Source organism: Ruegeria sp. AB8 (assembly GCF_056542605.1).
The window spans coordinates 170937-221576 of record NZ_JBQGAB010000005.1 but is presented as its reverse complement, the minus strand read 5'-3'; the positions used below and the strand labels follow the sequence as shown (position 1 = coordinate 221576).

The window sequence follows — 50640 nt, the reverse complement described above, 5'->3', positions numbered from 1 at the left end:
ATGCCGTTCGGTTCGGGGACGAACTGCCCGCAGATGTGCCTACCTCAACACAGGAGCGCGCTTACACTTCGCCAATCTGGTATACTCCAGAGGGCTGAGATGTCCGGCAGCCGAGTTTGACTGTGACCGAAGCCCCCTAGCTCCTAAGGCAGCGTCACAAAGCGAAATCCGTCCTTTCAGGCGGTTACTTGGGGCTCGAAGTTGATTGTGGATTGAGCTGCTTTCGGCCAAGACGGTCAGACACAAAGACCGGAGGTGCGAGAAAGGCTCAATCAGCCTCTCTCGGTGGATTGTATCGCTTGTAGGAATAAGTCCAATGCCACCAACCTCGAACTTCGTCAGGTTTCGTATTTAGAGCGTTGCGGAGGCCAGCGAATGGGTATTCGCGGACGGTTTTTCGAAAGTCAGCCGTATTCGTCGAAAGCGCCCTTTCGAATGGTCGAACTTCTTTCAACCAGGTCTGCCTCTAACCTTTCAGGCTCAGGTCTCTCTTGAGTGGAAATCCAACGCGCCAATGCGATCGCTGCCCTTTCACCCATTGTTGAAACTGGAAGATGAACTGTTGTGATGGAAGGTACAGCCACGGCAGAGCTCGGCAGGTCATCCAGGCCCATTAGAGACACCTCGTCCGGGACACTGATGCCGTTGGATTGAAGACCAAACAAAACCCCTAGTGCCACAACGTCCGACAGACACAGGATCGCATCTGGTTTGACCGACATGTTGACGATGCGTGCAGTAGCCTCGGCGCCGCCCCGGAGGCTTATTTCGGTTTCGGCTGTCGTTATCTCGCCATCCCAATTCAGCTCGTGCAGCCCGGAAAGTCGGGCCTGTGTTCGGTCATTGTTGTGAACAGGGCCGTGAACAACTGCAATCCGCCGGTGTCCAAGCTTAATCAGATGCCGTAGGGCCAATTGTGCCGCGGCCTTGTTATCGTACCCAATCGTTGGAAAAGGGTTGGAGACGTCAAAGTATGATGTGATGATCGTGGGGATTCTTGTGCGCTCGATCAGGTCGTGAAATTCAGCGGCGTGTGTTGCGCCAGTAATGATCAGCCCTTCAGCCCCGATATCAACCAGCCCCTTCGCCTTTTCGGCTTCAACCTCCAGGTCTGACTCAGTTGTGGCTACGATCAGTGAAAGCCCATCTTGGGACAGTCTGCGTTCGAGCGCGGCAAGAAACCGAGCGAAAATGGCATTGTCCAACGTTGGTACCAGCGCACCCACGAAACGGGTCCGACCAGAGTTGATTGCTCTGGCGGCCGCGCTGGGGACGAATCGAAGATCCGCAATTGCTTTCTGAACTTTCTCCAGAGTTTCCTTTTTCACAACACCCGGTTCGTTCAGCACCCGGGATACGGTTGCGACCGATACGCCCGCTGCTTTCGCAACATCTCTGAGATTTGCGCGTTTTTTCAACGTCGGGTCTTTTTGTGTCACGTGGTATCGCGCCTATTTTTTCTACCTTCAACGAAAGTATTGACATATGAAACTAGTTTCATCAACTTCTGTAACTAGTTTCATAAATGAGAATCCTACGGCAACATGCATGGTTCAGCTGTCCTACACGAGTTCACGAATGCCGGGTTTGTTGGCCCGGGACGCAGATTCCCGGGCTTTCCGAAGGCCTCGGGTGTCCGAGAATATGTGCTGGCACCACGCGACGCGCACCGTGTTGAAGCCGCCGAGGGCGACCTGCTGTCATTTGAGGCGACATCGCAGGGTTATCCGCTGGACATTGTTGCGTTTGCCGATGGGAGGCCTGCGCTTGCTCGACTGAAACTGCAAGCGAACGGAACGGTTGATCAAGGTGCATTCAACAGCGACCCTTTTACAGGTTGGATTGGTGCAAATGGCGGAGATCCAAGGCAGGAAGTCGCGTGTTTCAGGCTAATGGCCTCATCAGAACCGCTGGTGTTGCGTGTCGAAAAACGCGTGACATTTTGGTTGATCAGGCCAACGCTCATTTCTGGCTTGGTTGAGGGAACCGATACCGGATGCGTTACGGTCTCCCATCAATGTGCAGTCTCGGACCAGCCTCAGCTGCCGCCACTTCTGGGAGATGTCCGGGACGAGTTTACTGTACCGCGAGGAACGGCGCTGGCTTACGAATTGAAAGCGGGCGAATTCGTTCAGATCATCGACGTGGAAGGGCAGCAGTGCTCGGACTTCATGGTGCTTCGTTCCGATGAGCTGAAACATGGAGTCGAATGGATGATCGACTCGACGGCGACGCGATCAATGGTGCGACGCGCCTATCCTGGCCCGGGGTTGCTGGACAAGTTCTACGATCGTGAGATGCGACCACTTCTCAATGTGGTGCAGGACACCTGTGGGCGCCACGACACTTTCGGTCTGGCTTGCACCGCCCGAGGTTATGAAGAGCGCGGCTTTCCCGGCCACGTGAACTGTTCCGATAACATGTCCAATGCGCTGGCGCCTTACGGTGTCGCGCGTCGTTCGGCCTGGCCCGCGATCAATTTTTTCTGGAACACATGGGTTGATCCGGCGACGCATCACATTCTGACCGAGGAGTCCTATTCCCGCCCCGGTGACTATGTCGCCATGCGCGCTATGGAGGACCTGGTGTGCGTTTCGACCGCTTGCCCGGACGATATTGACCCGATCAATGGCTGGAACCCGACGGATGTTCACGTCCGCATCTACCGCCCAGAAACGCCGATCCGCCGTGCGGTTGCCTATCGTGAAAAGGAAGATGCCCCGATGTCGATCAGTCAGGAATCCGCATTTCATGATCGGCTGGCCCCGTTGACCCAACAATTCGCGCCTGCACGTGATCTATGGGCACCAGTCAGCTTTCCGGCGCACGGCACCTTGGGTGAATACTGGGCCTGTCGTGAGGCCGTGACAGTTCAGGACATGAGCGGGTTGCGCAAATTCGATATTGTTGGCCCGGACGCCGAGAAACTGCTGCAGCAGGCAACAACTCGCAACGTGGCGAAGCTGCCGGTCTGGCGTGGGTCCTACACGTTGATGTGTGACGAAAGCGGCTCGGTTATCGATGACGGCACGCTTTTCCGTCTTGCGCCCGAAATCTTCCGTTGGTGCTGCGGATCCGAGGAAAGTGGTCGTTCGCTGCAGGCATTGGCGATGGATATGGGCCTGCAGGTTCGGGTGCACGCGATGCGGAACGCGATGCCAAACCTTGCCATTCAGGGGCCAAAATCCCGCGACTTGCTGCGCAAGATTGCCTTCACTCAGCCACATGTGCCTTCGCTGGATCACCTGAAGTGGTTCGGGGTCACAATTGCCCGGCTCAATGATCGCGATGGTGCGCCATTCATGCTCTCACGCTCGGGTTATACCGGGGAACTGGGTTACGAAGTCTTCTGTTCCAAGACCGACGCGCTAGCGATCTGGGATGCGGTGATGGAGGCGGGTGAAGAGTTTGGGATCACACCCATGGGCTCGGCTGCGCTGGACATCATCCGGATCGAAGCCGGATTGGCCGCGGCAAATGCCGAGTTTGCGCCGGGCGTCGACGCGTTCGAGGCCGGTTTGGACTTCGCGGTCGATCTGAACAAGGCGAGCTTTACGGGCAAATCTGCGCTTGAGCGAAACGCGCGAGAGCCGCGCCGCGTGCTCAAGGGATTGTTGATCGGGTGCGATGATGTGCCTGCTCATGGCGCTTCGGTCTTTGCTGGCGAACGGCAGGTGGGCGTGGTCACTTCGGCCATCCGATCACCGATGCTTGAACACGCGATCGCCATGGCGCGGCTGTCGGTCGAGCATGCCGAGAACGGCACGCAACTTGAAATTGGGCAACTCGACGGGCGGATGAAACGCCTGGGGGCAACGGTATCGGACATTCCATTCATAGACCCGCAACGCAAGCGGGCGCGCGTCTGATGCGCATCCAACACAACGCAACGGGAGAATTTGATATGAAGAAACTGACAACACTTACGGCAACACTGGCTTTCGCCTTGGGTGCTACTTCAGCGTTGGCGCAAGACAAGGTCATGGTGGGCGAACCCAGCTGGCCCGGCGCCAAAATCATGAGCCGCGTCATCGGGCAGGTTATCGAAACGCGTTTGGGCGGAGAGGTGGGCTATGCGCCGGGCGCCAACGCCGTGATTTTTGCCGCAATGGATGGCGGGCGAGGGGACATTGATGTGCACCCCGATGTCTGGTTGCCGAACCAGTCTTCCTTCACCGATGAATACGTCGACCAGAAAGGCACCGTCGCGCTGTCTTCAAGCAGCTACGAGGGCCGGGCCGGGATTTGCGTTCCCAACTACATGGTCGATGATCACAGCATCAAGTCGATCTATGATCTGGCCACGCCTATGGCCCAGGAATTGTTCGACTCTGACGGCGATGGCATGGGCGAAGTTTGGGTCGGCGCGTCGGGCTGGGCCTCAACCAACACCTTTAAGGTGCGTGTGCGCGACTATGGTATCGAAACGTTCCTGACTCCGACAACCGAAGATGAGACGGTGTTCTATTCCCGTCTCAAAGATCAAATCGACCAGAAAAAAGGCGCCGCTTTCTACTGCTACGCGCCGCATTATGTGCACGCGCTGTATGATGTGACAATCCTTGAAGAACCCGCACACGACGCGGCCACATACAAGATGGTTCAGCCGGATCAGGACGCGGATTGGTACAACAAATCGCATGTCAGCACAGGCGAGCCTGTGAAAACCGTGACGGTTGCCCACTCCAAATCTTTGGAGCAGCGCAATCCGGCCGCAGCTTCTTTCCTGAGCAACATCAACATGAATGCTGATCAACTCAGCGGCCTAACCTACGAAGTTGTCGTTAAAGGGCGCGAAACGGATGAAGTTGTGGCCGAATGGATCGCCGCGAACGGCGATACCGTCGACGGCTGGCTGGGCCTGAAAACCAACTGATACCCAGTGCCCCCGGCCAGGTTGTCGGGGGCACATTCTGAAAGCTAGACCAAGGTGGGGCCAGTATGACAGCGGATATCGCAATCGATGCACGCGGCGTGTGGAAAGTGTTCGGAGCACGCGCGCGGGACGCACTGAAAGCCATTCACAGTGAAGGGTTGAGCAAGGCCGAGGTGCTGGAGCAGTTCAACTGTGTTGTCGGCGTCGCTGATGCCAGCTTTGAGATCGAGCGCGGCGAGCTGTTTTGCGTCATGGGCCTTTCCGGGTCGGGTAAATCGACCCTAGTGCGCCACGTGAATCGCCTGCTGGAACCCACCGATGGCCACATCTACCTGGACGGCGATGACGTGATGGGTCTGAACGATGACGGGCTTCGCGATTTGCGGAACCGCCGCGTCGCCATGGTGTTCCAGAACTTCGGCCTGATGCCCCACCGCACTGTCCGCGACAACGTGGCCATGCCTCTGGAAATTCGCGGCACCGGCAAGGCGCGTCGCTGGGAAGAGGCAGATCGCGTTCTCGAACTGGTAGAGCTCAATGGCTGGGAAGACAAATACGCACATGAGTTGTCCGGCGGCATGCAGCAGCGTGTCGGCCTTGCCCGGGCGATCGCTGCAGACCCTGAAATCCTGCTGATGGACGAACCATTCTCGGCCCTCGATCCGCTGATCAGGAAGCAATTGCAAGACCAGTTCATGGAACTCAGCCACAAGCTCAACAAGACCACGATGTTTATCACCCATGACCTTGATGAGGCGATCCGTATCGGCCACCGCATCGCGATCATGAAGGATGGGCGCATCGTTCAGATCGGCACGCCGGAAGAAATCATCCTCAATCCCGCCGACGATTATGTCGCCGATTTCGTCGCCGGGATTTCCAAGCTCAACATGATCTTTGCGCACTCGGTGATGAAACCGGTCGACGAATTCGAGGCCCATCACGGCGAAGTTCCCAATGACGCCAAAGAGGCCCATCCCGACATGGATCTGTCCGACCTGATGAACCTTTGTGTCGAAGGGCACGGAGTGGTCGCAGTCACCCAAGACGGCAAGACCGTGGGCGTGATCAACCGCGCAGGGCTTATCCGCGCCATTCAGAACAGTCAGGCCTAAGGGGACAACGATGAAACACGTTGATGCGCAGCAGGTCAAACCCGAAACTGCCGACCGTCTGGAAGGTTTGATCGCTGATTTTGTCGGGCAAAGCCAAGCATATTATCAAAAGACCTTTGCCTATATGATGCAGGCGCCGGGTTATCGGTTCACCCTGAACAAGGCTGCCGCCGTTCTCGGCCCGATCTGGTTCGGCGCGCGAGGTCTCTGGTCCTGGTTCCTGGGCTTTCTGGTGCTTGAAACACTCGCTTACATTCAGATCGGCTTGGGTCTTTTCGGTGATCTGGGTCGGGAGTTTCGCGAACGGGCCGATCAGATCGAACAAACTCTGGCGCTGCGTCGACAGCAGATCGAGGCGGCGGAACAATCCGGCGCTGCGTCGCTGGAGTCCCTAAAACGCGCGGCAGAGTCGCTGGAAGGCGCCCTGGCCGGAGCGCAGGAAGCCGCACAGAGCGCAGACTCTACCGGTATCACCTATCTGGCGGTCGGGCTTTTCCTGCTGCTAGCCGTCAAACTCCTCGCGGCGTCGTTGGCCAACTGGACGCTGGAAGGTCAGTTCGCGCGCTGGCGATCGGATTCCAGCGTGGCTAATGGATGGTCCGTGACCCGGATGGTCGTTGCGTCCCTGCTGACCGTAGTTGTTGTTGTTCTTTCTGCCATCAAGTTTGCGCAACCTGATGCACTGTCTGTTCTAAAGACCTTTCCGACAAACCGGGATTGGCGGCTCAACGTGGGTGACGGCGTACAGGCCGTATTCGAGTGGACCAAAACAGCCGGACGCGGTTTCTTCGATGGGTTGACCTACGGAATGCGCACCCTTCTGGACTGGATCGAAGTGGTTCTGGTCGACACCCCGTGGCCGGTCGTGGGGCTGGTCATAATCATGCTGGCTTATCTTTCCGCTGGCCCGCGCGTGGCAATTTTCACCGGCGCGGCATTGGCTTATCTCGGCCTGCTGGATTTCTGGGAGAAGGCGATGACAACTATTGCCCTGCTGGGGGCCGCTGCGCTGATCTCGATCACGCTGGGTATTCCGCTTGGCATTTACTGTGCACGCCGCCCCCGAGCGTTTGCCATCGTGCGGCCAATCCTGGACTTCATGCAATCGATGCCGTCCTTCGTGTATCTAATCCCAGTTGTCGCCTTCATCGGGTCCGGCAAACCTGCCGGAGTCGTCGCGACAATGATCTTTGGAAGCCCACCGGTGATCCGCTTTACCGTCCTGGGTCTGCAGCAAGTGCCGGAAACCGTGCGCGAGGCTGCCCTCGCATTTGGCGCAACGCCGCGCTATCTGTTGTGGAAAGTAGATCTGCCGCTGGCGCACAAGACCATCATGGCTGGCGTCAACCAGACCATACTTATGTCACTTGCCATGGTCGTTGTTGCATCACTGATTGGTGCGAAAGGTCTGGGCGAAGATGTGCTGGAGGCTCTGCAATATGCTGCCGCTGGGCAAGGCATACTGGCGGGTCTGGCAATCCTCTTCTGTGCTCTCATTCTGGACCGCATTGTGGCAGGCAAGAAATGACCACGGCTTTCCGGTAGCACCGGTTTGGCTGCTTCCAGTTTTCGGATCTGGTGGTTCGGCATGTAGGAACAGTGATCGGTTCAGGCATTTACGGCAAGATGCTTGGTCATGTGAAAACGGACCGGTCACCGATGAGCGGCAAAATATTGGTTTGTCGTTGATATTTTCTGTTCTTCGTCAAAACCAGAAGCCGTGAAATCCTTCTAAGTACCGCGTGCGCCAGCTTGACGTCGCGGGGCAGGCCAGGGTGTGATAGAGTATACTCAGGTTAAAAAATCTGCTGCTACTTATGCTTAGATGCCAAACTCATCAATTCCGTCGCGGCTTGCGGATGGGTCTTTGCTTTTTCTGGGGCCTGGCACTTTGCCTGAGTATTGCGACATCAGCCGAGGCAAAGCGTGTGGCGCTTGTAATCGGCAACGCACAGTATGACCACGTTTCGGACATTCCCAACTCGGCCAACGACGCCAGGGACGTAGCCGCCGCGCTTGGGCGGATCGGGTTTGTTGTCACCGAAAAATACAACCTCGATTACCGAGACATGCGGCTTACCCTTCGGGATTTTTCCGAGGAAACAGACGACGCAGATATGGTGCTGGTCTACTTTGCGGGCCACGGAATCGAAATCGACAATACAAACTATCTGATACCCACAAACGCGGAACTCAGAAGTGACAAGGATGTAGAGTTCGAGGCCATCCGGTTGGAGACAATGCTGAATTCAGTTTCAACGGCCAAGGGCCTGAAACTGGTTCTTGTGGACGCCTGCCGGAACAATCCGTTCGTGTCGCAAATGGTCCGAACCACGGCGACCCGGTCGATTGGCCGGGGATTGGGACGTATCGACCCGGGCGGCGTACTTGTCGGGTATTCCGCGCGCAGTGGGACGCTGGCATTGGATGGCGTGGGCCGCAACAGCCCTTACGCGCAGGCTTTGCTGGAGCATATCGAAGTGCCCGGTCTGGAATTGGGAAAGCTTTTCCGCAAAGTGCGGGACACAGTTTTTGACCTGACTGAGGGCTATCAGGAGCCGTTCACCTATGGCTCACTGCCCGGGCGCGACATCTTCCTTGTTCCTGCAGCAATCAAGGCTCCTTCAACCGAATTAGACCAAAACTCTGCAACCGCAGAACCCCTCCCTGCTGACGAACGCGAAGACGCGGCTCAACGCGTCCTGCGCGAAGCACTGAAGCTGGAAGATGACAGTGTGAAGAAGGGCGCATTGGAAATGATCGCGCAACTCTATCCGAACACAAGGGCCGGACAGTACGCTGGCGAGGTCGCTGGCGCGATTGGCAATCAGGCTCAGCCAAAAACGAAGGCCTCGGATGACCAAAGGAATGCAGGCGACCTGTCCTTGATTTCGAAGAATACAGCCGACCAGGGGGGTCGGGAGAATGCGCAACAAGACATGGCGCTGGAAACCGAAACTGCGTTGAACTTAAGCCGAAGCGACTATCGAAGTATTCAGCGCGGTCTGAATGCTCTGGGCTATTCCGCCGGGCCAGTTGACGGGATATTCGGTGCGCGGTCTCGCGCGGCCTTGCGTCGATTTCAGGGGCAAAGCGGTTCAGAGGGAACCGGATACCTGACCGAGAAAAGCTATGCTGTTCTGAAAAACATCGCGAAACCCGAACCGCCACTTGATAGCAATGTGCAGCCTGACAGCCGCGTTTCAGTGGCGTTGCCAAATCCCCGTGCCGATGCGTCCAGCCCGCTATATGGGGATTATGTCATCGATATCAGCCGACGGGCGAACCCCAATGGCAAAGACGCGGGTTCAGGCACAAAGCTGGTCTTGCGATTACACTACCGCAAGTCCGCCAACGGGTTTCAGTTGATCAGTGCTCAGGAATTCGCCAAGGGCGGAGCGTCGCGGCCCAAGAGCTATAGCGCATCGCTTTCTGATAGCGGTCAATTGCGCGTGTCCGGCCGCACGAATTACTTGTTCAAGAGTTCGATTGTTGTCGGATTCTCGATAAGTCAGAACCTGCCACCTGATTTTTCGGCGGGAAGGTCGCTGACCAGCACGCAGGGCAGATTTGACAAAAACTGGTTTGTGGACGTCAGGATTACGAAAAGATAACGCTCATCATGGCTGGTCGACTTTATTTTCAGGCCTCACGGCCTGCACTGTCGGAAGACGTATGCAACCGCAGTTGATACGCGGACGGGAAGGCTTTGGTGCCCCGCTATGACCAGGTTTGTTAATCCCAACGGTAATTGAAGCTGACGCTGATCCGTTCGTCCTCGGCCATGTTCATCGGAACCTCATGGCGCAGCCAGCTTTCCCACAGCAACACGTCCCCCACCTTCGGCTTTACATAGATGAACGGCTGCAAGTTACGCCGACCACCCTTGAGGCGCGTGGGCGCGGCCATCATGCGGCCGGACCGAGGGTCTTCCAGTTTCAGCGCGCTGGCGCCTTCTGGCATCGCGACGTAAGTTGTGCCTGAGATCACGCTGTGAGGGTGCAGGTGGCTGGAATGCATCCCGCCTTCGGGCAGGATGTTGATCCACAGATCCTCAAGCTTCAGTTCTCCTTCGCCCAGGTCAAACTCAAGATCCGTGGCAAACGCGGCCACGTGCTGATCCAGAACCTTGACCAGATCGGCAAATATTGGGAACCGCCACGGCAGATCGGTCAGAGAGGCGTAGCTGGTATAACCGGGATAACCGTTTTCCTCACACCAGTCCTGTCCGGCCTCATCATCCTCGGCGATGACGATGCATGAATTTTCCAGCTCTTCCGGGTCGATCTTCGGATCGAATTCAGAAAGGGCAGCGCGGTAGAGGCGGGTGACGAAGAGTGAATCAATCTGTGGCATGGGCCGGGCATAACCCAGCCCTTGCACCAAGGCCAGTTAATGTTTCCAGGGTTAGGTCTTAAGGGGTCCTTTGCCACAGCGCGGGATAGGGCGGCCACCATCCGCATAGGCAAGGCACAATACAATCTCGTCCGGTTTCGGCGCATCGGGTACATTCAGTGTCATAGTGTCGAAATGATCGAAGGACCACGGGTTGTCCTTGTGTCCCAGCGGCAGATCGATTGTGCAACCCGGCGCACCCAGTTTTGCATTTGATGGGATCACAGCCTCACCCCCGCCGGCCGCCGCGCGCATCGGGGCACCAAGCTTGGGATGGATCACAGCCCCGCCTTGTTCAAGATCTCCGTTTATACCGACGATGGCCGCCTTGCCGTATGAAACCGGATCTCCGTCCAGCTGCTCAATTGCCTCGTCAGCCAGATCGGCACCAAGCGCTCCGCCGATCTCGAACAAGTCCGATAAGTCTTCTGTAAACTTGCCTGCCAGTGGGTTTTGAAAGACGGCCATAGCTGCCACGCGAACGATGGGTGGGCATGGCTGGCCCAGTTGATCAGTGGTGATCACTTCTTTGATAAGCACTTTCTTGCGCAACTGAACCATGGGAACCTCCGGCTAACTGACTGACAGCCTAGGGCTGCCTTCGTATTTCGTCGAATCCAATCACGCGACCGCGAATGCAGCGCATCGTTGAAACAGAAAACCCCCGCCGGTGTCCCGGCGGGGGTCTTTTCAGTCACGAACGGGGTTGCCCCCTATCGCTTACCAGTCTTCGCGAACCACGACGCGGGTCTTGATTGGCAGCTTCATCGCGGCCAGGCGCAGGGCCTCGCGGGCGATGTCGTCATTGACGCCGTCGATCTCGAACATCACGCGACCGGGCTTGACCTTGCAAACCCAACGGTCAACGGAACCTTTACCTTTACCCATACGAACTTCGATCGGCTTTGCAGTGACCGGAGTGTCGGGGAAGATGCGGATCCAGACACGACCCTGACGCTTCATGTGGCGGGTCATGGCACGACGCGCAGCTTCGATCTGACGTGCAGTCACACGCTCAGGCTCGATGGCTTTCAGGCCGTAGGTGCCAAAGTTCAGATCAGAGCCGCCCTTGGCTTCGCCCTTGATCCGGCCTTTGTGCATCTTGCGGAATTTTGTACGCTTTGGTTGAAGCATATCTTTCCCTCCTTAGCGACGACCGCCACCAGCACCACGAGGTGCAGGGCCGTCCTGGAGTTCCTGTGCTTTACGGTCACGTGCCTGCGGATCGTGCTCCATGATCTCACCTTTGAAGATCCAGACCTTGATCCCGATGATCCCGTAGGGGGTCATCGCTTCGGCATGTGCGTAATCGATGTCGGCACGCAGGGTGTGCAGAGGCACGCGGCCTTCGCGGTACCACTCGGTCCGTGCGATTTCGGCGCCGCCCAGACGACCAGCGACGTTCACCCGGATACCCAGGGCGCCCATGCGCATGGCGTTCTGAACCGACCGCTTCATCGCGCGACGGAACGAGACGCGGCGCTCCAGCTGCTGAGCGATGGACTCGGCAACCAACTGCGCGTCAAGCTCGGGCTTGCGCACTTCGACGATGTTCAGGTGCAGTTCGCTGTCGGTCATGCGAGCAAGCTTTTTGCGCAGAACTTCGATGTCTGCACCTTTCTTGCCGATGATGACACCGGGGCGTGCAGTGTGGATCGTGACGCGGCACTTCTTGTGCGGACGTTCGATGATCACACGGGCAACACCGGCCTGCTTGCACTCTTTGTTGATGAACTCACGGATTTTGAGGTCTTCCAGCAGAAGATCACCGTAGTCCTTGGTGTCGGCGTACCAGCGGCTATCCCAGGTGCGGTTGACCTGCAGGCGCATGCCGATCGGATTTACTTTATGACCCATTAGGCTTGCTCCTCAACTTGACGCACCTTGATGGTGATCTCCGAGAACGGCTTCATGATCTTGCCGAAACGGCCACGGGCACGCGGACGACCGCGCTTCATGACCAGGTTCTTGCCAACCCATGCTTCGGCGACGATCAGTTCGTCAACGTCCAGGTTGTGGTTGTTTTCGGCATTCGCGATTGCGGACTGCAGGCACTTCTTGACATCCTGCGCGACGCGCTTGTTCGAGAAAGTCAGGTCGGTCAGAGCCTTCTCAACTTTCTTGCCGCGGATCATTTGCGCAACCAGGTTCAGTTTCTGCGGGCTGGTGCGAAGCATGCGCGTTTTCGCCATTGCTTCGTTTTCAGCCACGCGGCGGGGGTTCTTTTCCTTGCCCATGACTTACTTCCGCTTCGCTTTTTTGTCTGCGGCGTGGCCATAATAGGTACGGGTCGGCGAGTATTCACCGAACTTCTGACCGATCATGTCTTCCGAGACGTTTACCGGGATATGCTTCTGGCCGTTGTACACACCAAAGGTCAGACCCACGAACTGGGGCAGAATGGTGGAACGACGCGACCAGATTTTGATGACTTCGTTGCGGCCCGACTCGCGCGCTGCTTCGGCTTTTTTCAGCACGTAAGCATCGACGAAAGGACCCTTCCAAACAGAGCGAGACATGGATTAACGTCCCTTCTTCTTGGCGTGCCGCGAGCGGATGATCAGCTTCTGGGACGCTTTGTTCTTGTTGCGGGTACGCTTACCCTTGGTGTCCTTACCCCACGGAGTAACCGGCGTACGGCCACCCGAGGTACGACCTTCACCACCACCATGCGGGTGATCGATCGGGTTCATTGCAACACCACGAACCGAGGGACGAACGCCCTTGTGGCGCATACGACCGGCTTTACCGAGGTTCTGGTTGCTGTTGTCGGGGTTGGACACGGCACCAACGGTGGCCATGCATTCCTGACGGACCATGCGCAGCTCGCCCGAGCTCAGACGGATCTGAGCGTAGCCGCCATCGCGACCAACGAACTGAGCGTAAGTACCAGCCGCACGTGCGATCTGACCGCCTTTGCCAGGCTTCATCTCGATGTTGTGGACGATGGTACCAATGGGCATGCCCGAGAACGGCATTGCGTTGCCCGGCTTGATGTCAGCCTTGGCGGATGCCACGACTTTGTCACCAACAGCCAGACGCTGCGGAGCCAGGATATATGCCTGCTCGCCGTCTTCGTATTTTACCAGTGCGATGAATGCGGTCCGGTTCGGGTCATATTCGATCCGCTCGACGGTTGCCGCGACATCAAATTTGTTCCGTTTGAAGTCAACGATCCGGTAGAGACGCTTTGCGCCACCGCCGCGGCGGCGTGAAGTGATCCGTCCGGTGTTGTTCCGGCCGCCCGATTTGGTCAAACCCTCAGTGAGAGACTTGACCGGACGTCCTTTCCAAAGCTCCGAACGGTCGATCAGCACCAGCCCGCGCTGGCCCGGCGTCGTCGGCTTGTACGACTTAAGTGCCATGCTTTCTGTCTTCCGTTTAGCAAGTGCAGGGGATTTCCCTGCTATGTGATAGGCCCCCGTAGGTGCCAAGGGTATAGGGCCCCGAAGGTCCCCGGTTACAAATATCAGAGGCCCCGGAACGAATCCGAGGCCGTAAGATTGGGTGCATGTAGCAGTGTTGGGGGTAGGTGTCTATAGGGCCCTGCTGATTTTCTGGCACTCAAATTCGGAACCAACTCAGCAGTCAGGGGGCACAGTAAAAACGACGCCGTTGTTTCGCGAGACCAACAATCTCTCATTATGGATGAATGTCGCGTGCCGTACAACTTGAAGCCAGGACAACCGCGATCCAATTGACGTCCAGCGAAAGGTCGCGCTCGGCCAGCCAGGCCTGCTGCAAACCATAGGCGACCTGTTCCTTGGCGGCCTCACAGTAATAATGCTTACCCTCCTGACGATGATGAATAAGTTCGTGCAGCAGGACAGAAATGTCCTGCGGGTCTTCTGCGCTCCAAGGAAGGACCAGCGTTATCCTCTTCGTTTCAGGATCATAGATCCCGCGGGGCGTGCCGCCAATCATCGAAGCCATCTCACTCGGTTCAGCCAAATCCTTGGTATCAGCAAAAAAGATGCTTGCTGGTGAAGGCGCCCTTGGGAGGTCCGTGGCAGTATCTATCCAGCGGTGAAGCTCTTCCGTCAAATCGTCTGGAACCGTCGGGGTCTCTGCCGCGACCGCGAAGGAAAAGGCAAAAAGAAACTGTGCGGCCACGGCGAGCGTGACACGTCTGAGGAACAGCATTGTTCCCTCCTTCCGAAAGATGAGGAATTGCCCCGAGCCTAGCCGACAGGTATTATTGACCGCAAAAGATCGTTTTTCATTGCTTGATGAGGGAAATTCACGCGTGAAGAAACGGCAATTACCCCCGTTCTCGGCCGTGAAAGCATTTGAGGCCGCAGCCCGGCATCTGAGCTTCAAAGATGCTGCGGACGAACTTTGCTTAAGCCCTTCAGCAATTTCGCACCAAATCCGCGCATTGGAGGATTATCTCGCAACCGCTCTTTTTCGCCGGGAAGGTAACAGGATCAGTTTGACCGGCACCGGTCGAGACTACGCAGGCCGACTGACGCAACTGCTGGACAACCTCGAAGACGGCACCAGCGCGGCGAAGGCTGACGCACATGGTCAAACATTGCGGGTATTGTCCACTCCGGGATTTGCCGCCCGATGGCTTGTGCCAAGGATGGGGCGATTTGAGCACGCGAAAGCGATCAGGCTGCGCATTGCCGAGGGCGCGCCCTCAACAGATTTTGCAACCAACGATGCCGATGTTGTAATCAAGTGGCGCGATGACCCCGAGGTAGGGGTCGATGTCGTGCCATTCCTGAACTCGGCGCGTTATCCGGTCGCTTCACCATCGCTGTTGGAACGCGAAAACATCTCTCATCCAAGGGACCTGTTGCGCTTGACGCTGTTTCGTGACGAAGTTGACGATCAATGGGCTGAATGGTTCCGTGCCGCAGGCGTTGTTGCCGAGCTTCCGTGTGGTGACCCGATTTATCCAAACTGCGAATATGCTTCCACTGCGGCAGAGGCTGGTCTTGGGGTATCGCTTGCCTATGAAGCCGTCATAGGCAGTTCGGTCAACGATGGTCGCCTCGTACGATTGTTCGGGGCCACAACGATTCCATTCACCATCTATGCTATTGCAACGCAAAAAGAAAAACGCGACGACCCACTCGTCAACAGTTTCCGCGAATGGCTGCTCTCTGAGGCCAGGGAAAACGTCGCAAGATCACAACCGATCGAAGCTGCTGAGTAAGAATCCGAGCTCAAGACTTTTTCATTTATTCAGCGTTTTGCCCCATTGTGCAAATTCACAAAGATGACTGCAGCTCTGCAAACTTCCCGTAAACCAGAAAACAATACCTCCGCTTTGGCGGGGGCTTTCACCTCTCTCCAAAAACCGGTTCGATCAGAGACCGGAGGGCACGACGATGGTGTTACCTATTACCAGGGTCACACAGGCTATCTTAAGTCTTTCCGCTTGCCCAACTGTCCGCGGTAACTACCCGCTCACCCATACAGCGCCCGCGCCTCGGCAAAGGACAACAGGCGACGGCTTTGCTCGTCCCACAAATGCAAGCGCGCGTTGGCGAGGCTCTCACGGATGGTCATCCGGTTGCTATTTGCCAGTTCATCATGGTCGCGCAGCACTTCGGTCAGGCGGTAGAACGGGATGCGGCTGTACAGGTGGTGGACGTGGTGGATGCCAATATTGGCCGTGAACCACTGCAATATGGATGGCAGGATGTAATGCGAACTGCCGTGCAGGGCGGCCTCGTGCAATTGCCAGTCCTTGTCGGGATCCCATTGCGTCTCTTCAAACTGGTGCTGAACGTAAAATAGCCAAACGCCAGCCGCAGCGGCAACCAGCGTTGACGGCAGAAAGATCAGCACCATCGGCATCAGGCCACCAAAATAGTAGATCGCCCCCAGCACGGTCAGAATGGCAAGGTTTGTCACCATCGCGCTGACCCAGAATTTCGGAATTCCTGTCAGGCCTAGCGGCAGGCGGTTCTGCAACAGGAACAAATAGCCAGGACCAAAGCCAAACAGGGTGATCGGATGACGATACACGCGGTACCAAAACTGGCTCATCGGCTTCAGTGCGCGGTATTCGTCCACCGTCAGCGTATGGACGTCGCCCATCCCGCGCTTGTCCAGATTACCGGAAGAGTTGTGATGCGTGGAATGCGTACGACGCCAGACGTCATAGGGTGTCAGGGTCAGCACGCCGATCCCCCGCCCGACCCAGTCACTGACCGTCCGGTTCGTGAAAAACGCCCCGTGCCCGCAATCATGCTGTATGGCAAACAGGCGTAGCAGGAACGCCGCATTTATAACCGAGATTGCAAAAGCCAGCCAATAGCTGACCGACAAAGACGCCCACGCCAACGCCCAAAGCGCGATGAAAGGGATTATGGTGGCTCCAAGCTCGAACCAACTGCGCGGCTGGCTCGGCTCCCGATATTTTGCCAGCGTCGACACCCAATCCCGCGCAACGGTCATATCCGGGTTGGCCCGGGTCGAGAAAGAGGATTGGGTCATGCGCCTGCCATATCTTTTGTTTGTTGCATCCCAGATAGACGACCCTACCGGCATAGCAATCCATTTCTTGTCGAGGCGCTGGGTATGGCGCTCAATTTTTGGTGTCGCCACCTAAAGAAAAACCCCCGCTTTCGCGGGGGTCTTATTGGTTTGTCCAAAGACAGTTCCGATCAGAGACCGGTAGAGATGTCGATGGTGTTGCCCTCTTCCAGGGTCACGTATGCTTTCTTGACGTCTTTCCGACGGCCCAACTGGCCGCGGAACCGCTTGACCTTGCCTTTGGTCACGGTGGTGTTCACCGCCTTGACCTTCACACCAAACAGCGCCTCGACGGCCTCTTTGATCTGCGGCTTGTTGCTGTCGATCGCCACTTCAAAGACAACCGCGCCGTTTTCGGACGCCATGGTCGACTTTTCGGTGATGATCGGCTTGCGGATCACGTCGTAGTGTTCTGCCTTCGCGCTCATTTCAGACGAGCCTCCAGTGCTTCGACAGCCGCTTTGGTGAGCACCAGGGTGTCACGCTTGAGGATGTCATAAACGTTTGCACCCATCGACGGCAGAATATCCAGACCTTCGATGTTGCGCGACGCCTTCAGGAACCCTTCGTTCACGGTCGCGCCGTCGATGACCAGAGCGCGTTTCCAGCCCAGGTTTGCAACCTGTTTGGCCAGAGCGGCGGTCTTGCCTTCGGCTTCGGCGTTCTCGATCACAACCAGTTCACCTGCCTTGGCTTTTGCCGACAAAGCGTGGCGCAGGCCAAGCTTGCGGAACTTCTTCGGCAGGTCGTGGCCGTGCGAACGAGGGGTCGGGCCCTTGTAGATACCACCCTTGCGGAAGATCGGCGCGTTACGGTCACCATGGCGTGCGCCACCGGTGCCCTTCTGGCGATAGATCTTCTTGGTCGAGTAGCTGGTTTCCGAGCGGGTCTTCACCTTGTGGGTGCCGGCCTGCGCGTTGTTGCGCTGCCAACGGACCACACGGTGCAGGATGTCCGCACGTGGCTCGAGACCGAACAGATCGGCGTTCAGCTCGATGTCGCCGGCTTTGCCGCCGTCCAGTTTGATTACATCAAGTTTCATGCTTCACCACCTTCCGCGGGAGCTTCTTCCGCGGGTGCTTCGGTTGCAGCCGATTTCACAGCAGCCGGGAAAGGCAGGCCTTCCGGAGCTTTCTTCTTCACGGCGTCCTTGACGGTGACCCAGCCCGATTTCGGTCCGGGAACGGCGCCTTTGATGAAGACCAGACCACGGTCGGCGTCAGTTTTGACGACTTCCAGGTTCTGGGTGGTAACACGAGCAGCACCCATGTGACCGGCCATCTTCTTGCCTTTGAAAACCTTGCCCGGGTCCTGACACTGACCGGTCGAGCCGTGCGAACGGTGGCTGATCGAAACACCGTGCGAGGCGCGAAGACCACCGAAGTTGTGGCGCTTCATTGCACCGGCAAAGCCTTTACCGATCGAGGTACCCGAAACGTCAACTTTCTGACCTTCCAGGAAGTGTTCTGCCGAAATCTCGGCGCCCACTTCGATCAGGCCATCTTCGGAGACGCGGAACTCGGCCAGCTTACGCTTGGGCTCAACCTTTGCAGCGGCATAGTGACCGCGCATGGCCTTCGAGGTTCGTTTTGCCTTGGCAGCACCTGCGCCCAGCTGAACGGCGGTGTAGCCGTCTTTGTCAGCGGTACGCTGTGCAACGACTTGCAGGTTGTCCAGGTGAAGAACGGTCACAGGGATCTGCTTGCCGTCTTCCATGAACAGGCGGGTCATGCCAACTTTTTTTGCGATAATACCAGAGCGCATTCTCATACCCTCCGATTACGACTGCAGCTTGATCTCGACGTCCACACCAGCAGCGAGGTCGAGCTTCATCAGCGCGTCCACGGTCTGGGGGGTCGGATCAACGATGTCCAAGAGACGCTTGTGCGTGCGGATCTCGAACTGGTCGCGGGATTTCTTGTCAACGTGAGGGCCACGGAGAACCGTGAACTTCTCAATCTTGTTCGGCAGCGGGATCGGGCCGCGCACGTTCGCGCCGGTCCGCTTGGCAGTGTTGACGATCTCTTGCGTGCTGGCATCCAGAACGCGATAGTCAAATGCCTTCAGCCGAATACGGATGTTTTGGCTTTGCATATTAACAGCCTTTTATCAGGCGTTGAGGTTGAGAGGAGGACAGACGCGCATCGCCAACCCTCATCGAACCCAAAAGGCGGGAATCACCCCGCCTTGATGTTCTTGTCGAGAACTCGCGCGATCTACAGGGGTGTGAGGAGTTTGGCAAGGGTGAATTGATATCGGCTTGGATTTGGCCTTGCCTACTTCGTCGCACGACTAGCAATCAGCCGTAAAGGTCGTTTTTTGGGATTGGTACACTATGATCATATTCGAATTATTCGTTTGGAGAGGTTGCAATGACTAAACTACTTGTTTCGGCTATCGCCATTTTTGCCAGTACATCCCCCGCATTCGCGCAGTCCAATCGAAGTAACCCAACTGCTGATTACGCTCTGATCAACGGAGAGATCCATACGATGGACGCAGGCAGAAGCGTTGCAACCGCCGTGGGAATAGAAGGCGATGAAATCGTCTATGTGGGCGATGCGGCCGGTTTGAAGGACGTCATCGGCATCGGTACCGAAGTCATCGACCTCAAAGGTAGAATGGCCCTTCCGGGTTTTGTTGATGGGCATATACATGCGGCCGCAGGCGGGTTGATCATGCTTGGCGTGGATCTGCAGACAGATGACAAGGACGAGCTGTTTTCCCGTATCCGCCAGGAAGCCGAAACCAACGACAATGACATAATTCTGGGCTACGGGGTCCGTTTCAACCCATGGACGGACGGAAATCCGACGGCCGCCATGCTCGATGAAATTGAACCTGACCGACCTGTGTTTTTGTGGGCAATCGACGGCCACGCGGCTTGGGTGAATTCCAAGGCGTTGGAAATGGCCGGTGTCGACAAGGACACGCCTGACACAGCGCCGGGTTTTTCCTTTTTTGAACGTGACACCGACGGCAACCCGACCGGGTGGGTCGTCGAGGTGCCAGCCCAGATGCAGGTTCTGACTTCGCTGATAGACATCAACCCCGAGTTCTTGGCGGATGGTGTTTCGAACTGGCTACAGCGTTTCGCTGCTGCCGGGATCACCGCAGTTCATGACCACGGCATTCAGGGGATGAGCCAGGAAGAAGGCTTTCAGATGATGGCCGATTTCGAGAAAAACGGAGATCTGCCAATACGCTTCATCGGCTCATTCTACTGGAACGACGGGGCGATTGACCCCCTTCCCGGCACTCAGGAGCTCAGCGACAAGTTCGACTCTGAATTAGTCAAGGCTCGCTATCTGAAGATCAATATTGATGGTGGGGACGACAAATGGAATGCGCTCTACGTGGATCCATATGCCGACAAACCCGAACTTGAGGTCGACCCGATTATTCCGATCAGATTGGTCAAAGACGCGGTGATCCGCGCCGATGCCGCAGGCTTCAACGTCACGTGTCACTGCTTCGGGGATCTGGCGGTAAGAACTCTTCTGGACGCCATTGAGGCCGCAATCGAAGTGAACCCTGACCGCAAACGTGCGCACAAGATAACGCATGGCACCCTGGTTCATCCCGACGATTACGCCCGGTTCGGAGAGCTGGGCGTCATATATGACACAACCGGCGCGTGGATGACCTTTGACCCGCTCATGCAGTCCATTTCAACGTCCAGACTGGGTGAAGAGCGCGTGCAGGCGATGTTTCCGGTGAACAGGGTCGCGGACGAGGGTGGTATATTCTCATTCGGTTCGGACTGGCCTGTGTCCGGGTACGTATCCGAGTATCGTCCGCTTGCAGCCATTGAGGCAGGGGTAACACGCCAGTTGCGCGGTCGCGCGGATGTTCCGCCGCTGGGTGGAGAAGAGGCCAAAATACCGCTGCAAATGGCATTGGAAGCACATACGATCAACGCCGCTAAAGGTATGGCAATGGACGGCGAGATCGGGAGCATCGAAGTCGGAAAGAAGGCCGATATTGTAGTGCTTGGGGAAAACCTGTTCGAAGTCGAACCATCAGCCATCTCGGATGTCGAAGTTGTCTACACGATCATGGGTGGCGCACTGACGCACCAGAAATCGGATTGAACCGGAGACTTCCTGAACTGCCCGAATTTCGGCGACACGTAGCGGGCCGCCCCATTTGGGGCGGATGCTTCAGCTTGACGATGTGCCGAGTTCAAGCCCGGACTGTCTTTGGTCTTCGGAGAAATTCTGCCAAACGCGGGTGCCGACAGCGTGACCCTCATCGCGCTTGGCGACGCACGAAAACTATCCTCAAACTTCAAGCCGGCGCACGTTCGAACCCGACCGTGGCCTCGCCTCCGGTTTCGGGCTGCAAGGTCTCGCAACTCGCCTTGCCGTTTTCCGCCAGGGCGCAACTGATCTGGCGCTGATGGATGTAGCCGTTGTCCTGGCAGGCAAGATTTCCAGGCTCGATCAGGTTCAGCTGACCTTGCGCGAATTGCGCCTGAACCCTGCCTTCGCATGTGATCCCATCGTTCGACCGCATGACCTGCTTGCCGTTGCCATTGGTGTCGAAACACATCTGCCAGTCCCGATAGGTGCGGATTTCACCGGAATCGACGTCACGGGTGCGATAGGTGGTGTCCAGCGACCAGCAGCCGTAAAGCATTTCCAGATCCGCCTCGTTCCACCCCTCATCGTGCAGCGGTCCGGTGGCATCGGGTGGGGCCTTGACGCATTGCAGCGCGGCCAGTTCTCTCTCCAACTGAAAGATACGGCGTTCCAGCTCCAGACCGGCTGCTTTCGACACACTCAGTTGCTCCTGCGCGACCAGTTGCGTTTGCGGCTTACAGCCTGTCAGGTCCCGCAGTATCGGGATCTGCAACGCACATGCCTGCAGGATCAGTGCCGCAGAAACACCGGCGAGGCCGACGATGCCGACACTGGCAATCATGACTGGCAGGGTTGATCTGACCGGCATATTCCTTAGCGATACCTAATAATTATCTCAAAAACTTCTCTGGCAGAGTTGCGGATATTAGGCCGTTGGTCAATCCGCCCCTTGCCCGAGCAGAATGACAGTTTTCGTTATTTTGCGGGGCGGGGAAGTCGGATAAACTGAAACCTGTATTGGTGGAGTTGGGTCGTGACTGTTTTGAGCCGTCTATTTCGAATTTGGTTTGTCTTGTATCTTTTTGCCGGCACACTGGCCCACGCCCAGCATCAGGGGCACAACACAACCCGCAGCGTATTGTGGTTCAACGCGATGCCCGATTACAGCCCCGAGGTTGTATCGCGGCACCGTCAGCAAATGGCCCAGTTCCTCGATCAGTATCGCGAAGGCAAGGATTTCAATGTCACATACGAACGGAACCTGCAGGGTGGTGGCCTGGCGGCGGCTTTGCGGGGCGGGCAATACGATATTCTGATTCTGGACACAGCTAATCAACGCAAACGGATGAATGCTGAAGACGTGCAGGCCCTGCAGCAGTTTTACGGGGCAGGGCGCCGAACGCTGATGCTGGACGGTTCTTTCGCGATCCGGAACATCAATCATAACCCGACCACGAAGTTTCCGGGCCGGAACGGATCAAGCGGGGCCATTCTGGTCAATCAGCTGTCGGCGCTGGCCGAGCGAGGCGGCGGCGTTCTGATCGGGACGGACCATAATATCTGGCAGGTCAACGCCAACGCGGCGCTGGGCGCACTGGTGCCAGGCGCGCGCTTCAAGGGGACCACCAACCCGTCAACGGACGGCGACTTCATCGGCACAACGCTGATCGGTGGGCGCGAGTCCGTGAAGGCACTGGATTTGCTGCGGCATTGGGAATCCGTGCCCAATCAGGGTGAGGCCCCGGTCGGCACGTTTCAGGATTTCAGTGGGCAGCAGATCGTGTTGTATTCGCTTGTCGAAACAGCTGACAAACCCGGTGGCGGGCGCAAGCGGCCTTATATCTCGGCCAGCTATTACCCCGGCGACAACCGTATCCCGATCGACAGCGACGAAGAGATTTTCGACAATCTGCCTACACACAAAAGCGGCAGTTGATCAGGTCGCCCCTTCGCGCAGCACTTCAGCGGGGTCCACACGCGCAGCACTGCGAGCCGCAAAAAAGGCGGCGGCCATCACAAACACCAGTGTCAGAACGATGATGACCAGGCTTTGAAGCAACCCCAGAACGACAAGACCGTTTTCTTCGGTCAGGCCGCTGTCAAACAAGCGCTCGGCCAGATTGCCGGCGATCCAGAACAGTACGAAACTGACCAGCAAGCCGATCAATCCGCTGACAAATGCCTGAACGACGGGAAACATCCACAGCCTGCGCGAGCCGATCCCCAACAAGGCCAACGAGGCGAGCGTCTGACGCTTGCGCGCGACCTCACCCCAGAACCCGAAGACCAGCGCGGCGGCCAGACCCAGACTGGCAACCCCGGCTGTCAGCAGCAGTGCCAGATTCAGATTGCGTCCCAGGCTGAGGACGCCGCTGACCTCCGCCGTGCGGGCTTCGGTCTGCACGCCAAACCGCTGTTCCAGCCTTGATTGCAGGGCCGCCAGTTCGGTGATGTCGCGGGCAAAGACGCGCATCCCTTCGAATTCAGGCTTGCGTGCGGCGATGTCGCGCCCTTCGGTTATTCCATGATCGGGCAGGGCGTATTCGTCATAAAAGGCTTCGACCAGATCCAGCACCTCGATATTGGCCAGAACGGACCGGCCGGACAGCGCGGAATCCGGAAGGATCACGACAAGTTCCAGCGGCAGCATCAGTTGCCGTTTTCGTTCTGTAGCCTGCGTGAAAATCTGCACGATGTCGCCAACGGAGAACTCGAGCTGACGTGCCAGACTGGCGCTGAGGACCACCTGGTCTGCGCCCAGTTCAAGGTCCTTTGGCAAGGTCGGGTCACCTGTGCCCGACGGAACCAGAACAGCGTCTCGCTTAGCGACGGCCCCTTCCTTTCGGACATTGACGAAATCAAAGATCGACCGGGTTTTTGCCGTGGCAAAGGCCGTCTGTTCCCAGCCCGCCACCTCGGCTACGTCGCTTTCAACAAACGCGCTGTTTCCGGTGGTTTCGATCCGCAAGGTCGCCGGGTCGTTCAACAGCCGCCCGATCAGCGCGTCATAAACCCCGTTCTTGACGCCGAAGATCACCATGAGCGGCACCAGGACCCCGGCAAGAATTGCGACATTGCAGATCAGATGTACGCGTTGGCGCAACAGGTCGCGCAAGGCCAGCTCGATCATCAGCCTCATGCCGCGTCCCCCGCTGTCGCCACTCCGGTCTGGCCGTGTAGTTGGCTGATGACGTTGGACTGGTTCGCCGGATCCACCAGTCCAAGGGCGATCCGGCGGAGCGAAAACTGGTCCAGAAGGTCCAGATCATGGGACGAGATGATTACACCGGCCCCGCCCGAAATGGCCATATCGATCAGCAACCCCATCGCGGTCGAGGCTGCCCCGGGGTCCAGCGCTGCGGTGGGTTCGTCCGCGATCACAAAGGCGGGGCGATGCGCCAGCGCACGGCAGATGGCAACACGCTGACGCTGACCGATGGACAACGCGCCGGGATACAGCGCGGAAATTTCCGAGATCCCCAATCGCCGCAGCAACTCGCTGCACCATCCCGGATCATCCATACCGACAATCTTTTGCGACAGCGCAACATTGTCGGCCACGGTCAGAAAAGGCAAAAGGCCGCCGCTTTGTGGAACGAACCCAAACATCGTCCCGCGAATTTCAGCGGGCGACGTGCTGTGATTGTTCCAGATGCCGCCAAAATCCAGCCCATCCTCATCAACCCCGATCAGAAATTTCTTCGCCGTTGATGGACGCCGCAGCAACCCGAGTGTCTCAAGCAACAGGGTCTTGCCCGTGCCGCTGGGGCCGGTCAGGCCTATCGCTTCTCCTGAAGTCAGGCTTAGGCCCGGAACATCCAGCGTAAACCGACGTTCCAGATCGCTCAGGCTGACCGATACACCTTCAAGAAGCAGCTGAGCCGACACGGGTCAGGGCAACACGTCAAAGGGCATGGCAAAGACATGCTCGCCGTCAGGCGCGCCCTCGTAAAGTGCAGTCCAGACGGTGCTGTCAAACAGCCACTTCCGATATTGGGTCAGTTTCTGGCGCATGCCATCGATCACGCTGCGGCGGAACATGGCGCTTTCGGCCCAGCGTTGCTCGCTCATGCCCAGAACCTGGCTTTGATAGGGCAGACGGTCCAGAAACTCCATCGCGCCGCCCAGCGTGTCGGCGTTTGCGTTGACCAGCAGGTCCGGGTTCTGCGCCATATCCGCGATCAGACCCCGAACCTGCGAGAAGAAATCAAGCGACTGTTCCGAGCTTTGCGCGGTTTCGCCAAAGCGCACCAAATTGTCCAGAAACTCGGCCATGCTGGCCATCTCGTTCTTGGTCACCAGCAGGCGCGGTTCGATGGCAAGCCGGTCGGGTGCTTCGACAGCGCGATTGGGCAGCCAGCCCTTGATCACGTCAGGGGCTTGCGTGCCTTTTTGTTCACCCAGCCAGGCCAGTTGCATGGCGCGGCCCAGTTCGACCAGGCCTTCGCCAGCCTCTTCCGGGTTGAGCACCGTTTTTTCGCCCCGGACGATACGGACATGGTCGGTCAGTGCGGTCACCAGCCGGGTGACGACGCCTTCAAATGCCTGTTCCGAGCCGCCTTCGATGGGGAAATAGTACTCCCGCCCGGCAAAGCGCGAAAGCTCACGGTATTTGGCGGCGGCATAGGCGTGATTGCCCTGCCCGTTGGGGGTTTTGAGGTGCAGCGTCATGACGACGATATTGCGGCCTTCGGCGTCTTTCTGCAGTTCGACGGTTCCGATCTCGGACCGCGCGTTCGGATCCCGCGGGTCTTTCGGCCCAGCGTCGGTCACCAGAATGACATAGCGCGCATCGATCTTGTCACCGTCACCCTTGGACAGTTCCCAATCAATCGTATCGATCGCATCCTCGACGCCAGCAAGGCTGTCTTCGTTGAAACCGGGCGAATTGGCGCGGGCCACATAGGTTGCCTCGCCAATCGCAGACAGAACCGGGCTTTGATCCTGACGCCGTTCCACATCCATCAGAGTTTTGGTGCGGTATTCCAGCTCTGGCACAGCTTCGGTGTTGTCGCGAAATCCGATCACTCCGAAATTGACCAGCTTTCCGATTTCGGTGCCCTCAATCTGGCGCACTGTGTTCTGAAGAACGCGCTGTGTGGCAGCGATGTAAGGCTCCATCGACTGCGTCGTGTCCAGAACAAAGACGATGCCCACATCAAAGGCTGCCGGATCGCCCTGAAGTTCCTGTGCGCCTGCCGTATCCTCTTGTTTCGGGACCGAGGCCACCTGCATCAGCAGGACCTCGTCATATGTCAACGGATGCAACGCCTCGGTGAAATCGAGGATCGGCATCAGATACAGTTCGTCGCGGATATTGACGAATTCCTGTGGTTCGACCGAGACGACACCATTCTGACCGTCAACAACACCGGCCGAGGCTTCGGCGACCAGACGTTCCTGCACATCGCGCAGCGCTTCGTGGTTCATCAGCCAATCTAGGTTCTGCTGCGTGTCGAACAGCAGTTGACGGCTGCGACCGGCGGAATTGGTAAAGGCACCGACGATGTTCTGCTTCCATGGTACGGTACCGGGCTCCTGCACCCAGCCTTCGGGCGCCATATTCGGGCTTGGGCCGACCTCAAGCCAACCGTCTTGCCGTGCAAAGACATAAAGCGGCTGAAAGGCCGGATAGGTCGATTGCGCAGGGCCGTTTGCCGACGGGTGAAGCGTGGTGCCGGGGCGGGTCAGGACCCGTTCATAGATTGTTTGGGTTCCTTCAAGCAGCAGGGGTTTGCGTTGCTGTGCGTCCGCACCAGCCGCCCCAAACGCCCAGAGCAATGCAAAGACGGCAACGAACCGGAGTATCAGGGCAGGGTGCATGGTTTTCAGGGTCCTCTGGGTCACTGGCAATAATCTTCAAACGCGCTTTTCGACAGGGAATCGGACTTGATCCGCAGACGTGTACAGACCGCTGCCAGGCGATCCGCTGCTTCCTGGGACCCGGCCTTGACGGCCCTGTCGTAATACTCCGCCGCCAGGGACGGCTTATCAGGGAATGTCAGGCCGATCTGACCTTCGATAACGTCATCCGTGACGCCGCTGTCGTAAATTGAACCGAACATGGCAAGCGCCTGGGCATCTCCGGCAAGGGCCGCTTTTTCGACAAGACCCAGTGCGTCATCGGCCGACAAACTGCCACCGCATTCGCGCATTTTGCCTGCCACCGCGTCGAAACCTTGCGACGAGAGTTCGGCAAGCTGAGACATGGCGCAGGCATTCTGTACCGGGTCCGGTTCAGGTTCGGGCGCGGGTTCCGGCTCAGTCACTTCGACCGGGTCATCTTCCGGCGTGGTGCCCGGCATCAGGAACAGATAGGCAAGCGCGGCAAGGACCGCTGCCACCACGACCCCGCCGATAATCAATCCGGACTTGCTGGATTTTCCTTCGGATTCTTCCTCTGACGTATCTGACGGGGCGACGCTGCCCTTGCCTTCCAGATTGCTTTCAGGTGACTTTGCGTCCCCATCATCGCCCACGTCGACACCACTTTCGGCATCGTCTGTCTGCGGTTGCGCCACCATTACGGTTGGTGCTTTGACTTCAGGTGCCGTGCCGGTGCCGCCGATGCCACCAATGACGGCCTCGTCCGGGCCTGCATTGATATCGTCAGGCCAATAGGTGTCCCAACTGCCGCCGCCCACTTCGATCCGAACGGGTGTATCTTCTTCGATGTGGTTTACAACCTCGGGTCCGACGACCAGTCGCAGCGAGTCGCCGCCCTGTTCGGCGGTGCGCGCCGGGATACTCGCTCGGTTCGGCTGCCAGCCATCCGCGCCCAGCCATTTCTGCTGATAGCTGTTGAACACCGCAACGCTGACCGGATCATCATCGGCGGTCGCACCGGATATGGTGATTTCGGCAAAGCCACCGCGAGGATGTTTGGGATCTGGTTTGATCTCGATCACGAGGGTTGCTCCGCGTTGACTGTTAGCTCGTTGAGGACGCCGCCCAGTTTGATGTTCTGTTCAATATTCACCGTGCCGGCATCACCATCCTTGGCGTTTTCTACAAACAGCGCGTCCAATGCGAATACCCAATCCGTCCAGGTATCTGTCGCGGCTGCGCGGGGCACTTCAGGCAGGCTTTCGGCAGTATCAGCGCCCTTGTGTTTTTCGAACGCTTTCCTGCTTGCTCCTTCGCCAAGATCAATGTCCAGACCCTGTCCATTAAACATGTCGCGGGCGCCAAGCGTAGTGACAAAATTATTAATTCGTTCCGAGCAGACAATGGCGGCAGACGGCGCCTGCTTGTCGACGGTCAGGCTGTAAGAAATGCTTCGCAGCAGTTCCATAATGCCGCTCTGGACATTGGTGCGCGAGAAACCGTGCACCATTTCATTGACCAGATCGCCGGCTTTTTCCGGCGTCAGTTGGAAGATGGCCAGCCGTTCTTCATCCTCACGGAACCGGTTCAGGCCCTCGACCCAGACGGAAATCGCGGTATCTGCCTGAAAGGTCTCGGGCGTCATGGTGCGGATTGATTTTGTCTTTGGCTTGTCATCCTCGGCCTCGGGCGTTTCAGGCGGAGCTGCATTGGCCTGCGAGGTCGGGGCCGATGGTCTGGCCGGTGCGCCGGGACGTAACGGTGCGCCGGGGCGCGCCGGGCTTGGTGCGCTGGTCGCGGCGGCCGGCGTTACTGCGGCAGGTTTGTGCGCTTCATTTGCAACCGCGTTCGTGATGCGGATTGACGAAGGCACCCGCGAAATCCGGTCCTGCACCGCATCCTGATCCACCGACAACGCATTCAGGAAGGCACCGAACCGGTGGTTGGACAAGGTCAGTTCAAGACTGTCGATGATACCGGCGGCGGCAAGTCTCTTTTCCTCGATCCGTTTTTCGACGTCATCGGAGATGTAGAACTGGGCCAGTTCCTGATACAGATTGGCGGCGACCGCTTCGACCTGATTGCTGATCTGGCGCAGTTTGCTTTCGGGTTTGCAGACTTTCGTCAGTTCTTCGATCAGATAGCTGACACCACCATCGTTCAGGCCAAGCGCAGCTTCCCATGCCCGTTCGGGATCCTTGAAGTGCTTTTGCACCGGTTCCGCCTGAAGACAGCCCGCCTTGAGCTCGGCCAGGCGGTTGACCTTGTCGGGGATGATCTCGACCTCGCGTTCATCCTCGTATTTGATCAGCGCTTCGATCGGATAATAGGGGTTTCGCAACCAGTAGCAGTTGGTGAACGGTTCGGTCCCGGCCCATTTGTGAACCCATGACGTTGGCACCTTGCCGAACCCTTTCAGCAAGGACGCATCCATGCGCCGCTCGAACCGCTCGTAATCCTCGGCGCCCGAGGCGCTGTCGATCAGGTGTTTGTCGAACTTGGTCATCACGAAGAACAGAATACAGTCGTTCTTGGCCCGTTCATCCGGGGTCGCGCCATGGGTCAGCTCGATCCACTGCTCGACCAGTCCCGGCAAGCTGAGCGTTTCCATGTTGCTGTCGGGCACACACAGCAGCATCGAGGTGATTTCCTGGTTCGAAACGTAGCGATCGAACAGATAGGCCACCTTGCCGCGCAATAGCATGTTGGTTACGGCTTCTTCGGGATTGCGAAGGGTGACTGACAGAGGTGCCTCAAACCGGTTGCGGGCACCGGGAAAGTCCAGCAGATCGGTTTCGGCAAACAGGGGTGATGGCTGTTCTTCCATCGGAAAGACCAGTTCCGCCGCCAGCGCGGTTGTCACCGCACGGTTCAGCTGACCGTTCTGCCCGGCGGCGGTCTGGATATTCAGCATGTCCTCGCCCTCCGGTCCAAACAGACCCGACAGGGTGTTGACGTCGATGATTGAGGTCTCGCGCGGCTGCAGCGAACCCAGCGAAGCGTAGATCACCTCGGCATGGTTGATCGTCGCCAGCGCTTTGGACAGTTTGATGTACAGGTTGGTCAGCGGTTCGTACCCGCCCCACAGGATCGACAGAAACTGCCCGCGATCTTCGGGTGTCAGGCGCGGAGCTAGTTCGGCCGCTTCGTCCCAGAACCCGCCCAGATTGAAGGCATAGGACGATTTGCTGACCCACTTTTGGACGTAATCAGCAATCTCGTAGACTTCTTCATAGTCTATCCCGCCGGTGGGTGCTGCCTGCGCCTTGCCTGAATGAGCCGAAAAATGAGCCCCCAGCGATTCCGGTGTCGGCGGCTCTTCGGACAGGTCGCCATCCTCGTAAAAGCTGTTGATCAGCGTGCGCGCGATGTCAGCCTCGGTCAGCAGGTTGAGCTGGATCGGGTACCCGTCCGGCGTCGGGGCCTTGGTCATGGTGAACCGCGTCACCAGCCCGGTGGACTCGCCGTCACCTGCCGGATTCACCTGGCTGATATAGTCAAGCTTGCCGCCCGGGCCGTTGAAATCGGCCACCAGACGCCCCTCGTTCGGGCGGGCCAGAACCGAGACCAGAAAGGACTTGCCGGCCTGCGAGGGACCGAAGACACTGACGCTCATCTTGGTTTGCGAAGCGCGCCCCAGTCGTTCGGCCCGCCTTGCAGCTTTGCGCAGAACTTTGGGCAGATGGGCGACGCGGCCCTCGACGGTCTGCGCGTTCTCGGGATCACTGATCCATTCCAGCGCGGCGCGGGACAAGCGGGCGACATCGGTGCAGCGGTTGGTAAGGGCGTCTTGTTGGCTCATATCATCGTCTCACATCTTCAAACCGGTTCAGACCTGGAACACGCCAGTGTCGATCCAGTATTCATCTTCGAACCCAAGGGTGTGCAGGCGCAAAATGACATCACTTGATTTCATCGCGCCGCCTTCGCCGTCTTCTACCTGATCGATCTCGAACGCCTCGCGCATGGATTCGCGGCGCAGCTTGTCTTCGCTGGTTTCCCCATCGCTGTCGTCAAAGTCGGTCTTGCGCAGTTCGACCCGGATCGGCAGCGGGCGTGACTGGTTGCCGGTATCCGCAAAATCCAGCCGGAACAGCGGCGTAGTTGTCCAGCGGTCCAACGGTAACTGCCGCGATCCGATATAGACTGGCGAATAGAGGTTCACGGTCGCGGTGTCATTGCTGGACCCATCCGTGTCCAGATCGACATCCGAGAACAGGATGCGTTCGTCCGGGATCTGGCCGTTGATGTCCATCTCACCGACAAACCGCGCGGTCGAGCGCATCTGGAACGCGCCGGTCGTGACCTTGAAATTCGGGATACGGTTTTCCGACAGCGCGATCAGCATACCGCCGACCGCAACGGTCGATTTCGGATCGCCGATCTTTTGCGAAACAGGATCCCGGAATGGGTACCAGCGCCCGGTCTTGTACTGGTGCATCGATATCAGCCGGTGCGGTGACACAACCAGCATTTCCTCGACGATCGAGCGGATGGCCGGCAGGCGCGAGGGCCGTCCGGTCAGCAGCACGACATCAACGCCCAGATGGTCGATCACCTCGCACATGTTGCCCAGAACGCGCTGGAATACCTCGCGGCTGATCGCATCGACATCTTCGCGCGAGCTGGTCAGGACCAGATCGGCCAGCCTCCAGTCGCGTGCACCAAGGGCAGCCGCCGCGTCTTCGACATATGACAGGATGTCAGAGCCGACTTCGCGGCCGCCATTCGCATCGGGTGTCGGTTCGGTCGTTGGTGCTTCTGCTACCTCTTCTTCACCTTCAGGCCGATCTTCGGGATCAACCGGCTCGGGCATGCCCAGAATGCGCGCCACGGGCAGGTCGAACCGGTCGAACTCTTCCGAGGTTTCGCAGTGGGCCAGAGTTGCCTCGGCCAGGGGCACAAGCACGCGCAGCGAGAATTGCCGGCGTCGCTGAACGGCCTGCTGATCCTGCCCGCCGATGTCGCCGCCGAACAGCTCGCGCAGCTTCTCGGCCACGTAGACGCCGCCTGCGGCTTCGATGGATTCCTGAATGCGCGGAATGATGATGGCGCTGACCACTCGGTGAACCAGGTCATCACCCGCGATGCGGAACCCCTCGCGGAACGTCTGTTCGGGGTGCAGAACCCGGTTGGCTTCATTCCGGTAGGTGGTGATCATCAGGTCGGTTGTGCCACCACCCACATCAATGCTGGCCAGCCTCAACGACGGTTCCTCGGCCCCCGACGGGGACATGCGGGGCTTGCCCTTGAGGTTGATGAACGTATCGATGCGCCCGTCGAATTTCTGTGTCAGCTCGCTGTAGAGGTAGACAAGCTGGGTACACGACGCTTCGTCCCAGTCCACCATCACCTCGGGCTTGGTCGAATAGGGCTTCTGAGCGCTGTCCAAACCCAATTGCTGCCAGATCAGGCCAAGCGCGCCTTGCGTGCGCGAACGGATGATGGCCTGTTCCTTGATCGGCGTGGCGGTTGGCAGGCTCAGGATGATGCGGTTCAGACGGCGTGGCAGATCCGATTGCGCCCGGCGCGATCGCCCGGCAGGATCGTTGATCTGGATCAGCGCGTGCGCAATGATCTCGCCCATCATGAACCCGAACAGCGAACTGCGCGAGAAGCGTGGCCGGATGGCCGGAGTGCTGGGTGTTTCACCCCGGCGGCGCAGGCGTTGTTCTTCCTCATACCGGACCTGCTTCATCACATCGCCTGCCTCATTGAGGTGGCGCATGGCAGATCGCACCGCCTTGGGCAGGTTGTTTGGGTCCATGTGATTGTGGAACCGCCAGTCCTGCTGCACGGCGGCGCTGTCCCATAGGTATCGTTTCGGTGACGACAGACCGGACAGGGTTTCGGTCCCTTCCTCGCCCTGAACCAGCCGCACCGCTTCGGGGCCGATGCGCACAAAGCTGGGCCACAGGAACGCGTTGCGCCGTCCCGAACGACTGGCATAGCGATCATCGCCGAACCGGACATCGGAAAACTCGACCCGGCTGGGGAACAGACCGCTGTAGTAGAATTCCGGTTTGCTGAGATCGCGGATTTCCAGCGGGAAGGACCGCGCCAGATCGACACGTGTTTCACCCGGAAACTGCTCGATCAGAATGCCGCAGGTCCGGCTGTTGCCGACGTCCAGAACCAGATCGACATTCACCGGTGTAACAGCGTCCCGCTCGCTGACGGTATTGGCAAAACGCACGGTCGGCGGGTTCGCGGTATTCTGTACGACCTGCAGATAAGCCAGGTATCGTGCCCAATGTTCGAACCGGTGCGGCAGGTCCTCTTCCGCGAAACGGCGTCCGGGTCGTTCAGCGCGCTTGAAGTTGATGAACAGCTCTTTCAGCCACTCCGACACCCAGCGCTGATGATCCAGCATGTTGCCGTCTTCGTCCGTTTCGGGACGGCGCAGGAACCATCTCATGTCGTTGGGTTCGGTCACCAGTTTGAAATCGCGGGCCTTTTCGGCATCCGATTTCTCAGGCGCGACGTAATTCATGTCCTGCTGATGATCCACCAACGTGGTGTCCAGCGCGATCTGGATCCTGTGGGTATGCCCGGTTTCGGCGTCCGGTTCGGCCAGTTCGACGGTTCGCATACGCGCCCAGCTGGACGGGCCAGGGTCGAACTGCAATTCACCGGCATGGCCGCGCTGGCTTTTCTGACGCAGGAAAGGCACCGGCACCCATTTGTCCAGAAACGGGTCCAGCGCCGCAGTTGGCCGAACCGAATATTCGTCGTCATCGTCGCGCCGCGCGTCCAGGATTTCGGCGTCGCGCGTGTCATCGCCGGACAGCGGGAACAGGGTCAGAATGTTCTCACCATCCTGCTCGCCCGTGACCCGTTCGATATATCGCAGAGGGCGCATTTCGAGCTTGGAAATGTCAAAGCCGAAATCCAGCATTTGAATTCCCGAGAACGGAATCAGAGTGATTTCTTCGCGCAAATTCGCGAGTTTGCGAATTTGTGGTTTCCGATCCCTGAGCATCAGTTTCCCTTTCCAACTTCGTATTGTTTGGTCCACGCGGGTTGGCCGCTTGTGACTGAACCATTGAATATTTTGGTCTCGACCCCGTCCTTGATACGCAATCGGAAGGATTGCGTGGTGCTTTGGCCGTGGGGGTCAAACAATGAGACTGCGATATTGTACGGTCCATTGGCCGGGGCGTCGAAATACATGCTTTCGATTGCGTTGGGCACGGCCGTACGAATGTCGTGATTGCCGCCGATATCCAGGTTGCCACCGCAAGCCGCGCGATTGTCGTAATTGATGATCTGATTGCCCGGGCACCGCACATCCAGATGTAAGTCCGCAACCGAGTCCCACAGCAACGAAATCGTCAGTTTTCCTTCGCGTGCACCGCGTTCAGCCAGTCTTTCGCTGTCGATATCCGGAACCAGTTGCGCCCGGTCTTTCGGGTCGGGGATCGGCGCTGTTGCCTTGTCAGGCTGACAGGCGCGGTCGGCAATGCCGATGTCTTTCTCGAGGCTGGCGATCCGGTCGCGCAGCCAAAGTGTTCTGCGTTCTTCTTCGGATGCCTCCACGCCCGGCGGCGGGCAGTAACCGGGCAAGCCCGGAATGCGCAGGGCGCAGGCTTCGACCATCAGATACAGGATGGCTGCGATCATCAGCATCAGCAGCAGCCAGCCAAACCACATCAGCCACCAGAGGTTTAACGGACCACGATCAGCCGCCGTGGCCTGCGCTTCTCCGGCGGATGCCGGTGCCGCTGCAGCAGTGGCCGCAGCAACCGCTGCCGCCTTTTCCGTGGCTTTCTTCTGTGCTCTTGCAGCCCCCTCCTTGCCACTCAGGTCGCCTGCAACCGCGGCCTGATTGTCCGAGACCCAGGCCCAGTTCAACAGCACGGGCTGACGTGTTTCGCCATCCGTCAGTACGTAGATGCAACCATCATCGGGATAACGTGTTGCGTTGGACAGGGCTTCGCCAAGCCGCTGCTGGTCCGGGTCGTTGCTGTCCAGCAGGGATTGGCCCAATTCGCGGATGTCCGACAACAGGCCCTGAAGGTCCGCGTCGATGGCGGCGCGCTCCTCCTCTTCGAATGTGTCCAGCCTGTGGGGTTTGCCGCCCGTCACGGCATACCAGTCGAACCGATCCCCGTACTGGGTCGCCACTGGTTCGGCAAACAGGGCGGCGTGACGTTCGCCCAATTTGTCCCGAATCGTGCCCGAGATCAGTTCGAATGACCGCTGCGGTGCCGTTCCCAGCGGGGAAAGCCCTTGCGTCGAAGTATTTGCGAGGAAAGCTTCAAACATCGTTGCGGCTCACTCGGATTTGGGCGTCAGCGCCGGCAGTTTCGGAAGCGCGTTGGTTTCCGGGGCGGGGCTTTCAGGTGCCGCCCCCGACGCCTGTGCGGTTTCCGGCGGCAGCGGGCGCTGAACCTGCGGGGCGCAGGTTTGTGTCACAACGGCGGGAAGCGCGCCTGTGTCGGCAAGAAAACGCATCAGGTCGCCGGTGGACAGCGCGAAATTCAGGCTGCGCATCGGGCCGACTTTGACAAAGGTATTCACGCCAACCAACCGGCCGCACATATCAACCAGCGGACCGCCCGAATTGCCTTTCGATATCGGCGCTGAATGCACAACCACTTTGGTTTGCGGTGGCAGTGTCTGTTCGGCCGATATAGTGCCGTCTGTGACTGCCAATTCCGGAACGGCGGTTCTGTCACCGGACCGGAGTTGTTGGAAATTCGCGTCACTTTGCAGCAGATCACCCGGGTAGCCCGCGGCGATAACGGATTGCAGGCGCAGCGATTCCGCGGAATCCAGCACGTTGAACGAAGGCTGTTGTGCGCCTTGAACACGCAGCAGCGCAAAATCGCCACCCGTGGACTGGAACGGGCCAAATGTCTTGAGAACCTGCGCTTCTCTCAATGAACCGAGCGCATTGTTGGTTACATAAATCGTCGCACCCGGCGACGCGATAACGTGGTGATTGGTGACCAGAAGGTCCGGGCCCACAAAGAAACCTGTCCCGCTGCCCAACCCTTCGGGCGACGGGGCGAGGACCATGGCAGTCCGCTCCTCGATATAGGCAAGCAACGATTTGGTGTCCTTGGGGTTATCGGAATCCTGAATTTTCACGCGCTCCGGATTGGGGGGAAGAATAGAGGTTCTGTCAGCGGGGCGCACTGCGCCGGGTATGTCGGCGCGGTCATTCGGATCGGGCGGCAGCAACCCTTCGATCGTGCGACCGTTGGGCATCAGCAAGGTGCCATCCGCTTCGCAAACCGCGCCATCCAGCGCAAACTGCAGGTCTGCCAGACGCTGTTCCAGCGATTTGTTGGTGCTAAGAACCGCCGCAAGTGCCGCCTCGTCAGTGACCGCGCGGTCTTTGGCAAGGTCCGGGAAAATGCGATTTCCGGGGATCAGCAGCCAGATCAGGGCGCCGCCGGCCAGCAGAAGCAGCAACAGCAACGGCAGCCAGGCCCAAAGCGGCACCCGCTGCGGTGTTGCCGGTGCCTGAGAAGGCGGAGGCGGCGGTGTTGGATCGGCCGTTGCGGCTGCTGCTGCGACCGGAGCCGCCGTGGCTGCTGCTGCCGTTGCCGCCGCGGCTGGTGCCGGGGGCGCCGGGGCAGCAGCCTGTTTCTGCGCGGCCAGTTCCTGCGCTTCGCCTGACGACAAAGGCGGTGCAGAAGGCAGGGGAAGAAAACGCCCCAGAGTTTGCGCATAGTGTTTCGCGCGGGTCTCGGTCTGGCGGCTGGCTCCGGCGGGCAACATGCCCCAGTTGATGATGACCGGTGTTCCGTCCACGGACCAGACATCGTTCATGTCAGGGATATGAAGGGCGCTGCCAATCAGGCTTCCGGTCTGCTCGTTGCCCAAGGCGGCCTGAAGTGGCGCCAGCCTGCGGGTCAGCTCCTGCCCCAGCGCGTTCTGCGCGGCGTCATCCAGACGATTGAACGGCGTCGCATTTCCCTTGATGTCGGTATACCACGACACCGACGGAGCCACCTGATCGTTTCCCCGGCTGAGCAGCGGTTCGGCAAATAGATGCGCCGTTTCCTCACCCCCATGCGCGGTGAGCGCGTCCAGCAGAGCCGGATAGGCCTCAATCGCAAGCTCGTCTCCAGCCTCAAGGCACTGGCCCAAATCGATTTGCGTCTTGGTCAGAAAGTGTTCAGCCATCAGTTGCCCCTTGCGGGTCGGCGGAATTCGACGGTTGTCGAACTGCCGACTTCTGGTTGCGTCACGACACAGCTGGCCGTGCCGGATTCATTCAGTTTACAGCTGCTGCTCAGGCGGTAGATGTATCCGCCGTCGCTGCATTGCAGGTTGCCGGGTTCGTCGATAATCAGCGATCCATCAGCTGCGAACGCGCCGGTCACCGGTCCGGCGCAGCTGTTGCCGTTATCGGCACGCATTTCTTCGCGCCCATTGCCACTGGCGTCGAAACACATGGTCCACTGGTTGTAATCAGTCTTCACGCCGGTCCGTCTGTTGGTGGTCACAAACCGGGAATCCAGTTCCCAGCACCCTTCCAGCAATCCGATACGCTGATTGTCCCAGTCCTGAGGGTCGATCTTGTCGGGTATGGGGGCCAAATCGGGCAGCGTGGCCTGTTGCGGTGCCTTGGGCTCACACTGCAACAATGCAAGCTCGCGTTCGTGCCGCAAAATGCGATCGACCAGTTCCTGGTTTTGTCGTTCGAGTGCCGCCAGCCTCTGTTCAGCCTGCTCGGCCTTGTTGACCGGGCACCAATCCAACCAGGTTCCTGCGACCCGATCATTTGCGCCGCATGCAGGAACAAGCGCAGCGGCAGACCAGGCAACAATCGCGATCAACACACCAGTCGTCAAAAATGCCAACACAGCCCGAAACAAAAGAAAAATAGCCCCCTACAAATTGAAGATAAGTAAACGTGACTCATAACTCATGGTCAACGCAAATCTCAGAATTTGACCAGTTACAGAACTTGTCACACAGCCGCGCTTACAAAAGCTGTCATTTCAAACTTCTAACCGCAGAGCCTACCATTTTAGGCAATGGTAAAATCGTCCGGAGAGTTCGAGATGTTTGACTTTGAAAACACAGCAGGACCAGTTACCGAAAGTTCACTGTTGTCCGTTTCCGGAGGCGGTTTGCTGGGCGTTATCCCGGCTGCCATGTTGCTGCGTATCGAGGCCCTGGGGAAAGAGAAATATGGCCCCCATTATCGCCTGTCCGACAGCTTCGATTCCGTGTCCGGATCCTCGACTGGGGCAGTGATTGCCGCCGGCATCGCGCTGGGCCTTTCCGCTCAGGATATCGCGGATTTTTATTTGCAGGATGTGCCGCGCGGTTTCAAACGGCGCAAGCGGGCTGTACCGCTCTTGCAGGACATCTTCGACGGCGATCTGCTGCACAGCTTCTTCGAACAGCGCACGCAGGGGCGGCTGCTGGACCGCAACGATCTGGAATGCGACCTGACATTGCTGGCCAAAGACCTGCAGCGCGGGAATTCGATCGCGTTTACAACGATTGACTACGGTGTGGACCGCGTATTGTCCGCCGAAATCCGATGCGAAAAACTGCCTCTGTCCGACCTCTTGCGCGCCAGCACTGCAGCCCCCGGTCTGTTCTCGCCGGTGTCCATGACATTGCGCGGCGTGGGCGAGACCCGTCTGGTGGATGGCGGCTTTAGCCTGTTCAATGATCCGTCTTACCTGCTGACCCGTCTGACCCGGGCTCGTGGTGTGCAGCGCATTGCGCTGACCTCGCTGGGTACGGGCAGTTCGCGCCCTGTTTATTCGGGCAATTCCCTGACAGACAAAGTGTCAGTCTTCAGGGCCTTCCGTGGCCTCTTCGGCCTGATCAAGGATGGTGAGGCGCTGTCTCGGGAGCTGATGCGTGATATGGCAGACATGTTAGGTTCGGGATTGCAGCACACCCATTACGACATGAGCCTGACCCGCGACACCTTCGATGCGCTTGGTTTTGAACTTGAGCCCGGTGAACTGCGTAACATGCGTAAAATCGCGGATTTTTCGGGGAAGGAAAGGCTATTTGAAGCAGCGCAACTGTTGGCCGAAGCAACGATTGTTGAGCCTCTGCCGTTGGTTGGAAACCTGCAGGCGGCCTAGGGAATTGACAGTTCAAATCATATCGTCCCCAATCGGAGAAAACGGATAGTACATCATGAATACTGTAGATGTTTCATATTTGGACGGTGTTCCGGAAAAGAAAGCTTCACGCATTGCCATTCTGGATGCGCAAAAGCTGATCATCGGCGACGAGGGTGCGACAGTCACTGTTCTGGACGTTGAAACCCTGACGGATGACCAGGCGAATGAGCGTCTGACACAGGTTGCACAGAACGCGGCACGGGTTCTGGTTCTTTTTTCTCTGTCCCACGGGGTCAGTTTTCGCAATCGCCGGGACGAGCTGATCGCGCTTGGCGCGGACGACGTCATGTCGGCCACCGGGGCGGATGATGAGTTCCTGACACGGGTGCAGGCGCTTCGGCATCAGGCGCAGCCTCCGCGCGTACTGATTGTGGAAGATGAAGAGGAAATCGGAGACTGGGCGGTGGATGTCCTGCGCGAGGCCGGTATGGACGCCATGCGTGTACGCACCCTGAAGGATGCGCAGAACAGGTTCGAAGCCGGACCGGTTGACGCGCTGGTCGTGGACCGCGGCCTGCCGGATGGGGACGGGCTGACCTTCATCTCGCGTTTGCGTGACCTCGGCATCCGAATTCCGGCCCTGTTGTTCACCGCACTGGATTCCATCGAGGAACGTATCCGCGGGCTCGAGACCGCGCGGGCAGATGACTACATCTGCAAACCGGTTCACGAGGGCGAGTTGCGCGCGCGCGTTCAGGTGCTTTTGCGTCCCTTGGTTTCGGAAGAAACGATGGTGTTTGGCCCGCTTGAGATCAGCCGCAAGGACAGGATCGTCCGGTGGCGCGGCGCGCGTGTCGAACTGCGGCCGAAAGAATGCGAAATGCTGATCTACCTGGCCGAGCGCGACGGCCTGCCGATCCCCAAGCGGATGATCTATCTGGACGTTTGGCAAAAGACGTTCATGGATGTCGGCTCGAACCCGGTGACGGCGGCCCGGCACCGGCTGGTGCGCGATTTCAAGTCCGCTCTGGATTCGCGCGGCGAGACGTACCCGGAATTCCTGGAAACCGATGGGGATGCCTATGTTTTCCGGTCCGAAGCATTGCTGCGCATTCCCGCTGATGAAAGCCCGGATCAGTGATCCACCTGATCGGAGAAAACCCGAAACTGTCCCGCATGGTAACGGGACAAGGGCTGTTTTACGCGGCGCTTGGTGTTTTCCTGACATTGGCGGCAATTTTCTGTCTGTCCGTATTCTCGGCGGCAGACAGGGCGGACCGGCAGACCCTAAAAAGCGTCGAAGCGCAGATGCTGCGTATTCTCGAAGACAGTGGCGTAAGTGGGCTGGCCACCGCGTTCGATCGGTCACGCAACATAGTTCTGCCGGGCACCGACCGGCTGGAACTGGCGATCTGGCAGATCAGCGGAGATCGCAGGCGCGTTCTGCTGGAAACAACACCGGGCGCAGCCAGCGCCCTTGAGCACGGGCAGGGACATGCGTCGCTGGATGGGGCCGATTTTGAAACCAGATCGGTTGATGTTGCTGCGGCCTCACAGGACTGGGCGCTGCCCGTTGGGGATGTGGCGCTTGTCTTTGGAATTGAATCGCCCAGTTTCGAAACCCAACGCGCACGTTGGCTGGCGCTTGCCATTGCCGGTGTCTCACTTGTCGTGTGCGGTTTGATGATCCTGTTGCAGATCGCGCATTGGCAACGGTACCGACGCAGTCTGCAACGGGTGAACCGGTTGCTTGAGCGGTATTCTTCGGGCGAGACCGGCATTCGGTTTGAAGATGAAACGCCCGCGCCGGAATTGCGCGAGCTGGGTCGCCAGTTGAACGAAGCGCTGCCCAAGATTGACGGGCTGTTCGCTGATTTGCGTGCCCTGTCCGCCCATCTGGCGCATGAGTTGCGGACACCGCTTCAGAATATTCGCAGCGGCATGCGGAAGCTGCTGAATGCACAAAACGCGCAGGACAGGCAGATTCACGCACAGCGTATCGACATGGGAATAGATGCCGCTGACGCCCGCCTGCAATCCATCATGCAATTGTTCCGGCTTCAGGCCGATGCAGATACCCGGCTGGAACCAGACGTCCCGCTGGGGGATTTGCTGGAAGACCTTGTTTACGATTTCGAAGAAGACCTGCAGGTAAACGGGCGAAGTCTGGTTCAGCACATAGACAAGTCGCTACGTGTCACCGGCAACTCGCATCTTCTGGAACTCATGCTGTCGAACCTCTTGTCCAACGCCGCAAAATACGCTGCCGCAAACAGCGAAATCCGGGTCGAGTTGACCGGGGATGCGACACGGTTCGACCTGAAAATTTCCAATGCCGGGGCCTTGTCGCAAGGCTTTACCGAACACGCGTTCGAGCGTTTCGCGCAAGGTGCCGAGCATTCCGGTATTACCGGGTATGGGTTGGGTCTGGGGTTGGTGAAGGCGATTGTGCAGAAACATGGTTTTTCGGCCAGCCTGGTGGAAGATGCAGACGGCGGGCGGGTCGTTGCATCGGTATCCGGCGCGGCATCGGGCGGGGGAGGGTAGGCCATGATGAAGGCAAAAGTGCTTTCAGTCTTTCTTGTGATCGTCCTGCCAACGGGAATGCAGGCACAACCAGACAGTGCGGCAGCCCGGGTCTCTGCCGGTCTGGTTCTTGCCGACTGGGCCGTATCAACTGAAAACGCGCCGCTGTTGCTAGCCGCGCTCGAGATTGTTTCCGCACACGCCCCCAAAGGCGAAACCGCAACGCAACTGCAAAACCGCTATCAGGCCGAGGCGCGGTTTTTGATGCGAGGGGACAAAGAGCTTGGTGAGCGGTTTGATCGTTTGATTAGCAAAACCTCGCCTGAATCTTTGCGAAACACGGTTTGGATTGTCCCAGGCGGCAGCCGGTTCGAACCGCCACAGGGGCAGGGTGTTGCATCTTTTGCATCCGCCAAAGGCGTGTCAGCGCGGCAAGTGTTTGGTCCGTCGGGGGCGTCCTGCCGACGTGAGGCGCAGAACTGGGACTGTGTGCCTGCAGACCTGCAAGGTCAGCTACAAATCAATCACGTGCCGGGTGGTCCTAACTGGGTCGTTATTGAGACCCGGCCTGTAGAGCCATGATCCGCGTTTTTCTGATAGTAGCCTGCCTTCTGTCGGCAGGTGCCTCCGCAGCTGGGCCTGATCGCAAAGCACTGTTGATTGGCGTGATGAATTACACTGCTGATCTGGCCCGTCTGGGTGGGGCCCTGACCGGACCGGGCCCGGACGTGGCGCTGATGACGCAGGTTTTTGCTGGCAAGGGTGTTCCAATAGAAAAGATTTCAGTGCTGTCGGATTCTCCGGAACTGATTGAAACCGAAGGTGTTTCAATAGGCGCTCCAACACGCGCCAATATTCTGGCCGCGCTGGATCGGTTGGCGGCAGAGGCGCAGGCGGGCGACAAGATAGCGATCTACATGGCGGGCCACGGTGCGCAGATTGCGTCCGGTTCGGACGCATCCGAGGTGGACGGGCTGGATGAGGTATTCTTGCCCTCGGATTTTGCCTTTGATGTCGATGGCGCGCCGGTCAATGTTGTTCGGGATGATGAGATTGGGGCCAGAATAGACCGGATGATCGCCGCCGGGGCGAATGTGTGGCTGATTGCGGATACCTGTCATTCCGGCAGCTTTCGGCGGGGTGAGACAGCCGTTGCGCGCTTAGTCGATCTGAGGCCCGACACGACAGTCAGCCCGGTTGCCGAACCACTGGTGGACCTGTCGAAAGCCAGTACCCTCGCACCCGGTCACTTTACAGGATTCTATGCGGCCGAGGCCGGATCATTGGCCTACGAGTTGAAACCGCCGGGTTCGCCAACGGTTCATGGTCTGATGACATGGGCGCTGGCCAGTGCGTTGCGAAGTGCCGAAGCCCCCACATATTCAGAACTGGCCAGACAGGTTTCCGCGACGCTCTGGGATATTGGCTGGGGGCGTGCAGATCCGCGGTTTGAGGGGGCTTTGGGTACAAAGCCCATGTTTTCTGAGGGTACCGGAGTGTCGGACCGGTTTGCCGTCTCCATTTCGGACCTCGTTGTTGTCGAGGCTGGTGTCATCGATGGCGTTACGACAGATACGGTGTTTTCAGTCGAGGACAGCGATGGCGCCCTACTGTTCGATGTGTCGCCAACGGAAGTGACGCTGACCCAAGCCACCGCCCCGCTTCCAGAAACCACCCGCGCCACACTTGATGAGAAGATCAAAGCCGAGGGTCTGGAACTCGAACAGTTCCGAATGCGCTGGCTTCAGCACCGCGCGCCCCGCCTGGCCGCAAAGGTTTCTTCGCGCCCGACAGATCTTTCGCTGGCAGTGGGGCTGTCGCTGCAATCTGCTGACTCGCAATTTGAGGAGCGGATTGCTCAGATGATCTCGGACCTGCAGCCACGGTTGCGCCTTGATCAGAACGATCCGGACATTCAAATCGTAGCCGATAAGGACCGGTTGGTGCTGCACCCCGTTCCCGACGGTGCGCGCGATGCGTTGTCTGTTCCGTTTGACGCGACCCAATTGCCTCTGCTGGAGCAGATGTTGCAGCGGGCCGCAAAGTCGCGCGCGCTGACCTCGGTTGCGGCGACATTGCAGACCAGCCCCTTGTCGCAAGGGATCACCGCCAGTGCCCGTCGCATCCCCGGTGAAGCAGACGAAGAATTTGTATGTCAGGAGGCTTTGGCGGTTCAGGTTGAGCCTCAGTTCGTACCCCAGGGCATCCTGCAGGTTGGCCACTGTGACACAGTGTTGGTCTCCGTTCACAATCGCAATCCGTGGCCGGTTGATCTGACGCCCCTTTATGTCGCGCCGGACAATCAGGTGTATTTCCTGTCGGGATACAGGGATGCCGAAAAAGGCGGCTGGCGCATAGGGGCAGGAGAGACCGATGCCCTGCGCTATACCGAAGCCACGCGTGGGCCGGATGGGGCAGTGCTGGCTACTGGTCAGATGCGTGTTTTGCTCTTGGCCGAACGCGGCATGCCCGGGTCGGACCCGGTCGATTTTCGTTATTTACAAGACGAACGCGCGCCGCCCGCAACACGGTCTGTGCCTGCCAACTCGTTATCCTCGCTTTTGACCGAAGCCGGATTCGGGCTGGCCAAAACCCGTTCCGTCGGTGAAACTGTTATCAAGCAAAGCGGTGCCGTTATTATTCCGCTGAAAACCGTTGCAGAGGTGGGGGCCGAACGCGGTGCGCAGTAAAGTCAACATTGCGGTTCTGGCTGTTCTGAGCCTGATGTTCCTTGGTCAGGGTGGATCGGCCGTGGCGGCCGACCTGCGCAAAAGCGCCCTGGTTGTGGCAGAATGGGCCGTTGAGGCAAACGAACCGCAGGCCCTTGCCAGCAGTCTGGCTGTGTTGCTTGAGGAAGGCGGCACTCTGGACCCGGAGGATCCGTTCTCGGTCTTGCCTTTGGCCGACGCGCTGCGTGACATGCCCGGAGGAGCGGATTTGATGGACGCGGTTCTCGAAACCGGATCCCGGGGTCAGCTTGGTGGCGCCGCCCGTCTGGACCTGTCGCTTGCGCCCGGACAAACTCATGAAACGGACGTTTTTCTTGTCGGCTCGGAAGTAACGTGGATCGAGGCTCGCTTGTGGCGCGGGTCAGGTGGGGCTGATATCGACGTTGAACTCGTGGGCTCGGACGGAACCAGCATCGCCGCAGACATCAGCCCGCAGACCGGCATCGAAGGGATTGCGGCGCTGGTGGATGTCTGGATCGACAGTTGCGTCAACGCGACGTTGCGGATCACGAATGCCGGCGGCAGTCAGGGGCGCGTCGCGTTGTTTGTTCCACAGTCGCCCCATCAGGATTGCGAGGCGCCGGGTTGACTGGCATCCGCCTGCCCGGCGCTGTCTTCGCGCTTTTGCTGGCTCTGGCCCTGCCGGTCGTCGCCCAGAACCAGAACTCTGCCGAATTGGAAGCGCTGCAAAACAGAGCCGGTCAGGCCTTCGTTGCACAGGATCATGCCACGGTCCGGGAACTTGTCAGGCAGATGGAACCCATGATCGACCGGGGCCTGCGTACCGAAGGGCGGAACGGGGTCGCGCAATATGGGATACTAGGAGAAATCCTGTTCGGCATCGGCGACAGGGAAGACGCATTGCGCGCCTACACCAAATCGGTCGACGCAGCCCGGATTGAGGGTCTGTGGCTTCAGCGAGACGGGCTGTATGTCCGCTATGAATACGGAAGTCTTCTGCAACTGCTCGGACACCACGAAAAAGCGCTGAGTGTCAGCTCAGAGCTGCTGCGGGATCTTGAACAACTGGGTTTCTTAAACAGCGCTGCGGGATTGGATACCGGTATTCTGGTTGGCGCAATTCTTCTGGATACAAACCAGCTGGATGGCGCCCGGCAAATGTTTGAAAACATGGTCGGGATCGCGCGGGAACACGACACGGAAGGCCGCAAGCTGCAAGTGGCATTGAACGGTTTGGCCAATACCCTGAACGCGATGGAAGCCTATGAAGCAGCGCTTGAACCCACACGTGAAGCGTCTGAACTGGGCAAAAGATTAAACGCGGTTGACAGCGAGTCCCACCTTTACGCGCGGCTGCGATACGGAATTGCGCTGGAGCGTGTTGGCAGACTGGATGAGGCGCGATCCGTTACTGAGGACGTTCTTGCCTCGGCGCAGGGCAAACTGCCTCAGGGGCACGAGATTATTCAATGGGCGCGCCGAACGCTGGAGGATATCGAACGCGCGGAGGGGCGGAAGTTCGCAGCCCGCGAGTTGAACCGGCAAATTTCGGATGATGCCTTGTCCAGCGAGGATCCTGCTCAGCGTCTTGCTGCGCTGCTGGCGCTGGCCGGACATGATTTGGCGAATCTCGAGTTCGAGAGTTATGAGGCCAAAATGATGGCGGCGCTTGAACTGATCGTCTCGGACCCGGGTGCGGTCCCTGAAAGACAAAAGGCCCAAGTCTACTTCGCAGTGGCCGATCACCTGGTGAATTTCCGCCAGAACTTCAAAGGGGCCAAGCCGCTATATGCCCGATCCATCGATATCCTGACGCGTGAACTGGGACCGGATCACCGCGAAACCCTGCAAGTCCGGGCCCGCAGGTTGCAGGCCAAGGACAAGGAAATTCAGGCCAACGTCGCATTGGACCGGCCCAAGGAGGAGCTTGCGTTCTGGGATGGAACAGAGGCGGGAAAGGCACCCACGGCCTCGGATCTGGAAATGCTGCGCCGACTGGCCGCCGCAGAGGAGGCGCAAGGCACGCGGCTTGAGGCTTATGCATCAGAACTCAACTATGCCTTTTTCCTGCAAGAAGCCGGACAAATTGAAACCGCGCTGGCAGTCATAAGAAACCAGATCGAAAAGCGGGAAGGAGAACAGCGGACGGGTTCCATACCCGATCTGGACATCAACTACCGATTGGTGGACGCGCATGGGTCGGCACTGCTCAAAGGCGGGCAATTCTCTGCTGCGGCAGCCGTCTTCCAAAATGGAACAGTCGACCTGTTGAACTATCTGCGCGGGTTTCAATGGCTGGAAGGGATAGCGGGCGGGGCAAAAGTATACCTGATTGGCCAGGTGTATGGTGAGTTGTTCGCCTCATCAGCGCTCAAGGCTGCCGAAACCGGCAGTGAGCAGGAGAAGAACCGCTATGTTCAGATGGCCTTTGAGGCCATGCAACTGGCGGGTTACGGCCCCGCCTCTGTCGCTGTGGCCCGTGCGGCGATCCGGGACAAGGCGCAAAACCCCGATCTGGTGCAACTTGCGGCGCAATGGCAGAATGCGACTTTGGCCCAGCGGGTCGGGAACGATGTTCAGAATTCGGATCTGGACCGTCTGCGGTCCCGGATGTCGGCGCAGTTTTCCGAATACTTCGAATGGCAAATCCCTGCGCCGCTGACGATGAGCCATATCCAGCGCGAGGTAATCGCGCCGGATGAGGCTGTGATCATGATCCTGACAGCCACAACCCAGAGCGCGCTTAAGAAAGGGATCAAAGGGCTGGTTCTTGCCGTGACCCGGGACGGCGCGGCGATGGTTGAATTGCCTCAGAAGTGGAACGTTCTGGTGCAGGACATACTTGATCTCCAGCGTACGCTTGACCCGAAGTCGCCAGAGCAGATGGCCCAATTGCGGGCGCCGCTTGCCAACGTGCAGGGCGCGTCGGGCGCCGAAGCGACGCGGTATGCCGCCCCGTTTGCTTTCGATGCCGCAGAACGACTGCACAAGACGTTTTTCGGATCGCCGGAAATAGCTGATCTGATTGGTTCCAAGTCGACCTGGACGTTGGTCCCCTACGGTGAAACGCTGAGCATACCTTTCGCGGCCCTGATCGTGGATGACCCGGGCCGACATTTGCAGGACCGTCGCACCGCAGGGGACCTGCGCGAAATCCGCTGGTTGGGGCATGAGCGCGCGCTGCGGGTTGTGCCGTCCGTCGCGGCCCTTGAAAACCTGCGAAAACGTCCCCGGGTCCCCGAGCAACCAGCCTCCAGGCTGGCATATGTCGGATTTGGCGACCCTGCGTTTCAGGGGGCGGAACTGGCGGCCTTGCCTCAGACAGACGTCGTTATGCGCGGATCGGTCTCGCAACGAGCAACCGCAGTACGCGCGCTTCCGCGTTTGCCGGGCACCCGGCGCGAAGTTGAAACGCTGGCAGGGTTGTTCGGAGAGACCCGCAGCGACATTCGGTTGGGTTCCTCAGCAAGCGAAGCGGAAATCGTTGCGCTCAACAACCAAGGCAAACTGGCGCAGGCGCAAATTCTGCATTTTGCAACGCATGGGTTGTTGTCGGGCGCGTTCGAAGGGTTGGCCGAACCCGCATTGGCGCTGACGCCAGACGCGACTGCCCCGGCGCAAGGAAGTTTCACTGGCGATGGCCTGTTGACCGCCTCCGAGGCCGCGCAGCTCGATATTGGCGCTGACTGGGTCATTCTGTCGGCCTGCGACACAGCAGGGGAAGATTCCATCGGCGGCGAAGGTCTGGGGGGGTTGGTTCAGGGCTTTTTCTCGGCTGGCGCGCGCAATATGCTTGTCTCGCATTGGCGCGTAGATGATCGCGCCGCCGAGGCGCTGATTACTCGCACCGTGACCGCCTCGGAAAATCAGACCAGCAAGGCCGAGTCGCTGAGGCAGGCGATGCAAGCTCTTTTTGACGACACGAGCCGCGATCAGACCCAACTGCCCAATTCCCACCCGTCGATCTGGGCCCCGTTCCTGATGATTGGCGCAGGCTGACAGATGACCTGCGCCACAAAAGAGAACGGGCCACCTGATCAGGCGGCCCATTTGCTTTTTCTGGCAGTTGTAGCTTAGTCCTTGGGCGTCAGCAGCGGCAGCGTATTTGCAACCGGAACCACCCTGGGCAAGCTTTGCCCGTTGTTTCCTGCACGCTGGTTCTGTACCTGCAGTGCAGAACGGATGACCTGAACCCGTTCGGTTGTCGTGCTGGGGACGAAAACAGGCGTTGCACCGCTTTCCAGTGAGTCCATCGCGTTCACATACCACGGAACCGCTGCCGCGGGAGTCGCAGGTACACCGAACCCTTCACGCAGGTGGTGCCCAATCAGCTCTCCGTAAGGAGCCTGACCCGCAGCCATCATCGTCAATGCGCCAGCCAGGGCCATCTCGGCATCATCCAGACGATAACCGATGCCCAAGCAGATCTGGCCATAGACACCCATTGTTGCGGCATCGCTCAGGCCCAGTTGGGTGGCGGTCGATTGAACCGCCGGCATGACCTGTGCCTGATCCGTTGAGGGCAGACCGGACATGACGTCGGAATACCCGCCTGCAATCTGGCTGCACAGCTCCGTCATCTCGTTTTCGGAAACCGCGTATTGCGACGCGAGGGATCCACCTTGCGTAATGGCAAACCCACGTGCTTCGCAGAACTTTTCGCTGAGCGCCTGGTTCGGATCTGTCATGTTCGACGCTTGAACCACACCGCCCTGAATGCGCGTTGTCTGATCAACCAGTTCACACCGCGCAGCGGCGGATACAGTGGGCTGACCAACCGGCTTCAGGGGCTTGAGCTTTGGCACCGTGCTGCCATTGCCGATAACCTGACCGCCACCCTGCTGGGGCTGGTCGGGAATGACCGCCTGCGGGACCTGCTGGCGTGGTACCTGGTTCAGGGGCTGCGCCGCTGCGGCCTGAGTGCCGTTGTTGGCCCACGGGTCAACAATGCCGTTGTTGTTGGTGCCATAATTGGGAGTATTTGCACCGTAGTTCGGCCCGGCATTGTCGCCATAACGTGCGGCATAATTGGGGTCACGACCGATGTTCAGCAATCCGCGCGGGCCTTCGGCAGCCATCGTGCGTGGATAGGCGCCACCGGCACCTGACTGATACTGCCGCCATCCATTGACCAGGTTCTGACGTTCCCAATCCGAAAGCTGGCCGGTCTGGGGGTATCCCATGTAACCTTGATAGTCACGGATCGCAGCACGGCTGCGGTTTCCCATCACGCCGTCGACCGTTCCCGCGTTCCAGCCGAAGCCGTTGAGCGCGCTCTGAACCTCACGGTTTTGCTGCCGCTGGGCAGAATTCACCGTCGAGCGGCGCGTTGTCGTCGTTTGGCTGCGTTTTTTGTTTTTGTTGCAGTTGATTGCGCCTGTAGCGCACCCAAGGATCACAGCGGCACCGCCGCCGATAATCACATCTGCCAAATCTGCACTTGCGCGGCTGACGCCCGTGGTAATCATCAGGGAGACCAGCAATGCGCCGCCGACGGATTTATTTAAAATATGACGTGGCATCTTTAAGTCACCTCCTTACCCAAAATCTATATCGTTATTCTTACTTAAACATGTGATTCAGTGCATGTTACAAAAAATGTCACCTGTTTGCACCCATGCAATTGAGCATTGAAAACAAATAATTTTAGGACGCCGAGGGTGGGTATGGCGCCCTAAAACTTCGACAATTCAGGCGTAATGACCCTTAATGTCGAAACAGTATCTCGATAAATCGTCAATTACCTGCCGACCATCGGGCATTTACGGGAACACCGTGAAGTGCAGCCTGCGTTTCCGCGATTTGCATTGCCTTGCGGATTACGCTGATGCGATCCTGTGTGGCGCTGGCCATGAAAACGGCAGGCGCACCATTTTCCAGTGCCGTCATCGCGTTCGCGTACCACTCGACCGACGCCTTCGGAGCTTCGGCGGTGCCGAAACCTTCTCGCAGGTGGTGGCCAACCAGTTCGCCATATGCAGCGTGGCCGGATGCGGTCAGTGAAAGGGCACCGGCCAGCGCCATCTCGGCGTCGTCCATGCGATACCCCATTCCTGTGCAGATCTCGCCATAGTCCCGGGCAATCTGGGGCATATTCAGCCCAAGCGTAGCATTCGCATTCCGCGCGCTGTCCAGGGTGGACTGCACCGGCGTTCCGGGAAGAGCACTGATTGTGCCCGAGAATGTGGCTTTGATGTGATTGCAGATTTCCGTCATTTCGGTTTCGGAAACTGCGAAATGGGACTGCGAGGACTGTCCCAAAGTAATGACAAGCCCGCGTGCCTCGCACAGTTTTTCACTCAGCGCCTGATGGTGATCGGTCACATTGTCCGCGTGGATCAGTCCGCCCTGAATTTTCGAGGTGGCATCCACCAGTTCGCAGCGCCCGGCCACAGATTTGACGGGTGTTCCTATGCGTTTGGGCAGTTCGCCGATGATGGGTGGCGGGGACGATTTGTTCGGAGCGACAATGTGGCCGTCTTTGGGTTGTGGCGATGGGTATGGCTGCGGCTGCTGCCCGTCGCCATAATGCCCGGCATAGCCGGGGTTGCGTTCAACCTTCAGCAGGCCACTTGGGCC

42 protein-coding genes (1 of these 42 cut by a window edge) are annotated in these 50640 nt (G+C 58.4%); 16 read left to right on the top strand and 26 right to left on the bottom strand.

What is annotated here, in order from left to right:
- Nucleotides 1-98 (top strand): DUF3604 domain-containing protein (locus ACR0CG_RS07505; protein WP_480523828.1); only part of this gene is annotated, 98 nt, incomplete at its 5' end.
- Nucleotides 99-404: 306 nt separating this feature from the next.
- Here the strand turns inward: ACR0CG_RS07505 and ACR0CG_RS07500 are convergent.
- Nucleotides 405-1439 carry a LacI family DNA-binding transcriptional regulator gene (locus tag ACR0CG_RS07500; protein WP_480523819.1) on the bottom strand — a complete coding sequence of 345 codons (1035 nt, stop codon included), beginning with the start codon at nt 1437-1439 and terminating at the stop codon, nt 405-407.
- Between the two features lie 105 nt (nt 1440-1544).
- Between ACR0CG_RS07500 and ACR0CG_RS07495 the strand changes: the two genes are divergently transcribed.
- The 5 genes from ACR0CG_RS07495 (at nt 1545) to ACR0CG_RS07475 (ending at nt 9605) form a co-directional block, all read left to right on the top strand.
- Nucleotides 1545-3869, top strand: coding sequence for a DUF1989 domain-containing protein (locus ACR0CG_RS07495; RefSeq protein WP_480523817.1), 2325 nt, complete (start codon nt 1545-1547; stop codon nt 3867-3869).
- 35 nt (nt 3870-3904) lie between these two features.
- A complete protein-coding gene (locus ACR0CG_RS07490) occupies nt 3905-4876 on the top strand; it encodes an ABC transporter substrate-binding protein (protein WP_480523815.1) in 972 nt (323 codons plus the stop codon).
- A 65-nt stretch (nt 4877-4941) separates the two neighbouring features.
- Nucleotides 4942-5991 carry a quaternary amine ABC transporter ATP-binding protein gene (locus tag ACR0CG_RS07485; protein ID WP_170806960.1) on the top strand — a complete coding sequence of 350 codons (1050 nt, stop codon included), beginning with the start codon at nt 4942-4944 and terminating at the stop codon, nt 5989-5991.
- A 10-nt stretch (nt 5992-6001) separates the two neighbouring features.
- Nucleotides 6002-7519 carry an ABC transporter permease gene (locus ACR0CG_RS07480; RefSeq protein ID WP_480523813.1) on the top strand — a complete coding sequence of 506 codons (1518 nt, stop codon included), beginning with the start codon at nt 6002-6004 and terminating at the stop codon, nt 7517-7519.
- A 400-nt stretch (nt 7520-7919) separates the two neighbouring features.
- Nucleotides 7920-9605, top strand: coding sequence for a caspase family protein (locus ACR0CG_RS07475; RefSeq protein ID WP_480523811.1), 1686 nt, complete (start codon nt 7920-7922; stop codon nt 9603-9605).
- A gap of 121 nt (nt 9606-9726) precedes the next feature.
- Here the strand turns inward: ACR0CG_RS07475 and ACR0CG_RS07470 are convergent, their stop codons facing one another.
- From ACR0CG_RS07470 to ACR0CG_RS07435, 8 genes are all read right to left on the bottom strand, one after another.
- On the bottom strand, nt 9727-10347 hold the full coding sequence (locus ACR0CG_RS07470) for a 2OG-Fe(II) oxygenase family protein (protein WP_480523809.1): 621 nt from the start codon (nt 10345-10347) through the stop codon (nt 9727-9729).
- 51 nt (nt 10348-10398) lie between these two features.
- Entirely contained in the window at nt 10399-10947 is a 549-nt protein-coding gene (locus tag ACR0CG_RS07465) for an amino acid synthesis family protein (RefSeq protein WP_480523807.1), read from the bottom strand.
- A 159-nt stretch (nt 10948-11106) separates the two neighbouring features.
- Nucleotides 11107-11520: a 50S ribosomal protein L16 gene (gene rplP / locus ACR0CG_RS07460; RefSeq protein ID WP_170615802.1), complete on the bottom strand. Its 414-nt coding sequence runs from the start codon at nt 11518-11520 to the stop codon at nt 11107-11109.
- A gap of 12 nt (nt 11521-11532) precedes the next feature.
- On the bottom strand, nt 11533-12243 hold the full coding sequence (gene rpsC / locus ACR0CG_RS07455) for a 30S ribosomal protein S3 (RefSeq protein WP_008758042.1): 711 nt from the start codon (nt 12241-12243) through the stop codon (nt 11533-11535).
- Nucleotides 12243-12623, bottom strand: coding sequence for a 50S ribosomal protein L22 (gene rplV / locus ACR0CG_RS07450; RefSeq protein ID WP_039538267.1), 381 nt, complete (start codon nt 12621-12623; stop codon nt 12243-12245). Before rplV ends, rpsC begins: the two co-directional genes overlap by 1 nt.
- Before the next feature lie 3 nt (nt 12624-12626).
- Nucleotides 12627-12905 carry a 30S ribosomal protein S19 gene (gene rpsS, locus ACR0CG_RS07445; protein WP_005980699.1) on the bottom strand — a complete coding sequence of 93 codons (279 nt, stop codon included), beginning with the start codon at nt 12903-12905 and terminating at the stop codon, nt 12627-12629.
- A gap of 3 nt (nt 12906-12908) precedes the next feature.
- Nucleotides 12909-13751, bottom strand: a complete 843-nt coding sequence (gene rplB, locus ACR0CG_RS07440) for a 50S ribosomal protein L2 (protein ID WP_008757664.1) — start codon at nt 13749-13751, stop codon at nt 12909-12911.
- 277 nt (nt 13752-14028) lie between these two features.
- Nucleotides 14029-14529 carry a DUF6647 family protein gene (locus ACR0CG_RS07435; RefSeq protein WP_480523805.1) on the bottom strand — a complete coding sequence of 167 codons (501 nt, stop codon included), beginning with the start codon at nt 14527-14529 and terminating at the stop codon, nt 14029-14031.
- Nucleotides 14530-14632: 103 nt separating this feature from the next.
- Between ACR0CG_RS07435 and ACR0CG_RS07430 the strand changes: the two genes are divergently transcribed.
- The gene (locus ACR0CG_RS07430; protein WP_480523803.1) at nt 14633-15550 is read left to right on the top strand and encodes a LysR substrate-binding domain-containing protein; all 918 of its coding nucleotides are present in this window, start codon (nt 14633-14635) and stop codon (nt 15548-15550) included.
- 254 nt (nt 15551-15804) lie between these two features.
- Here ACR0CG_RS07430 and ACR0CG_RS07425 read toward each other — a convergent pair whose 3' ends face one another.
- The 5 genes from ACR0CG_RS07425 to rpsJ form a co-directional block, all read right to left on the bottom strand.
- Nucleotides 15805-16839: a fatty acid desaturase gene (locus ACR0CG_RS07425; RefSeq protein ID WP_480523801.1), complete on the bottom strand. Its 1035-nt coding sequence runs from the start codon at nt 16837-16839 to the stop codon at nt 15805-15807.
- Nucleotides 16840-17009: 170 nt separating this feature from the next.
- The gene (locus ACR0CG_RS07420) at nt 17010-17306 is read right to left on the bottom strand and encodes a 50S ribosomal protein L23 (RefSeq protein ID WP_170806952.1); all 297 of its coding nucleotides are present in this window, start codon (nt 17304-17306) and stop codon (nt 17010-17012) included.
- A complete protein-coding gene (gene rplD / locus ACR0CG_RS07415; protein ID WP_155148664.1) occupies nt 17303-17920 on the bottom strand; it encodes a 50S ribosomal protein L4 in 618 nt (205 codons plus the stop codon). Before rplD ends, ACR0CG_RS07420 begins: the two co-directional genes overlap by 4 nt.
- The gene (rplC, locus tag ACR0CG_RS07410) at nt 17917-18642 is read right to left on the bottom strand and encodes a 50S ribosomal protein L3 (RefSeq protein WP_170351686.1); all 726 of its coding nucleotides are present in this window, start codon (nt 18640-18642) and stop codon (nt 17917-17919) included. The genes rplD and rplC overlap by 4 nt, the downstream gene beginning before the upstream one ends.
- A gap of 15 nt (nt 18643-18657) precedes the next feature.
- Entirely contained in the window at nt 18658-18972 is a 315-nt protein-coding gene (gene rpsJ / locus ACR0CG_RS07405; protein WP_008756422.1) for a 30S ribosomal protein S10, read from the bottom strand.
- A gap of 278 nt (nt 18973-19250) precedes the next feature.
- On the opposite strand from rpsJ, the gene ACR0CG_RS07400 reads away from it, so the two are divergent.
- Entirely contained in the window at nt 19251-20972 is a 1722-nt protein-coding gene (locus ACR0CG_RS07400) for an amidohydrolase (protein ID WP_480523798.1), read from the top strand.
- A gap of 196 nt (nt 20973-21168) precedes the next feature.
- Here ACR0CG_RS07400 and ACR0CG_RS07395 read toward each other — a convergent pair whose 3' ends face one another.
- Nucleotides 21169-21831, bottom strand: coding sequence for a hypothetical protein (locus tag ACR0CG_RS07395; RefSeq protein ID WP_480523797.1), 663 nt, complete (start codon nt 21829-21831; stop codon nt 21169-21171).
- A gap of 165 nt (nt 21832-21996) precedes the next feature.
- On the opposite strand from ACR0CG_RS07395, the gene ACR0CG_RS07390 reads away from it, so the two are divergent.
- A complete protein-coding gene (locus ACR0CG_RS07390; protein WP_480523795.1) occupies nt 21997-22899 on the top strand; it encodes a hypothetical protein in 903 nt (300 codons plus the stop codon).
- Here ACR0CG_RS07390 and ACR0CG_RS07385 read toward each other — a convergent pair whose 3' ends face one another.
- From ACR0CG_RS07385 to ACR0CG_RS07345, 9 genes are read right to left on the bottom strand one after another with little or no spacing between them, the layout of a single operon-like run.
- Entirely contained in the window at nt 22900-24102 is a 1203-nt protein-coding gene (locus tag ACR0CG_RS07385) for an ABC transporter permease family protein (protein WP_480523793.1), read from the bottom strand.
- On the bottom strand, nt 24099-24851 hold the full coding sequence (locus ACR0CG_RS07380) for an ATP-binding cassette domain-containing protein (protein ID WP_480523791.1): 753 nt from the start codon (nt 24849-24851) through the stop codon (nt 24099-24101). Before ACR0CG_RS07380 ends, ACR0CG_RS07385 begins: the two co-directional genes overlap by 4 nt.
- Nucleotides 24852-24854: 3 nt before the next feature.
- Nucleotides 24855-26810: a vWA domain-containing protein gene (locus tag ACR0CG_RS07375; RefSeq protein WP_480523789.1), complete on the bottom strand. Its 1956-nt coding sequence runs from the start codon at nt 26808-26810 to the stop codon at nt 24855-24857.
- Entirely contained in the window at nt 26807-27871 is a 1065-nt protein-coding gene (locus ACR0CG_RS07370) for a hypothetical protein (protein ID WP_480523787.1), read from the bottom strand. Before ACR0CG_RS07370 ends, ACR0CG_RS07375 begins: the two co-directional genes overlap by 4 nt.
- Nucleotides 27868-30591: a virulence factor SrfC family protein gene (locus ACR0CG_RS07365; protein WP_480523785.1), complete on the bottom strand. Its 2724-nt coding sequence runs from the start codon at nt 30589-30591 to the stop codon at nt 27868-27870. The genes ACR0CG_RS07370 and ACR0CG_RS07365 overlap by 4 nt, the downstream gene beginning before the upstream one ends.
- A 27-nt stretch (nt 30592-30618) precedes the next feature.
- Nucleotides 30619-33771, bottom strand: a complete 3153-nt coding sequence (locus tag ACR0CG_RS07360; protein WP_480523784.1) for a virulence factor SrfB — start codon at nt 33769-33771, stop codon at nt 30619-30621.
- Nucleotides 33771-35057 carry a hypothetical protein gene (locus ACR0CG_RS07355; RefSeq protein ID WP_480523782.1) on the bottom strand — a complete coding sequence of 429 codons (1287 nt, stop codon included), beginning with the start codon at nt 35055-35057 and terminating at the stop codon, nt 33771-33773. Before ACR0CG_RS07355 ends, ACR0CG_RS07360 begins: the two co-directional genes overlap by 1 nt.
- Nucleotides 35058-35066: 9 nt before the next feature.
- The gene (locus ACR0CG_RS07350; RefSeq protein ID WP_480523780.1) at nt 35067-36929 is read right to left on the bottom strand and encodes a S1C family serine protease; all 1863 of its coding nucleotides are present in this window, start codon (nt 36927-36929) and stop codon (nt 35067-35069) included.
- Nucleotides 36929-37585, bottom strand: a complete 657-nt coding sequence (locus ACR0CG_RS07345) for a hypothetical protein (RefSeq protein WP_480523779.1) — start codon at nt 37583-37585, stop codon at nt 36929-36931. The genes ACR0CG_RS07350 and ACR0CG_RS07345 overlap by 1 nt, the downstream gene beginning before the upstream one ends.
- A gap of 228 nt (nt 37586-37813) precedes the next feature.
- Between ACR0CG_RS07345 and ACR0CG_RS07340 the strand changes: the two genes are divergently transcribed.
- Genes ACR0CG_RS07340 through ACR0CG_RS07310 form a run of 7 tightly spaced genes read left to right on the top strand, consistent with a single transcriptional unit; the run spans nt 37814 to nt 48060 of the window.
- Nucleotides 37814-38863, top strand: a complete 1050-nt coding sequence (locus ACR0CG_RS07340) for a patatin-like phospholipase family protein (protein WP_480523777.1) — start codon at nt 37814-37816, stop codon at nt 38861-38863.
- A gap of 55 nt (nt 38864-38918) precedes the next feature.
- Nucleotides 38919-39986: a response regulator transcription factor gene (locus ACR0CG_RS07335; RefSeq protein ID WP_170615836.1), complete on the top strand. Its 1068-nt coding sequence runs from the start codon at nt 38919-38921 to the stop codon at nt 39984-39986.
- Nucleotides 39983-41392, top strand: a complete 1410-nt coding sequence (locus ACR0CG_RS07330; protein WP_480523775.1) for a sensor histidine kinase — start codon at nt 39983-39985, stop codon at nt 41390-41392. Before ACR0CG_RS07335 ends, ACR0CG_RS07330 begins: the two co-directional genes overlap by 4 nt.
- A gap of 3 nt (nt 41393-41395) precedes the next feature.
- On the top strand, nt 41396-41953 hold the full coding sequence (locus ACR0CG_RS07325; RefSeq protein WP_480523774.1) for a hypothetical protein: 558 nt from the start codon (nt 41396-41398) through the stop codon (nt 41951-41953).
- The gene (locus tag ACR0CG_RS07320; RefSeq protein ID WP_480523772.1) at nt 41950-44061 is read left to right on the top strand and encodes a caspase family protein; all 2112 of its coding nucleotides are present in this window, start codon (nt 41950-41952) and stop codon (nt 44059-44061) included. Before ACR0CG_RS07325 ends, ACR0CG_RS07320 begins: the two co-directional genes overlap by 4 nt.
- Nucleotides 44051-44689 carry a hypothetical protein gene (locus ACR0CG_RS07315; protein WP_480523771.1) on the top strand — a complete coding sequence of 213 codons (639 nt, stop codon included), beginning with the start codon at nt 44051-44053 and terminating at the stop codon, nt 44687-44689. Before ACR0CG_RS07320 ends, ACR0CG_RS07315 begins: the two co-directional genes overlap by 11 nt.
- Nucleotides 44686-48060, top strand: a complete 3375-nt coding sequence (locus ACR0CG_RS07310) for a CHAT domain-containing tetratricopeptide repeat protein (RefSeq protein ID WP_480523769.1) — start codon at nt 44686-44688, stop codon at nt 48058-48060. The genes ACR0CG_RS07315 and ACR0CG_RS07310 overlap by 4 nt, the downstream gene beginning before the upstream one ends.
- A 74-nt stretch (nt 48061-48134) precedes the next feature.
- Here the strand turns inward: ACR0CG_RS07310 and ACR0CG_RS07305 are convergent, their stop codons facing one another.
- Both ACR0CG_RS07305 and ACR0CG_RS07300 read right to left on the bottom strand, forming a co-directional pair.
- Nucleotides 48135-49583, bottom strand: coding sequence for a peptidoglycan-binding domain-containing protein (locus tag ACR0CG_RS07305; protein ID WP_480523768.1), 1449 nt, complete (start codon nt 49581-49583; stop codon nt 48135-48137).
- A 214-nt stretch (nt 49584-49797) separates the two neighbouring features.
- A protein-coding gene (locus ACR0CG_RS07300; protein WP_480523766.1) for a peptidoglycan-binding domain-containing protein crosses the window boundary here: on the bottom strand, nt 49798-50640 show its 3' portion. Its footprint extends 447 nt past the window's final position; the window shows 843 of its 1290 coding nt (coding positions 448-1290); its start codon lies beyond the right edge, outside the window — the gene reads right to left on this strand; it ends in the stop codon at nt 49798-49800.

Excerpts from the sequence above, each read along its gene's own strand:
- ACR0CG_RS07495 (WP_480523817.1), top strand. The coding sequence starts at position 1,545 with ATGCATGGTTCAGCTGTCCTACACGAGTTCACGAATGCCGGGTTTGTT.
- ACR0CG_RS07490 (WP_480523815.1), top strand. The coding sequence starts at position 3,905 with ATGAAGAAACTGACAACACTTACGGCAACACTGGCTTTCGCCTTGGGT.
- ACR0CG_RS07485 (WP_170806960.1), top strand. The coding sequence starts at position 4,942 with ATGACAGCGGATATCGCAATCGATGCACGCGGCGTGTGGAAAGTGTTC.
- ACR0CG_RS07480 (WP_480523813.1), top strand. The coding sequence starts at position 6,002 with ATGAAACACGTTGATGCGCAGCAGGTCAAACCCGAAACTGCCGACCGT.
- ACR0CG_RS07470 (WP_480523809.1), bottom strand. The coding sequence starts at position 10,347 with ATGCCACAGATTGATTCACTCTTCGTCACCCGCCTCTACCGCGCTGCC.
- ACR0CG_RS07465 (WP_480523807.1), bottom strand. The coding sequence starts at position 10,947 with ATGGTTCAGTTGCGCAAGAAAGTGCTTATCAAAGAAGTGATCACCACT.
- rplP (WP_170615802.1), bottom strand. The coding sequence starts at position 11,520 with ATGCTTCAACCAAAGCGTACAAAATTCCGCAAGATGCACAAAGGCCGG.
- rpsC (WP_008758042.1), bottom strand. The coding sequence starts at position 12,243 with ATGGGTCATAAAGTAAATCCGATCGGCATGCGCCTGCAGGTCAACCGC.
- rplV (WP_039538267.1), bottom strand. The coding sequence starts at position 12,623 with ATGGGCAAGGAAAAGAACCCCCGCCGCGTGGCTGAAAACGAAGCAATG.
- rpsS (WP_005980699.1), bottom strand. The coding sequence starts at position 12,905 with ATGTCTCGCTCTGTTTGGAAGGGTCCTTTCGTCGATGCTTACGTGCTG.
- rplB (WP_008757664.1), bottom strand. The coding sequence starts at position 13,751 with ATGGCACTTAAGTCGTACAAGCCGACGACGCCGGGCCAGCGCGGGCTG.
- ACR0CG_RS07435 (WP_480523805.1), bottom strand. The coding sequence starts at position 14,529 with ATGCTGTTCCTCAGACGTGTCACGCTCGCCGTGGCCGCACAGTTTCTT.
- ACR0CG_RS07425 (WP_480523801.1), bottom strand. The coding sequence starts at position 16,839 with ATGACCCAATCCTCTTTCTCGACCCGGGCCAACCCGGATATGACCGTT.
- ACR0CG_RS07420 (WP_170806952.1), bottom strand. The coding sequence starts at position 17,306 with ATGAGCGCGAAGGCAGAACACTACGACGTGATCCGCAAGCCGATCATC.
- rplD (WP_155148664.1), bottom strand. The coding sequence starts at position 17,920 with ATGAAACTTGATGTAATCAAACTGGACGGCGGCAAAGCCGGCGACATC.
- rplC (WP_170351686.1), bottom strand. The coding sequence starts at position 18,642 with ATGCGCTCTGGTATTATCGCAAAAAAAGTTGGCATGACCCGCCTGTTC.
- rpsJ (WP_008756422.1), bottom strand. The coding sequence starts at position 18,972 with ATGCAAAGCCAAAACATCCGTATTCGGCTGAAGGCATTTGACTATCGC.
- ACR0CG_RS07400 (WP_480523798.1), top strand. The coding sequence starts at position 19,251 with ATGACTAAACTACTTGTTTCGGCTATCGCCATTTTTGCCAGTACATCC.
- ACR0CG_RS07395 (WP_480523797.1), bottom strand. The coding sequence starts at position 21,831 with ATGCCGGTCAGATCAACCCTGCCAGTCATGATTGCCAGTGTCGGCATC.
- ACR0CG_RS07385 (WP_480523793.1), bottom strand. The coding sequence starts at position 24,102 with ATGAGGCTGATGATCGAGCTGGCCTTGCGCGACCTGTTGCGCCAACGC.
- ACR0CG_RS07365 (WP_480523785.1), bottom strand. The coding sequence starts at position 30,591 with ATGAGCCAACAAGACGCCCTTACCAACCGCTGCACCGATGTCGCCCGC.
- ACR0CG_RS07360 (WP_480523784.1), bottom strand. The coding sequence starts at position 33,771 with ATGCTCAGGGATCGGAAACCACAAATTCGCAAACTCGCGAATTTGCGC.
- ACR0CG_RS07355 (WP_480523782.1), bottom strand. The coding sequence starts at position 35,057 with ATGTTTGAAGCTTTCCTCGCAAATACTTCGACGCAAGGGCTTTCCCCG.
- ACR0CG_RS07350 (WP_480523780.1), bottom strand. The coding sequence starts at position 36,929 with ATGGCTGAACACTTTCTGACCAAGACGCAAATCGATTTGGGCCAGTGC.
- ACR0CG_RS07340 (WP_480523777.1), top strand. The coding sequence starts at position 37,814 with ATGTTTGACTTTGAAAACACAGCAGGACCAGTTACCGAAAGTTCACTG.
- ACR0CG_RS07335 (WP_170615836.1), top strand. The coding sequence starts at position 38,919 with ATGAATACTGTAGATGTTTCATATTTGGACGGTGTTCCGGAAAAGAAA.
- ACR0CG_RS07325 (WP_480523774.1), top strand. The coding sequence starts at position 41,396 with ATGATGAAGGCAAAAGTGCTTTCAGTCTTTCTTGTGATCGTCCTGCCA.
- ACR0CG_RS07320 (WP_480523772.1), top strand. The coding sequence starts at position 41,950 with ATGATCCGCGTTTTTCTGATAGTAGCCTGCCTTCTGTCGGCAGGTGCC.
- ACR0CG_RS07305 (WP_480523768.1), bottom strand. The coding sequence starts at position 49,583 with ATGCCACGTCATATTTTAAATAAATCCGTCGGCGGCGCATTGCTGGTC.